Source organism: Thermodesulfovibrionia bacterium, assembly GCA_030646035.1.
Taxonomy (GTDB): Bacteria; Nitrospirota; Thermodesulfovibrionia; order UBA6902; family UBA6902; genus JACQZG01.
The window spans coordinates 1-57671 of the sequence record JAUSMY010000056.1 but is presented as its reverse complement, the minus strand read 5'-3'; the positions used below and the strand labels follow the sequence as shown (position 1 = coordinate 57671).

62 protein-coding genes and 1 tRNA gene (1 of these 63 running past the window's edge) are annotated in these 57671 nt (G+C 42.5%); 15 read left to right on the top strand and 48 right to left on the bottom strand.

Annotated elements, in window-relative coordinates; all coding sequences use genetic code 11:
* A protein-coding gene (locus Q7U10_08970; GenBank protein ID MDO8282731.1) for a Wzy polymerase domain-containing protein crosses the window boundary here: on the top strand, positions 1 to 1377 show its 3' portion. It extends 372 nt beyond the left edge of the window; only the last 1377 of its 1749 coding nucleotides appear in the window; the start codon falls outside the window, past its left edge; it ends in the stop codon at positions 1375 to 1377.
* 11 nt (positions 1378 to 1388) lie between these two features.
* The gene (locus Q7U10_08965; GenBank protein ID MDO8282730.1) at positions 1389 to 3248 is read left to right on the top strand and encodes a Wzy polymerase domain-containing protein; all 1860 of its coding nucleotides are present in this window, start codon (positions 1389 to 1391) and stop codon (positions 3246 to 3248) included.
* A gap of 16 nt (positions 3249 to 3264) precedes the next feature.
* Here Q7U10_08965 and Q7U10_08960 read toward each other — a convergent pair whose 3' ends face one another.
* From Q7U10_08960 to Q7U10_08950, 3 genes are all read right to left on the bottom strand, one after another.
* A complete protein-coding gene (locus Q7U10_08960) occupies positions 3265 to 4671 on the bottom strand; it encodes a sigma-54 dependent transcriptional regulator (GenBank protein ID MDO8282729.1) in 1407 nt (468 codons plus the stop codon).
* Positions 4672 to 4686: 15 nt separating this feature from the next.
* On the bottom strand, positions 4687 to 6132 hold the full coding sequence (locus Q7U10_08955; protein MDO8282728.1) for an ATP-binding protein: 1446 nt from the start codon (positions 6130 to 6132) through the stop codon (positions 4687 to 4689).
* A gap of 184 nt (positions 6133 to 6316) precedes the next feature.
* Positions 6317 to 6973: a tetratricopeptide repeat protein gene (locus Q7U10_08950; GenBank protein ID MDO8282727.1), complete on the bottom strand. Its 657-nt coding sequence runs from the start codon at positions 6971 to 6973 to the stop codon at positions 6317 to 6319.
* A 162-nt stretch (positions 6974 to 7135) separates the two neighbouring features.
* Between Q7U10_08950 and fabG the strand changes: the two genes are divergently transcribed.
* The 6 genes from fabG (at position 7136) to purN (ending at position 11881) form a co-directional block, all read left to right on the top strand.
* Positions 7136 to 7876, top strand: a complete 741-nt coding sequence (gene fabG / locus Q7U10_08945; protein MDO8282726.1) for a 3-oxoacyl-[acyl-carrier-protein] reductase — start codon at positions 7136 to 7138, stop codon at positions 7874 to 7876.
* A gap of 97 nt (positions 7877 to 7973) precedes the next feature.
* Entirely contained in the window at positions 7974 to 8207 is a 234-nt protein-coding gene (gene acpP / locus Q7U10_08940; GenBank protein ID MDO8282725.1) for an acyl carrier protein, read from the top strand.
* Between the two features lie 14 nt (positions 8208 to 8221).
* Positions 8222 to 9469, top strand: a complete 1248-nt coding sequence (fabF, locus tag Q7U10_08935) for a beta-ketoacyl-ACP synthase II (GenBank protein MDO8282724.1) — start codon at positions 8222 to 8224, stop codon at positions 9467 to 9469.
* Positions 9432 to 10139 (top strand): ribonuclease III, encoded by a 708-nt coding sequence (gene rnc, locus Q7U10_08930; protein MDO8282723.1) that lies wholly within the window; start codon positions 9432 to 9434, stop codon positions 10137 to 10139. The genes fabF and rnc overlap by 38 nt, the downstream gene beginning before the upstream one ends.
* Before the next feature lie 64 nt (positions 10140 to 10203).
* On the top strand, positions 10204 to 11238 hold the full coding sequence (gene purM / locus Q7U10_08925; GenBank protein MDO8282722.1) for a phosphoribosylformylglycinamidine cyclo-ligase: 1035 nt from the start codon (positions 10204 to 10206) through the stop codon (positions 11236 to 11238).
* Between the two features lies 1 nt (position 11239).
* Positions 11240 to 11881, top strand: coding sequence for a phosphoribosylglycinamide formyltransferase (gene purN / locus Q7U10_08920; protein ID MDO8282721.1), 642 nt, complete (start codon positions 11240 to 11242; stop codon positions 11879 to 11881).
* A gap of 15 nt (positions 11882 to 11896) precedes the next feature.
* On the opposite strand, the gene Q7U10_08915 is transcribed toward purN, so the two are convergent.
* Complete coding sequence (locus tag Q7U10_08915; protein MDO8282720.1) at positions 11897 to 12832, bottom strand: SDR family oxidoreductase; 936 nt, start codon at positions 12830 to 12832, stop codon at positions 11897 to 11899.
* 83 nt (positions 12833 to 12915) lie between these two features.
* Between Q7U10_08915 and Q7U10_08910 the strand changes: the two genes are divergently transcribed.
* Positions 12916 to 12989, top strand: a tRNA-Gln gene (locus Q7U10_08910).
* 133 nt (positions 12990 to 13122) lie between these two features.
* Here the strand turns inward: Q7U10_08910 and Q7U10_08905 are convergent.
* From Q7U10_08905 to Q7U10_08880, 6 genes are all read right to left on the bottom strand, one after another.
* Positions 13123 to 14274: a site-specific integrase gene (locus tag Q7U10_08905; GenBank protein ID MDO8282719.1), complete on the bottom strand. Its 1152-nt coding sequence runs from the start codon at positions 14272 to 14274 to the stop codon at positions 13123 to 13125.
* Positions 14271 to 14642: a hypothetical protein gene (locus Q7U10_08900; protein MDO8282718.1), complete on the bottom strand. Its 372-nt coding sequence runs from the start codon at positions 14640 to 14642 to the stop codon at positions 14271 to 14273. The genes Q7U10_08905 and Q7U10_08900 overlap by 4 nt, the downstream gene beginning before the upstream one ends.
* A gap of 133 nt (positions 14643 to 14775) precedes the next feature.
* Positions 14776 to 15318, bottom strand: a complete 543-nt coding sequence (locus Q7U10_08895; protein ID MDO8282717.1) for a hypothetical protein — start codon at positions 15316 to 15318, stop codon at positions 14776 to 14778.
* Positions 15319 to 15663 (bottom strand): hypothetical protein, encoded by a 345-nt coding sequence (locus Q7U10_08890; GenBank protein MDO8282716.1) that lies wholly within the window; start codon positions 15661 to 15663, stop codon positions 15319 to 15321.
* Positions 15660 to 16283: a hypothetical protein gene (locus Q7U10_08885; GenBank protein ID MDO8282715.1), complete on the bottom strand. Its 624-nt coding sequence runs from the start codon at positions 16281 to 16283 to the stop codon at positions 15660 to 15662. The genes Q7U10_08890 and Q7U10_08885 overlap by 4 nt, the downstream gene beginning before the upstream one ends.
* Positions 16273 to 16509, bottom strand: coding sequence for a hypothetical protein (locus Q7U10_08880; GenBank protein MDO8282714.1), 237 nt, complete (start codon positions 16507 to 16509; stop codon positions 16273 to 16275). The genes Q7U10_08885 and Q7U10_08880 overlap by 11 nt, the downstream gene beginning before the upstream one ends.
* Positions 16510 to 16831: 322 nt before the next feature.
* Between Q7U10_08880 and Q7U10_08875 the strand changes: the two genes are divergently transcribed.
* The 5 genes from Q7U10_08875 to Q7U10_08855 all read left to right on the top strand — a co-directional run bounded on the left by Q7U10_08875 (position 16832) and on the right by Q7U10_08855 (position 19086).
* A complete protein-coding gene (locus Q7U10_08875) occupies positions 16832 to 17221 on the top strand; it encodes a helix-turn-helix transcriptional regulator (GenBank protein MDO8282713.1) in 390 nt (129 codons plus the stop codon).
* Positions 17222 to 17388: 167 nt separating this feature from the next.
* A complete protein-coding gene (locus tag Q7U10_08870) occupies positions 17389 to 17595 on the top strand; it encodes a hypothetical protein (GenBank protein ID MDO8282712.1) in 207 nt (68 codons plus the stop codon).
* 110 nt (positions 17596 to 17705) lie between these two features.
* Positions 17706 to 18137, top strand: a complete 432-nt coding sequence (locus Q7U10_08865; GenBank protein ID MDO8282711.1) for a DUF4065 domain-containing protein — start codon at positions 17706 to 17708, stop codon at positions 18135 to 18137.
* The gene (locus tag Q7U10_08860) at positions 18134 to 18625 is read left to right on the top strand and encodes a hypothetical protein (GenBank protein ID MDO8282710.1); all 492 of its coding nucleotides are present in this window, start codon (positions 18134 to 18136) and stop codon (positions 18623 to 18625) included. Before Q7U10_08865 ends, Q7U10_08860 begins: the two co-directional genes overlap by 4 nt.
* 131 nt (positions 18626 to 18756) lie before the next feature.
* On the top strand, positions 18757 to 19086 hold the full coding sequence (locus Q7U10_08855; GenBank protein MDO8282709.1) for a helix-turn-helix transcriptional regulator: 330 nt from the start codon (positions 18757 to 18759) through the stop codon (positions 19084 to 19086).
* Between the two features lie 46 nt (positions 19087 to 19132).
* On the opposite strand, the gene Q7U10_08850 is transcribed toward Q7U10_08855, so the two are convergent.
* The 26 genes from Q7U10_08850 to Q7U10_08725 form a co-directional block, all read right to left on the bottom strand.
* Entirely contained in the window at positions 19133 to 19372 is a 240-nt protein-coding gene (locus Q7U10_08850; protein ID MDO8282708.1) for a hypothetical protein, read from the bottom strand.
* 42 nt (positions 19373 to 19414) lie between these two features.
* Positions 19415 to 20692 (bottom strand): HD domain-containing protein, encoded by a 1278-nt coding sequence (locus Q7U10_08845; protein ID MDO8282707.1) that lies wholly within the window; start codon positions 20690 to 20692, stop codon positions 19415 to 19417.
* Positions 20693 to 20698: 6 nt separating this feature from the next.
* Positions 20699 to 21028 carry a PilZ domain-containing protein gene (locus Q7U10_08840; protein ID MDO8282706.1) on the bottom strand — a complete coding sequence of 110 codons (330 nt, stop codon included), beginning with the start codon at positions 21026 to 21028 and terminating at the stop codon, positions 20699 to 20701.
* Positions 21029 to 21154: 126 nt separating this feature from the next.
* The gene (locus tag Q7U10_08835) at positions 21155 to 21487 is read right to left on the bottom strand and encodes a PilZ domain-containing protein (GenBank protein MDO8282705.1); all 333 of its coding nucleotides are present in this window, start codon (positions 21485 to 21487) and stop codon (positions 21155 to 21157) included.
* 113 nt (positions 21488 to 21600) lie between these two features.
* Positions 21601 to 23931, bottom strand: a complete 2331-nt coding sequence (locus Q7U10_08830; protein ID MDO8282704.1) for a hypothetical protein — start codon at positions 23929 to 23931, stop codon at positions 21601 to 21603.
* Positions 23931 to 24671 (bottom strand): hypothetical protein, encoded by a 741-nt coding sequence (locus tag Q7U10_08825; GenBank protein ID MDO8282703.1) that lies wholly within the window; start codon positions 24669 to 24671, stop codon positions 23931 to 23933. Before Q7U10_08825 ends, Q7U10_08830 begins: the two co-directional genes overlap by 1 nt.
* On the bottom strand, positions 24671 to 27043 hold the full coding sequence (locus Q7U10_08820) for a hypothetical protein (GenBank protein ID MDO8282702.1): 2373 nt from the start codon (positions 27041 to 27043) through the stop codon (positions 24671 to 24673). The genes Q7U10_08825 and Q7U10_08820 overlap by 1 nt, the downstream gene beginning before the upstream one ends.
* 1 nt (position 27044) lies before the next feature.
* Positions 27045 to 27347 carry a hypothetical protein gene (locus tag Q7U10_08815; protein ID MDO8282701.1) on the bottom strand — a complete coding sequence of 101 codons (303 nt, stop codon included), beginning with the start codon at positions 27345 to 27347 and terminating at the stop codon, positions 27045 to 27047.
* A 35-nt stretch (positions 27348 to 27382) separates the two neighbouring features.
* A complete protein-coding gene (locus Q7U10_08810; GenBank protein MDO8282700.1) occupies positions 27383 to 27763 on the bottom strand; it encodes a hypothetical protein in 381 nt (126 codons plus the stop codon).
* A gap of 23 nt (positions 27764 to 27786) precedes the next feature.
* The gene (locus Q7U10_08805) at positions 27787 to 28821 is read right to left on the bottom strand and encodes a phage tail tube protein (protein ID MDO8282699.1); all 1035 of its coding nucleotides are present in this window, start codon (positions 28819 to 28821) and stop codon (positions 27787 to 27789) included.
* A 3-nt stretch (positions 28822 to 28824) separates the two neighbouring features.
* The gene (locus Q7U10_08800; protein ID MDO8282698.1) at positions 28825 to 29004 is read right to left on the bottom strand and encodes a hypothetical protein; all 180 of its coding nucleotides are present in this window, start codon (positions 29002 to 29004) and stop codon (positions 28825 to 28827) included.
* Between the two features lie 11 nt (positions 29005 to 29015).
* Positions 29016 to 32663 carry a hypothetical protein gene (locus Q7U10_08795; GenBank protein MDO8282697.1) on the bottom strand — a complete coding sequence of 1216 codons (3648 nt, stop codon included), beginning with the start codon at positions 32661 to 32663 and terminating at the stop codon, positions 29016 to 29018.
* Positions 32663 to 32965 carry a hypothetical protein gene (locus Q7U10_08790; protein ID MDO8282696.1) on the bottom strand — a complete coding sequence of 101 codons (303 nt, stop codon included), beginning with the start codon at positions 32963 to 32965 and terminating at the stop codon, positions 32663 to 32665. The genes Q7U10_08795 and Q7U10_08790 overlap by 1 nt, the downstream gene beginning before the upstream one ends.
* Before the next feature lie 39 nt (positions 32966 to 33004).
* Positions 33005 to 33442 (bottom strand): DUF1834 family protein, encoded by a 438-nt coding sequence (locus tag Q7U10_08785; protein MDO8282695.1) that lies wholly within the window; start codon positions 33440 to 33442, stop codon positions 33005 to 33007.
* Entirely contained in the window at positions 33442 to 33951 is a 510-nt protein-coding gene (locus tag Q7U10_08780) for a hypothetical protein (GenBank protein ID MDO8282694.1), read from the bottom strand. The genes Q7U10_08785 and Q7U10_08780 overlap by 1 nt, the downstream gene beginning before the upstream one ends.
* Complete coding sequence (locus Q7U10_08775) at positions 33945 to 34358, bottom strand: DUF1320 domain-containing protein (protein MDO8282693.1); 414 nt, start codon at positions 34356 to 34358, stop codon at positions 33945 to 33947. The genes Q7U10_08780 and Q7U10_08775 overlap by 7 nt, the downstream gene beginning before the upstream one ends.
* Positions 34359 to 34425: 67 nt before the next feature.
* On the bottom strand, positions 34426 to 35439 hold the full coding sequence (locus tag Q7U10_08770; GenBank protein ID MDO8282692.1) for a major capsid protein: 1014 nt from the start codon (positions 35437 to 35439) through the stop codon (positions 34426 to 34428).
* Between the two features lie 3 nt (positions 35440 to 35442).
* Positions 35443 to 36240 (bottom strand): head decoration protein, encoded by a 798-nt coding sequence (locus Q7U10_08765; protein MDO8282691.1) that lies wholly within the window; start codon positions 36238 to 36240, stop codon positions 35443 to 35445.
* Between the two features lie 18 nt (positions 36241 to 36258).
* Positions 36259 to 37392 (bottom strand): hypothetical protein, encoded by a 1134-nt coding sequence (locus Q7U10_08760; GenBank protein MDO8282690.1) that lies wholly within the window; start codon positions 37390 to 37392, stop codon positions 36259 to 36261.
* Between the two features lie 174 nt (positions 37393 to 37566).
* Complete coding sequence (locus tag Q7U10_08755) at positions 37567 to 37725, bottom strand: Com family DNA-binding transcriptional regulator (protein ID MDO8282689.1); 159 nt, start codon at positions 37723 to 37725, stop codon at positions 37567 to 37569.
* Between the two features lie 79 nt (positions 37726 to 37804).
* The gene (locus Q7U10_08750) at positions 37805 to 38281 is read right to left on the bottom strand and encodes a lysozyme (GenBank protein MDO8282688.1); all 477 of its coding nucleotides are present in this window, start codon (positions 38279 to 38281) and stop codon (positions 37805 to 37807) included.
* Positions 38265 to 38720: a hypothetical protein gene (locus Q7U10_08745; GenBank protein MDO8282687.1), complete on the bottom strand. Its 456-nt coding sequence runs from the start codon at positions 38718 to 38720 to the stop codon at positions 38265 to 38267. Before Q7U10_08745 ends, Q7U10_08750 begins: the two co-directional genes overlap by 17 nt.
* A gap of 172 nt (positions 38721 to 38892) precedes the next feature.
* On the bottom strand, positions 38893 to 39162 hold the full coding sequence (locus Q7U10_08740) for a hypothetical protein (GenBank protein ID MDO8282686.1): 270 nt from the start codon (positions 39160 to 39162) through the stop codon (positions 38893 to 38895).
* A gap of 66 nt (positions 39163 to 39228) precedes the next feature.
* Positions 39229 to 41421: a hypothetical protein gene (locus Q7U10_08735; GenBank protein MDO8282685.1), complete on the bottom strand. Its 2193-nt coding sequence runs from the start codon at positions 41419 to 41421 to the stop codon at positions 39229 to 39231.
* Positions 41418 to 43277, bottom strand: a complete 1860-nt coding sequence (locus tag Q7U10_08730) for a hypothetical protein (GenBank protein ID MDO8282684.1) — start codon at positions 43275 to 43277, stop codon at positions 41418 to 41420. Before Q7U10_08730 ends, Q7U10_08735 begins: the two co-directional genes overlap by 4 nt.
* Entirely contained in the window at positions 43274 to 44164 is an 891-nt protein-coding gene (locus tag Q7U10_08725) for a hypothetical protein (GenBank protein ID MDO8282683.1), read from the bottom strand. Before Q7U10_08725 ends, Q7U10_08730 begins: the two co-directional genes overlap by 4 nt.
* A 762-nt stretch (positions 44165 to 44926) precedes the next feature.
* Between Q7U10_08725 and Q7U10_08720 the strand changes: the two genes are divergently transcribed.
* On the top strand, positions 44927 to 46111 hold the full coding sequence (locus Q7U10_08720) for an MBOAT family O-acyltransferase (GenBank protein MDO8282682.1): 1185 nt from the start codon (positions 44927 to 44929) through the stop codon (positions 46109 to 46111).
* Between the two features lie 28 nt (positions 46112 to 46139).
* Here the strand turns inward: Q7U10_08720 and Q7U10_08715 are convergent, their stop codons facing one another.
* The 12 genes from Q7U10_08715 to Q7U10_08660 all read right to left on the bottom strand — a co-directional run bounded on the left by Q7U10_08715 (position 46140) and on the right by Q7U10_08660 (position 57568).
* Complete coding sequence (locus tag Q7U10_08715; protein MDO8282681.1) at positions 46140 to 46523, bottom strand: hypothetical protein; 384 nt, start codon at positions 46521 to 46523, stop codon at positions 46140 to 46142.
* 234 nt (positions 46524 to 46757) lie between these two features.
* The gene (locus Q7U10_08710; protein MDO8282680.1) at positions 46758 to 48506 is read right to left on the bottom strand and encodes a hypothetical protein; all 1749 of its coding nucleotides are present in this window, start codon (positions 48504 to 48506) and stop codon (positions 46758 to 46760) included.
* 284 nt (positions 48507 to 48790) lie between these two features.
* Entirely contained in the window at positions 48791 to 50053 is a 1263-nt protein-coding gene (locus tag Q7U10_08705; GenBank protein ID MDO8282679.1) for a DNA/RNA non-specific endonuclease, read from the bottom strand.
* A 21-nt stretch (positions 50054 to 50074) separates the two neighbouring features.
* Positions 50075 to 50764 (bottom strand): peptidoglycan-binding protein, encoded by a 690-nt coding sequence (locus Q7U10_08700; GenBank protein MDO8282678.1) that lies wholly within the window; start codon positions 50762 to 50764, stop codon positions 50075 to 50077.
* Between the two features lie 31 nt (positions 50765 to 50795).
* Positions 50796 to 51908 (bottom strand): His-Xaa-Ser system radical SAM maturase HxsC, encoded by a 1113-nt coding sequence (gene hxsC / locus Q7U10_08695; protein ID MDO8282677.1) that lies wholly within the window; start codon positions 51906 to 51908, stop codon positions 50796 to 50798.
* A gap of 4 nt (positions 51909 to 51912) precedes the next feature.
* Positions 51913 to 53382: a His-Xaa-Ser system radical SAM maturase HxsB gene (hxsB, locus tag Q7U10_08690; protein ID MDO8282676.1), complete on the bottom strand. Its 1470-nt coding sequence runs from the start codon at positions 53380 to 53382 to the stop codon at positions 51913 to 51915.
* The gene (locus tag Q7U10_08685; protein ID MDO8282675.1) at positions 53366 to 53722 is read right to left on the bottom strand and encodes a hypothetical protein; all 357 of its coding nucleotides are present in this window, start codon (positions 53720 to 53722) and stop codon (positions 53366 to 53368) included. Before Q7U10_08685 ends, hxsB begins: the two co-directional genes overlap by 17 nt.
* Before the next feature lie 153 nt (positions 53723 to 53875).
* Positions 53876 to 54745 (bottom strand): ParB/RepB/Spo0J family partition protein, encoded by an 870-nt coding sequence (locus Q7U10_08680; GenBank protein ID MDO8282674.1) that lies wholly within the window; start codon positions 54743 to 54745, stop codon positions 53876 to 53878.
* On the bottom strand, positions 54732 to 55184 hold the full coding sequence (locus Q7U10_08675; protein ID MDO8282673.1) for a DUF488 family protein: 453 nt from the start codon (positions 55182 to 55184) through the stop codon (positions 54732 to 54734). The genes Q7U10_08680 and Q7U10_08675 overlap by 14 nt, the downstream gene beginning before the upstream one ends.
* Before the next feature lie 23 nt (positions 55185 to 55207).
* The gene (locus Q7U10_08670; GenBank protein ID MDO8282672.1) at positions 55208 to 56632 is read right to left on the bottom strand and encodes a DNA polymerase III subunit beta; all 1425 of its coding nucleotides are present in this window, start codon (positions 56630 to 56632) and stop codon (positions 55208 to 55210) included.
* A 112-nt stretch (positions 56633 to 56744) separates the two neighbouring features.
* Positions 56745 to 57158 (bottom strand): hypothetical protein, encoded by a 414-nt coding sequence (locus Q7U10_08665; GenBank protein MDO8282671.1) that lies wholly within the window; start codon positions 57156 to 57158, stop codon positions 56745 to 56747.
* Positions 57155 to 57568, bottom strand: coding sequence for a JAB domain-containing protein (locus Q7U10_08660; protein MDO8282670.1), 414 nt, complete (start codon positions 57566 to 57568; stop codon positions 57155 to 57157). The genes Q7U10_08665 and Q7U10_08660 overlap by 4 nt, the downstream gene beginning before the upstream one ends.
* Between the last annotated feature and the right edge of the window lie 103 nt (positions 57569 to 57671).

The following is a 57671-nucleotide window of genomic DNA, read 5'->3' as shown; positions in this document are numbered from 1 at the left end:
ATCTCCGGCATGATAGAGTCGCTGATAAGTTTGTTTCAGTACTTCAACCCTGAAATAAGCATCTTTCTTATAGCAGCGCCTGCCCCGATCAAGGTATTTGGCAATTTCCAGCACCAAAATATCCTTGCCTCATATCTTGCGACATCTATTGTGATATCGCTTTATCTTTTAACAGGGCAGATATTCAGGGGATTCAGCAGTTGGCTTAAAACTCTCTTTTATCTTATTGTGCTGCTCATGTGCTTTATTATTTTTCTCACAGGCTCAAGGGCAGGAGTGATAGAGGCAGGAGCCGGAGCGCTTATACTCCTGGCAGCGAGGTACGTGCATTACAGAGAGAAGGCGCTCTACCCTTTCATATGGCTGATGATGATATGCTTGGGAATAACCGGCAGTGTGGCTGCTGAGAAGTATTACTACAAAAGGGACTCTGCGCTCAGCTCTGTAGGTCAGAAGATAGAGATGACGATGGAGAGCATGTCCGGGGATGAGGTAAAGGACATGAGGGTGCCGATGTACCTTACGGCAGTCAACATGATAAAAGACAGGCCGCTGATCGGCCACGGGCCCGGCAGCTTCGGCAGCAAGTTCATGCATTACAGGAGCAGGCTTGCCAAAGAACATCCTGAATATCCATATGAAGTTGCCTTTACGTTACATCCGCATAACGAGTTTTTATACAGGACTGCGGAGTCAGGCTTACTTGGCGGGACGGGGCTGCTGTTGGTCGGGGTTGGCTTTATGGTATGCCTTATCAAACTCGGCAGAGAGCGTGGCGGAACTTATGCGGCCTTTTTATTTCCGATAGCATTTGATACTCAGGTAAGTTATCCGCTTTACCAGTCCATGCCCCATTGGGCGCTCTTTCTTTTCTTACTATATCTGCCGTCGTCGTATTTCATAAAAGAGATCAGGATAAAACCTGTCAGACTGCTAAAGACAGGCGCGCTTGCTACTGCTGCCATGCTCTTTATGGTCATAACTTACCTCTCAATAACAACCCTCAATCTTCAGAGAGCTATGAAAAAATATCAGGACTTGCTTATTATAGGACTTGTCAGGCCTGAACTTATTGAACCTGCTGTCGACAATGTGTATCTTGAACAACTTGGCAAGAGGTTTTATTTTGATGCCAATTTCAGGATCGGACTTCTGAATGGTGACAAGAAATCAATAGAAGACTTTGCTGACTTTTGTATTAAGGAAAAAGAGGTCTTCCCTCATCCGGATGTATACCAAAGAGGGTCGTTCTCTCTATATGTCGTCGGGAGAAAAGATGAGGCATACAAGCTCCTTGAGGAAGGACTGGGTCTTTACCCCGGCTGGAACAGTATGGTCAAATTAAAACAGGATTTTGAATCTTCTGATGCGAAATAAAGGAGCATGAATTGACACAGCTACTAAAGATATTCGAAAGATTGCCGATTGTTGTAATATCAATTATTCTGCTATGCATTATGCATATCTCCATCCCAAACATGGGAGGGACGGTCGCGCATCCGCGTGAATATTTCATCTGGATCGGATTATTTACCCTCGTTCTGCTTTCTGTCATACACGCTGTTATCAATAAGTCTTTTATCCTGCCTTCATATTTAAAATATTTCATCGCATATGTGATCCTTATTTTATCAACCAGCATATTTAATCCGATAATAAATATTGACATCTTCACAATAAACGCCCTGCGCCTTATCGGTGCTTTAATAATATGGCTCGGCATCCATCAGTTTGATTTTAATAAGAAGGCAAAAGAGAATATTCTTCTAATAGTAATGGCCTCTTGTGTCATTGAATCCATAATGATAATGCTGAAGTTTTTCGTCAATTCATATTATATCCATTCATTCGGGATAGGCTTCGCCATGAAAATAATAACCCTTACAAAATACATACCGGATGTCGGAGGTGCGTTCCAGCAGAAGAACCTCTTTGCTTCATGGACAGCAACAGGGATCGCAATATGCCTGTATTTCATAACAACTGAAAGGTTCAATGGATATAAGAATATAAAGAAAGTGTTTTTTTATTTTTACCTTTTTATATTATCTGCAGGCCTTATGGTTGCAAGCTCAAGGGCAGGCCTTGTAGGCGCAGCGCTCGCTATGATGATACTGCTACCTACAAATTGGCGGGCATACTCAGGCATAAGAAAACATCTTGCAATATGGACTCTGGTGCTTGCAGTCGGGATCAGCGCGGGGTTCTATCTTATAAGCACAAAAAGCAGCGGGGCCGGATCGATCGAGAGTACTGAAACAGCGGCAAAAGAGAGGGTGAACTGGCTGTCAGACACCAGCCAGCGGTCATTCTCTGAACGGCTTATAATGTATGACACGTCATATGAGATGTTTAAGAATAAACCTTTTTTCGGCCAGGGCTTCTCTAACTTCGGCAGCACCTTCATGTTTTATAAGGCAGACGTCTCAAAAGACAACCCGCGTTATAAGGGTATGGTCTATAACGAATTCATAAGCCATCCCCACAATGAACTTCTCTATATTCTTTCTGAATGCGGTATCGCCGGCATTCTGGCTGTCATGATCGCACTTTTCGGCATATGGAAAATACTCAGGGAGACAGGCATAAGGCAGGCCGGAATATCCATTGCGCTTTTTATGCCTCTCCTTCTGCATATGATGGTCGAGTATCCGCTGAAGCTGTCTTCTGCGCATACATTCCTTTTTATTATACTTCTATATTTATTAACCTCTCAAAATGAAAAAAAAGCAGGACTTGAAAAACTGAGCAGGCCGTTATTACTTGCTGTTGTTTTATTTGCCGTGCTGCTGTATGCGGGCATCGCCGGATACGCGCTTAAAACATTTTACGACTACAGCAGGTACAACCATTTCAAGCAACTTTATATGAATACAAATATCATCTCAGAGGAAGACATTCTGCCCGCAGTCAGTAATATATATCTGAGAAACTGGGCTGAACCGGATTACATGTACAGAAAAGCTCTTGAAGCCGCCTATGCTCCGAACATGAACATGGAGGTTATAAATAAGTTCCTTTCATGGAATGAGCTGGAAAAGAAGAGAAGGCCCGGACTGCCGTCATTTCATCTTGAGGGATTGATCTATTTCAAAATGGGCCGGCTTGATCCCGGGAACTCCCTTACATATTTTAAGAAAGCGAGAATAACTACAGAGGAAGGATTGAATCTATATCCTAATGACGCAAACCTCACATCACTAAGGCAGGAGATAATCTCAACTGCAATAGGAGGTTTTAGAAGATAAGATCTTTATTAAGAACTTATTCGATCAGTTTAAACTTCTGCATCCTGTACCTAAGAGCATCCCTGGAAAGGCCAAGGAGTTTAGCAGCCTTGGTCTGGTTGTCCCTCGTAACCTGAAGCGCCTGAATAATAAATTCCTTCTCAATATTTTCTATTGATATCCCGTCACCAGGCAGGTTAAAGCTGAATTCACCTGATTGTGCTCTATTTTCAGAATCTTCATTTTTATGAACGGGGCCGCTTCCATAATTCAATATCTCAAGCGGAAGGTGGCTTGGAAGCATCGGGCCGTCAGTTCCAAGTATAAAAACCCTCTCAACAACATTCTTAAGTTCTCTGATGTTTCCGGGCCAGTTATAGTTCAATAAAAGCTCCTGGGCCTCTTTTGATATCCCTGTGATATTCCTCCTGCACTCTCTTCTCATGGTATTAATAAAATGCATCGCCGTAGGTATAATATCCTCTTTTCTCTGCCTTAAAGCCGGAAACTCCAAAGGTATCACATTAAGCCTGTAATAAAGGTCTTCTCTGAAATTGCCTCTCTTGACCTCTTCTTTCAGGTTCCTGTTTGTAGTAGCTATGATCCTGACATCAACGGCAGTCTCTTTGAGCCCGCCTATCCTCATGAAGGTTTTTTCCTCTATCACCTTGAGGAACTTTGCCTGTGTCGATGGCTTCATATCCCCAACTTCATCAAGGTATACTGTGCCGCCGTCAGCCATTTCAAATAGGCCTTTCTTTGACGCCTTGGCATCGGTGAATGAGCCCTTTTCATATCCAAACAGCTCGCTCTCAACAAGCGTCTCGGGCAGCGCCGTACAGGTTACCTCGACAAAAGGCTTTGAGGCCCTTGGGCTATGATAATGAATTACTCTGGAAATAAGGGTTTTACCTGTGCCGCTTTCACCCTGGATCAATACGGTATTTGCATCACTTTCAGAAATTCTCTTTGCAAGGGCAACCATGTTTGACATTATCTCGGATTCGCAGATAATGCTGTCAAAATTGTATTTTTGATGCTGCTCGCTCCTGAGAAAATTGACCTCTCTCTTCAGGTCAACATTCTCCAATGCCTTTTTAATAATTATTGATACCCTGTTCAATTCAAAAGGCTTTTCCACGAAATCATATGCGCCGAGCTTTATTGCAGTGACAGCCGTTTCTATAGCACCATGAGCAGTTATGATGACAACAACGGTATCCTTGTTGAATTTTTTTATCGCCTCAAGGGTCTCCATTCCGCTGATGCCGGGCATATGAAGATCAAGCAGAACTATATCCGGAAGCTGGACCTTCAGTGTCTTCAGACCCTCATCTCCGCTTTCTGCTGTCAGCACCTCATAGCCCTCTTTATCAAGGTGCTTTTTAATCGAAGACCTTATCAGTTCCTCATCATCAACGACAAGAATTTTCACATTATGCAAATTACCAATACCCTCCTATTGCTTCGTTATCGGCAAGTATATCGTAAAGAGAGAACCCTTGCCAAGTTCACTCTCACAATTGAGCACCCCGCCGTGCTCACGAATGATCTTTCGGGTAATGGACAGGCCAAGGCCGGAACCCTTTGTTTTTCTGGTGAAGAACGGCTCAAAAATATATTCCATATCTTCAGAGGATATGCCTTTCCCTGTATCCTCAAAGCTGAGGATCAGTTTTTCGCCCCTGCTTAACTCCTTCTTTAAAGAATCGTCAAGCTCTTTATAATTCGTTTTATATGCCTTTATCGTGAGTTCCCCGCCTTCAGGCATTGCCTGGAGTGAATTGATCATCAGGTTCAGCGCAACCTGCTGCATCTGGTCAGGGTCCATTACAATATCAGGCAATTCTTCTTCTATCTGAGTATTGATCTTCACATTAAGGCTTTTAGCTTCAGGATAAATAAGAAAGACCGCCCTGTCAATAACTTCATTAATATTAAACGGCAGAAAGTGGGCGGCCTTAGGCTTTGCATAGCTCAGCAGGTCCTTTACTGTCCTGTCAAGCCTCTTGACCTGATTTAATATTTTGTCTGTTATGACCTTCTGGCTGCTGTCCTCACTCAGGTCAGCCTGCAGAAGCTGCACCGCACAGCTGATGCCTGTTAAGGGATTCTTTATCTCATGAGCGATTCCTGCAACTACCTCCCCGATAGTTGCAAGTTTGGCAGCCCTCTCCATCTGCTGCTCATGCGTCAGTTCAAGCTCATTTTTTGCAGATTCAAGCGCCTCTACCATATTATCAAAACTCTTTGCCAGAAGCCCGATCTCATCTTTGCTCTTTATATCCATTCTGGCGGAAAGGTCGCCCTTCTCTATCTTCTTTATAGTACGCACCATACGATTAAAAGGCCTGTCTATCAGGATGGCTATTACAAATAAAAAGGTTCCCATTATGAGTGAAAAGCCAATAAAGGCATCTAAATAATGTTCCTTTTCAAAATCTTGAAGATCTGAATGAACCTTTGCGAGGGATAACTCAACATCCATGACACCGAGCACATCTTTTTCAGCCCCATGACATTTGTGGCACGCGGAACTATTTTTTATCATTGTCAGCTTGGATGCATAGATCATATCATTCTTCTTGATCATGAAGGGCTCGAAATGATTTCCCTCACGGTACTTTGCCAGGTCTTCATCATATATCTTTTTCCCAATGTCAGCGGGATCTGATGAGACAACTATGGTGCCGTCATCAGGAAGAAATATCCGGATCTCTTTCAGTTCTTCACTGTCCTTGACAAGGCTTTCCATCATTGTCTGGAGATCTTTCCACCTGCTCTTCAACATAAGAACCATTATGCCGTGGGCTATCCTGTCAGAAAGCAGGACAGTCTTCTCCTTCTGTGCCCTAAGAAGCTTCTCTTCGGTCAGATTAATATCCCTCCGGGTAGTTACAATCATAATAATGGAAATCAGGAGGAAGGTGATGATGGCAATCTTAAATTTAAGGCTGTTAAGGTTAAACATTGATAATTATAATACTATATATCTTTTTTTTAAAACTCTTAATAATGGATTTTTACGGGCTTATACAAACAAGGGGAAATTATTCAAATGAAAGAAAAGACGCAGCAAGAGCGGCAGATTACTCTTTGGCCTTATTGATCAGTTCGTCCAAATCCTTCGCAAGTTTTTTATCAAGGTTCAGCAATGCCTTATATTGCTCAATTGCAGGATTTAAGGAATCTTGTTTAAGCTCAAGATAAGCCACTCCAAGATTATAACGGGCAGATGCAAAATCCGGGTTGATCCTGACCGCCTCCTTATAAGCCTCAACAGCCTTTGATGTTTCATCAATATCCATGTATATATTGCCGAGATTATAGTATGCGGCTGAACTCTGTGAGTTAACCTTTACCGCCTTCTTAAGCGCATCTATAGCCTGGTCATATTTACGCAGCATTGATGAGACGACTCCGAGAGAAATATACGCCTCTTCATAATTCGGTGATATCTTAACCGCCATTTTATATGCGTCCATTGCATCGGTATATCTATGTATCTTGTAATAGGCATTGCCCATATGAAAATATGCTTCAGCATATTCAGGCTTAAGTTTAGCAGCTTGCTGGAAATTATCGATTGCCTCAGAGTATTGCATCTTTTCAGCCAGATTCAGCCCAAGCTTAAAAAAGGTCCCGGCATCAGGCTTATCTGAATATTCCGCGATTACAAATGCCGGGAAGAGCATAACAGCAATGAGAGTTAACAGAAATATTTTGATTGGGCCTCTTATATTCATAATATGAATTATACAAGAATATATAATAATTACAACTAAATAAACGGTTGCATCTTAATTCCATACTGCATAGAAAAACTTAACCCATTTCATATGCCGGTTGCCTAATTAAAAACGAATTTATATAATACTTGAACTTTATTTATGGAATACGGAGGGACAATGAGACTCAAAGGTAAAAACGCGCTTATTACAGGCTCTGCCCAGGGCATCGGGATGGCTATTGCGCTTGCGATGGCAAAAGAAGGAGCTAATATATGCATAGCTGACATTAAAGTAGATAACACAGGGGATCTTATTGCGGAGATAAACAAGTCGGGTGTCAGGTGCATTAGCACAAAACTTGATGTCTCCAGCCAGGAAAGCGTAACAAACGCCTTTGAGACATTTATCAATGAGTTCGGCAGCATTGATATCCTTGTAAATAATGCCGGCATCACAAGGGATTCACTGGCTTTGAGAATGAAGGAAGACGATTGGGACGCGGTGATAAATATCAACCTGAAAGGAACCTTTCTCTGCTCTAAAGAGGCGATAAAGATAATGTCAAAACAGCGGTCAGGAAAGATAATCAACATCTCATCCGTCGTTGCATTTATAGGGAATCCCGGACAGATTAACTACAGCGCGTCAAAGGCCGGCGTTATAGGGATTACAAAGACGATCGCAAAAGAGTATGCTGGCCGCGGAATAAGGGTAAACGCCATAGCCCCGGGCTTCATTAAAACTGCCATGACCGAAGCCCTGCCTGAAAAAGTAAAGGAAGATATGAAGAACGCGATCCCGCTCAGAGAGTTCGGCACTCCTGAAGATGTTGCAAATGCATCCATATTCCTCGCCTCAAATGAGTCTGATTATCTTACAGGACAGGTGATCCATGTAAATGGCGGAATGTATATGTAGTAAAGAATTACATGAAAAAATCATTCTAAAGATGTATAATTATTTCTCAAAAAAAACCGCTTATTATTCTGAATAAAATTAAAACGGAGGGTTAGACATGTCAGTTGAAGAAAAAGTCAAAGAGATAATCTCAAAACAGCTTGGTGTAGACGCAGAGAAGGTAACGCCTGAATCATCTTTTGTCGATGATCTGGGGGCTGATTCGCTCGATACGGTTGAACTCGTAATGGCACTTGAAGAAGCTTTCAATATAGAGATCCCGGACGAAGATGCAGAGAAGATAATAAAGGTTCAGGACGCCATAAAATACATTAACGAGAAGTCAGAATAACCCCACTCCCTCTTATGACGCATAGAAGGGTAGTTATAACAGGGGTTGGCATGGTCTCCCCCTTGGGAACAGGCACAGAAAAGTCATGGAACGGGCTGATACAAGGCCGTTCGGGAGTCGCCAGGATAACTCACTTCGATCCTGACGGTTACCCGTGCCAGATAGCGGCTGAAGTAAAAGACTTTGTTATAGACGACTATATCGATGTCAAAGAGCAGAAGAAGATGGATCGGTTCATCCACTTCGCTCTGGCTGCTTCAAGCATGGCTATGGAGGATTCCGGACTTATTATCACTGATGATATGGCTGAAAGAGTCGGTGTCATAGTCGGTGCGGGTATGGGCGGCTTGCCTGCGATTGAGCGGTACGCCAAGATACTCAATGAAAAAGGCCCGAAGAGGATCACTCCTTTTTTTATCCCCATGACGATCATAAACCTTGCCGCGGGACAGATATCCATCAGATTCGGGGCCAAGGGTCCTAATTCCGCAGTTGTCACTGCCTGCGCAAGCGGCACTCATTCAATAGGTGACTCGTTCAAATTGATCCAGAACAATATTGCTGATGTTATGATCGCAGGAGGCACCGAAGCCACTATAAGCCCGCTGGCGATAGCAGGCTTTTCCGCAATGAAAGCGCTTTCAACGAGAAATGAAGAACCAGAGAAGGCGAGCCGGCCTTTTGATAAGGACAGGGACGGTTTTGTCATGGGCGAAGGGTCAGGAATCATGATACTTGAGGAGCTTGAACACGCATTGAAGAGAGGCGCAAAGATATACGCTGAGATAACAGGATACGGCATGACCTCTGACGCTTACCACTTATCAAGCCCCGCGCCTGAGGGTGAAGGGGCCGCAAGATGCATGAAGGCCGCTATTAATGATGCAGGTATAAAACCCGAAGATGTTGACTATATAAACGCCCATGGAACCTCAACAAGATACGGTGACGAGCTTGAGACCACAGCTATAAAAAATGTCTTCGGGGAACACGCCTATAAGTTATGCGTAAGTTCAACAAAGTCTATGACCGGACATCTTCTTGGGGCCGCAGGCGGCGTTGAAGCTGTTGTATGCGCGCTCAGCATATTTAACAAAATAGTGCCTCCAACTATGAACCTTGATAACCCTGATCCGGAATGTGATCTCGACTATGTGCCTAACAAGTCGAGGAAGCTCGATATAAGATCAGCGATCTCCAACTCTTTTGGATTCGGCGGGACAAATGCCAGCATCGTCATTAAAAGATATAGCCAGTTTTGAACTCTCAATAAATTACACCTTCAAGAAGAAATCTCTGGCAAGGGAAGCTCTTACTCACAAGTCTTATTCTCATGAGAATCAGGAAAAGCACCACCCTTTTAATGAGCGCTTTGAGTTTCTGGGAGATTCCGTGCTTGGATTGGTTATCAGCGAGCATCTCTTCAATCATTTCAGGGATTATTCCGAGGCAAAGCTTTCCAAACTAAGATCCTATTTAGTGCAGGAGGCAACTCTTGCAGAGGCTGCTGAGAGACTTGATATCGGCAGACATCTATTGATCGGCAAGGGGGAGGAGATGTCAGGCGGAAGAAACAAACCTTCCCTTCTTGCCAATGCCTTTGAAGCTGTTATCGCAGCGATTTTTCTTGACAGCGGAATGAAGAAGGCAAGAGAGTTTATCCTATCGTCTCTTGAGCCGAAAATACTGGAACTTGTTGACAACAGCCTTGTGATGGATTTCAAAACAAGCCTTCAGGAATTAACACAGTCGAGATTCGGCGTTCTGCCGGAATATCAGGTAAAAAGCGAGCAAGGCCCGGAACATGACAAGCTGTTTGAGGTCTCTGTTCAGATAAATAATGAGAACTATGGCACAGGCCACGGCAGGACAAAGAAGGCGGCAGAGCAGATGGCTGCGAAAGAAAGCCTCAAGAAGATAGAAAAGGCGTAGCGGCAAATGTTATTTAATCTTGTATAATGAGTATCCATAATTTAAAAAAACAGAAAGGACATCAATGGCTCTTACATATAAAAAATCCGGAGTAGACATAGACAAAGGCAGCAGCCTGGTAGAGATAATAAAGCCGCTTGCCCGCGCAACCTTTAACGCAGGCGTCATGGGCAGTATCGGTTCGTTCGGCGCTCTTTACAGCATGAAAAGTACAAAGGTCAAAGATCCTGTGCTCGTCAGCAGCACTGACGGAGTCGGGACAAAACTCAAGATCGCATTTGACCTTAACAAGCACGATACAGTAGGGATAGACCTTGTCGCAATGTGCGTCAACGATATCCTCACAAACGGCGCACGCCCCCTATTCTTTCTCGATTACTTCGCAACTGGGAAGCTTTCTACAGAGAAGGCCGCTGATGTGATCAAAGGCATTGCCGCAGGATGCAGAATGGCGGACTGCGCCCTTGTCGGCGGGGAGACCGCTGAGATGCCCGGGTTTTATAGTCCCGGTGAATACGACCTCGCCGGCTTCTCGGTGGGAGTGGTTGACAGAAAGAAGATCATTAACGGTTCAAAGATCAAAGACGGCGACATTATTATAGGGCTCTCATCAAGCGGGCTTCACAGCAACGGCTATTCGCTGGCGAGAAAGCTATTTTTTGGTATCAAAAAATACAGCCCGAAAAAAAAGATTAAGGAACTCAGCCGTCCTGTTGGCGAAGAACTGCTTACACCTACAAAGATATATGTTAAGAGCATCCTGAAAATCATCAATACTTTTGATGTGAAAGGAATGGCTCATATCACAGGCGGCGGCATTACCGAGAACCTGCCGAGGATATTCCCGCCTAAAAAGGTGCTGAAAGCGGTCATAAAAAAAGGAAGCTGGCCTGTGCACGCGATCTATGATCTAATTCAAAGAGAAGGCAAGGTCACTGAAGATGAGATGTACAAGACATTCAATATGGGAATCGGCTTCATGCTTGTCATAGATAAAAGTGATTCCTGCAAGGTTATGAGGAGACTGAAATCGCTTGGCGAAGAGGCTTATATCATAGGTGAAATAGCAAAAGGAAGAGGCGGAGTGAAATACATTTAATATGCTAACAATCGGAGTTCTTGCTTCAGGCAGAGGTTCCAACTTTCAGTCTATTATAGACAATATAGAGTCCGGCTTTATCAATGCAAAGATAGCTGTGCTGATAACCGACCAGCCTAAAGCCTATGCTATCGAGAGGGCAAAGAAGCATGACATCGAATCAATCGTTATCCTTCCGAAGAAATATTCAGACAAAGATGCTTTTTATACTCACGTCGCTGACGAACTCAAAAAAAGAGGCGTGGGGCTTGTAATACTTGCAGGTTTCATGCGAGTTGTCGGTAAACCGTTAATCGACAGGTACAAAAATAAGATAATCAACATCCACCCTGCCCTGCTCCCTTCATTTCCCGGCCTTCACAGCCAGAAACAGGCGGTTGATTACGGCGTAAAACTATCAGGCTGCACTGTCCATTTTGTTGATGAGGGAGTTGACACCGGGCCTATAGTCATTCAGGCTGCTGTACCTGCATATGAAGATGATACCGAAGATTCACTATCTGAAAGGATTCTGAAACAGGAGCACATAATATTTCCGCTTGCAATCAAGCTCTATGCAGACGGCAAGGTCAAAGTAGAAGGCCGAAAGGTCTCGATAAAGACCGATAGAAAAGAGAGCGTCCTTATTAACCCTTCACATTAGATGCTGAGACAGGTATCAGGGAACAAACTGTTTAAAGTACTTGATAGTCTTGATCAATCCTTTTTCCAGCTTTACCTTCGGCTTCCATTGAAGTTCTTTCATTGCCAGAGATATATCAGGCTGTCTCTGTGTCGGGTCGTCTTGCGGCAGAGGCTTGAATACTATCTTTGACTTTGAGCCGGTAAGTTTTATTACAATGCGGGCGAGTTCTATTATGCTGAACTCATCAGGGTTGCCGAGATTCACAGGGCCGGTCAGCTTATCAGGCGAATCCATTAATCTGACAAAACCTTCCACGAGGTCATCAACATAACAGAAGCTCCTTGTCTGCTGCCCTTTTCCATAGACAGTAATATCTTCATCCCTTAATGCCTGCATGATGAAGTTGCTGACAACCCTGCCGTCCTGAGGATGCATATTAGGGCCGTATGTATTAAATATCCTTGCAACTTTTATCTTAAGCCCATGCTGCCTGTGGTAGTCAAAAAAGAGGGTCTCTGCACAGCGCTTGCCCTCATCATAACAGGAACGTATGCCTATAGGATTTACATTCCCCCAATAGGCTTCTGTTTGCGGATGTTCGGTTGGATCGCCGTATACCTCAGAGGTTGATGCCTGAAAGGTCTTTGCCTTGACCCTCTTTGCAAGGCCGAGAATATTTATCGCACCGTGAACAGATGTCTTTGTAGTCTGCACAGGGTCAAACTGGTAATGTATAGGAGAAGCAGGGCATGCAAGGTTGTAGATCTCATCGACCTCAACATACAGAGGAAAACAGATATCATGCCTCATGATCTCAAAATATGGATTAGGCACTAGATGAGCTATATTGGATCTGCGGCCGGTGTAGAAGTTATCAACGCACAGAACCTCATGGCCGTCATTCAGCAGTCTTTCGCAGAGATGCGAGCCGATGAAACCAGCCCCGCCTGTAATAAGAATTCTTTTCATATAATCAAGACCTCCCTTATATTTTATTAGTATACCTAAAAACTTGTATTAACTGATATTCATAATATAAAATATCTTGGCTTTGGGGAGTAGTGTAATGGCAGCACCGCAGATTCTGGATCTGCTTGTAGGGGTTCAAGTCCTCTCTCCCCAGCCAAAATATCAAGTTAATAGTTAAGTTTTTATGGTCCCATCGTCTAGTGGCCTAGGACGCTGGCCTCTCACGGGAAGGACTCGACTAATAAAATCAAGCGGTTAGAACTCGTTGTATACAGCTTGTATTCATTCTCCTAAAAATCCAGCTTATTAACAGTCTTCAACAATGCCGCGGAGTCGAGTTTTGCGTAGATCTCCGTGGTCCTCAGGTTCCGGTGTCCGAGCAGGTCTTTTATACTCTTAATACCCTCCCCTTTCATGACCAGATAACTTGCGAATGTGTGTCTAAGACTGTGAAGTGTGGCTTTAACGCCCGCCTGCAATGCGATGTTTCTAAAAAGCCTTGAGAGTGTATTCGGTGAGCTCCAGTTCGGGAAGAGCGGGCCTATGCCAGGGTGAATGCGCTCAAGGTAAGGCCTCACCTTGTCGCATATGGGAATAGCTCTATCTCTGTTTCCTTTTGTCTGCCTGACATAAATAAGACCGTGCACAAGGTCTACATCCTGCCGGTTGAGCTTGATCAGCTCAGAGCGCCTCATACCTGTATACAGATAAATATAGACGGCTGCTACCAGATCCTTACGGCGTCTTTTGTCCTCTGCAAGTGTTGCCTCAGCCTTCTGCAGGTCTCTTGTAAGCAGAGGCTTTTGCTTAAGGCCGGTCTTAATATGCCAGAATCCGTCTTTGTCGCTGAAGAGCACTATTTCCTTATCAAGCGCTTCAAAGAGCCTGTCCAACTCCGCAGGTTGCAGGTAACGTGGAATCTCTTCATCCATCTTAAAAAGGACCTTGTCATTTCTGTCTCTCTTTGAAAATGGGTTTACTGAGATATAAGGCTTCTCCAATGTGAGCGCATGCGTGAATGCAGCGCTCAGGCTGCGGAGCATGATATTAATATAGGTCTTTGAATAATTTATCCTTAATGAAATGAGTTTGAAGCGATCGACCTGTTCTCTCTTAATCGCCCTGAGCGTCATATCACCGATAGTTTCTTTGAACTTCTTAAGGGCGTTAGCGTCAATACTGATCGTCGACTGAGATATCCCCTGAAGTTCACGAGAGGCGAGATACTCAGGAATGTATTCCGTGAGTTTGATCTGATTGACCTTCTCTATGCTTTTGACCTGCCTGTCTCTCCTCTGGTCCTGCAGCTGCTGGAACTTCGCCCTGGCTAATGATTCATCCTCTGTCTTCAAAGATATCGCCTGGGGAAGCCCGAGCAGCCTTCGCTCTACTCTGGAATTGCGGATATACCATACACCGTTTTCCCTCTTAAAAAGATTCATCCTGTCCTCCTTTGGTCGGTGCCATGGTGGAGATAGATCAGCTTTTGGGCATTCCGGTCGGCATTACGGGTATTATAAAACCTGTCAATACTCTCACGGTCAACAATCCAGTCGCCACCCTCCACCTGATCACCGTATATAAGATTTTTCATTATATACTTTAGGAGGGTGTTTTTGGACTTGCGGCTGTATATGATCGCCTCTTTCATCGTAAGCCATTTCATAGAGGCAAGGACGCGAGGATCAGTGACGGTCTTGGTAAGCTTCTCAACCTGACGGTCTGCTGCGTTCTGAGGGTCTTCCACCTCATGAAGCTCTTGAAGTAACCCTTCAAACCGGTTGATTATCTGTGATATGTTATTGCTCATAATGAAACAGTTAAACTGGTATCGTCCATGACATACATTCTGTATAAATTAAAATATTATCCTTCAGCCGCTTTCATTCATGGTTTTTCTGAATCATCTTTCAAGATAGCTTTTTCAAGAAACATTAAATTTTTCATTGTGCCCTCCTTAACTCTCTTTTATGTGTGCTTACCCACTGCCGGAAGTCCACAACCTTCCCTGAGTTTTTATTTGGCAGGTTATTGAGATAACATGCCGTCTCAATCAAATCCGCCCGCACGAGTCCATCAAGAATAAGCTTAAGCGGGAATAATGTTTCCGATGATTTACGTGGAATATTCTGGCGGATATTCACTATCTCTGCATGGTCAAGCTTCCAGAAGATATCTCTAATACATTTACTGAGCCTCTTTGCTGCAGGTACTGCCTTTCTTCTCTTCTTAGTCATACGCCTCCTCAAAGTTTCTATATTTCCGGGCAATAAAAAATCCCAGAGTGTTATAGCGGCCTTTGAGAACCGTCCACGCCTCGCGGTTAGTGGAACACTCCGGGAAAACTTACCCGTAAAAACTAAAAACCTCCTTTCCGTGCTTGCGCTACGGAGGCCGGAGAAGGCCCTCAAAGACTCTATGCTAAAATTATAAACACATAACATTAATGATGTCAAGAATAAAGTTATATTTTTAAATTTCTTCATCTACGCCTCCATCAGAGCCAGTTCGCCCTGTGGATATTTTTTAAGTTCTTCCTGCTCTTTCAAGTGTGAGATGTATTGAGTGATCAGCCAGGCGCAGGTGTCGACGTATTGCTTGACGAGCTGCTTAAACTGTTCCTGTGACGCAGGATCGTTTTTATCCCATAAGCTGTGCATCTCCTGACATGCCAAGAGATACTCTCTGTACTTCTCCGGGTGCGCTATTTCGAACCAATCAAAGGCGCCGACAAGGTTCATGTCATCCTTCAGGTGCTTCAGTTCATACCTGCCAATGAACTTCAAGGCTTTCAAAAATATCTCTCTATTCCATGAGTATGATCTCTTCAAAATACCTCCACCTCCTCAAGTATTTTTATCTCTTTCGCATATGCCCTAAAAATGCCTGAGCTTGCGCCGAAATAATCCTCTTCTCCCTGCTCAGCCATCATCCCTTTGATCTGGACGGTCTGCCCGGCTTCTAATCCTTTAAGTTCTTTCTGGTCGTCCGTATAGAGCAAAAACTCCTCAGGCTGATTCCCCTGTCTATCCAGGCTGAGCCTGATACTGCCCTCTTCCAAGTCTCTTAAGATGATCTCGATCACTCCGGTCAGGATAAAGACCGCCCGATATTCCGTGCCGTCATATGGAGCGATCTGAAAGAATGTGAAGTTACTGAGGCGGGTGATCTCGTCTTCAACTTTTTTGTCATATTGATTAAAGAAGCCTTCCAGTCTCAGTCCCATGCCCTTTTTAAGCTGCTTGTCCTCGTCCATCAGGAGCTTCTCTGCCTCAGCGATGCGATCCGCGCCCCAAATACGGCCGTAAACCTTTACATTGCCGTGCAGGGCGTTGTGACAGTGCAGATATATCTTGAGATAAGGCTTCTTGTCTACGCTGTCAGAAGTCGTGCGTCTGAGGCCTTCGAGCTTGCCCCATGCGATGCCTTTATTGAAGTGTTTATTTGCCATTCTCTGCCATCCTCAGTGTATCTTGTAGAGTTATACCGTTTTTATAGTTCTCCATGACGAATTGCTCATACTCGGTAGGGTTATCAGCGCGTTCCTTGATCTTCATACAGGCAAAGACCGTGACCAGGACACAGACCGCAATAAAGCCCAAGAGTACCCAGTCAATACGGCGCTTTGCCTGGTACTTATTTATCTGCAATAGAGTAAGGTCCAAAGTCTCTCTCATTCTGCATCCTCGCTTCGTGTGATGATGACGGCATTGAAAGTACTCTCCTTTTTATGGTTGCCCTGCCGGGACTTCTGATACCTGGTAGTAAGAGGAGTTGCCCGGCAGGACAGATCTCAGTCCGATGAATTCAGTCTTCGGATGAGAGAGATCGGTTAATAGAAAAACGACAAACCTTTCTACTTGTCCGTGTGCATGGGATAATTTAAAATGATTTTTACCAGGTATCATTGTGTAATTTTATACCACACATTTTGTGCGGTGTCAAGCGGTTTATTTGTTGCGTATTGATTTTTGCGGTGTTTAGAGAGAAGATATACCTATGTCATTTCCTGCCAGATTAAAGAATCTCATTAAAAATAAAGGAATATCTCAATATAAATTAGCAAAAGATTTGGGGAAGCCTGAATCAACAATTAGAAGCTGGGTAAATGGCCGTACTCAACCACGGGATGAGAATGCAGCAAAACTGGCTGAGTATTTTGATGTACACCCTGCCTGGTTAAGATACGGCGCCAAAGAATATGATACAAACGTAAAAGATAGTGTCTGGAAGATTGCCGCAAAGATAGAGAAGCACCTTCAAAAGCATCCTGAGGATGCTGATAAGATCGAGAAATTTGTTGAAATCATAACCGACGAAGGAGGCGGCAAAAGTAAAAGTACTCCCCTTCCTCAAAAAAAGAAGGAAAGAAGATCCAAATCAGCTTAGGCTTCAATACGATCATTTTAAAAAGGGTTGTTATAATTGCAAATACCGCCTACTCTCAACCGAATTATCACGAATGATTAAGAAATTAACTATATTGGCAAGTATATTGGAAGAGTGAATAAGATGTGCTTTGATATGTCAATCCTTTAAATATGGAGGGAAAAGCAATGAGCAAATCAACCCGTAATAATGGCAAGGCATGGACAGAAACAGACGTTAAACAACTGAAACAACTAGCCAAAGAAAACACCCCTACAAGAGTCATTGGTCTTAAGATAGGCCGCACACCCGGTGCCGTGCAGACAAAAGCCAGTGAAGAGAAAATCTCCTTAAAACCTACAAATCAATCACCTTATGGAACAAAGAAGAAATAAACAGTAAGGGCCTGATGATTGGTTATAAAATATTACAATATGCCTATTAATCTTGATAATTTATTAACAAAAACTGCTATAATTGAATCATAAGAAAAAAGGAGAAGGCGATGTCTGTTTCGGTTTATGATATAGCAGCATACATATTAAACAAACATGGGGTAATGACTACCATGAAGCTTCAAAAGCTTGTTTATTATTGCCAAGCGTGGTCACTCGTATGGGATGAAGCGCCTATTTTTAATGAAGAGATTGAAGCGTGGGCTAATGGTCCTGTAGTAAGAGAACTTTATGATAAACATAAAGGTTATTTTAATATATCTTCATTAAGAGTCGGGGATCCCTCTCGCCTTTCTAAAAAACAAAGAGCAACAATTAATGGTGTCTTAAACTATTATGGTGACAAAACCTCACAGTGGCTTTCAGAGCTCACACATAAAGAAGATCCTTGGAAAGATGCACGCACTGGCGTGGCTCCAAATATGCGCGGGAACAGAACTATTACTCATGCAAGCATGATGGAGTATTATAGCGGGCTTTGAGTAACAAGAGGCCCAAGTGGCAAATACAGCCATCAACAGCAAAAACCCCCAACAGAGTAGAAACTCCTTCCGGTAAAAAAACTCCAACTATTGATTACGCTCATTCACCAGAGTCAATAAACCAAAAAAGGCCTGTATGGCGAATGGGTATGATAGATTTTGAAGGGCAATGGGGCTGGGGAAATTTAAATAGTGCGGATGCTTTCAAAACAATACAAAATAGACTAAAAAGTTTTGAGACAATGACATGGGGAGAAATCGCAACTAAGCGAATCAGTAAAGGTTCTCCTCAAAACCATTTCATGCCAGTAAGTAAAATATGTAAAGATGCCAGGGATAGATTAAAAGAACTAAACTTAGATGATCTGGATGAATTATATTCTTTAAGATTTGCTGCAAGGGAACGCTTGTGGGGTATACGACAAGCTGAAATTCTTTATATACTTTGGTGGGATCATAATCATTCCGTATTCCCAATGCAATATTAACCTGGTCAGCCGACTCCTCAACCGGCGGTAAGGATTTCTATATAGTTAAAATAATATGCCTTCTAAAATGTCTTAAAATTAAGGCATGAGAAGAGCACGATGGAGAGGTTCATAAAAAAAAGTGAGAGAATTTGATCAATAACCCATTAGGACAGCGAATCAAAATCGCTCGTAAAAAGGCCGGACTTACTCAAGATAAGCTGGCAAAGGCGATAGGGGTTGCATATCCAACTTTAAATAAATATGAGCGCGGTCACAGGATCCCAAGCGCTGAGCTGCTATCGAAGATGTCTGAAACCCTGCAATGCGATCCCGGCTGGCTGCTTGTCGGTGATAATAGTGCCTCACAGAAAGATGATCCTGAGCTTGCATTGATATCACGAATATTAAAAAATGACCTTCCGGAAGCAAAACACACTATACTCAGGTTATTGAAAGACTGGAAAGCAAGTAAGGGATAACCTACGAAGAATAAAAACAAGAAACTTACTGATTACATTAATATCTTCAATCTTTTTTACGAAGTTCACATAAAACCAATTCAATTTGCTTCTCTGTCATCCAACCATTCTTTAACAGAATTTCTCCAATAAGTTTATGCTGCTTATTTATAACGTCATTAATTACTTGCTCATTTAACGCTTTTAGTAATTGGTCAATAGTAATATATCTTTTGGCAATTGCTATAGAGCCAAATCGAATACAAGACTCTTCAGACAACTTATTTTCTGCTTTTCCATTAATCATCTGCTCAAAATTATAACAAATATATAGAAGATACGTAATAACTTAAAATCCGTCTGAGTTTTGATCGATAAAGGCAAATTGCTGTTCATAGAAATCCTTGGCAACAGCCTGCTTATCAATAACATAGGAAGAAATTTCATCGAAATTATCAAAAAGAAGATTACAGATCTTCTTATCCAGAAGTTGCTGGTCTGAAGATTGCTTAATTATCTCTACAATCTCTTTTGGGGACATTCTTTTTCTATAAGGCCGATCCTCAGCTAACGCCGTGAATATGTCTGCTACTGATAGAATCCTCGCTCCGGTACTTAGGTCATCTGATTTACAATGAAATGGATAACCTGAACCATCGAGTCTTTCATGATGATAAGCTGCCCATTCAGCCATCTGCTGAAGGCCTCCGATAGTGTTAATCACGGAATAAGTATAGTATGGATGTGATTTCACAATAGACATTTCTTCTTTTGTAAGCTTCCCGGGCTTTTCCAGGATACTACTGGGTATGGCTAATTTCCCCAGATCATGCAAGTTGCCGGCAACCTCCATGAGGTTAATTTCCGTTTCAGTGAGGCCAAATATCCTGGATATTATTGAAGCTGCTGCTGCAACTCCGGAAGAATGGGTTGCGGTAAAATGAGACCGAAAATCAATAATATTCCGAAATAACTCGGATATAACAACTATTTTGGAAAGGCCTATTTCTATCTTTCTTAAAGGCCCTTCATTAAGTAAAAGAGAATATAATCTTGGGGAAACCAGATCCAGCCAGAATTCCTCTCGCTCGGATGCCGTGAGAAAATAATCTATGACTTGTGGGTGAAATGAGGAACCCGAAAGAGATCTAATATTTGAAATAATATTCTCATGCTGATGCAAAATATATTTATTGCGATCGATCAAGTGCTCAAGGTAATCAGCCACAGACAACATCTGTGCCTCTAAAGCAAAAGCGGGATCAATAGTTACGTCCCAATTTTTCCATGGCTTGTGGTGAAATCGAATTATTTTTGATGCCTTATTTAGTAAAGGTGATTGAGCGAGTAAAAATTCTCCTCGGATGCAATGCAACTCAAGATTTTCGACTTTAGAGGTATGTATGGATATTCTTTCTTCTAATGTCAATGCACCGACATCATGAAGAAGTGCCGCAATAAAATTATTTTCCAATGTTTCATCTGAGAAATTTGCAACTTTCCCCAGTTCCCATACAACGAAGGCTGTTCTTTGTTGATGTTGAACAAATGAAGGGCTTGCCAAATCCATGGCATCAGAAAGAGAGAGGGCCAAATTCCCTAGATTAACTGTAGTTCTTCGTTGCATTGCAATTTATAAAGTTCTTATGAGTTCTTTGTACTCAGCAGGCGGGTCTATAATTTCAGCTCCTATAATGTATATAACGCCAACATGTATCTCTGAAGATATATTTATCCATTTGATCTCACACTGCAGGGTTATTTCTTCTCTTTTGGCTTGAAATGACAGCTCAAGTTTTGTCCCTTTAACAAAACCGCTTACATCTTCTTCAGGGGCTGTTACTATGGTTGCACCTAATCCTTCCGGAGAAATATTATCTATGAATCCGGCATAACTTTTACCGGATAAGCTGATCTTAACATCGATCTTAACATCTTTTCTTTCTGAACACCTTCTTTCCACTATACAAATATACTATAAGTTGCTACTCTATTCAATAGGTTACAATAATGCGTTACAAAATTAATCATGAGATAATACTAGACACTCATTTAAGAAAACCGTGGTAATAGGGGAGTTGTCAAGCTTTTAAGTTAATTCCATTTCTTTTACGAAATCAAAAAAAGCAGAAGGTGACTCAATAAGTTCCACTCCGATATTCAGTTGTTTATCATGAATGAGAATCCACTTTATCTGACATTTAAGCATTATGTTATCTCCTGAAGGGAGCACACATGTTACTTGAATATTATCATTTGAAGAAAGACCTGCCGGGTATCCGATGAGATCAGGGGTTGATTCAATATATAACCCTCCCATGGACACATTATGAATAAGACTGTCATAGATTTTATCCTTAAAGATAATTTCACATCTGATGTCGACATTTATTCTTGGATGTAACCTCTTTTCAATATCCACTTATTAACTCTATTATTTTATTAAGGACTTGTCAATCATTATTTAAAAGGATGTGATAACGCAAACATTGAAAGAAATTAGCTGAGTCTGCGTTCTTAATCACATGTCCACAATCATCCTACCCACTCCTTCCCCTTGATTTCCACAAAGCCCTTCCGGGACCTTCCGACCCATTCAAGAAAGAAGTTCATGCCGTTGTTAAGGGTGTTCTCAATCGCTATTGTATCGCCTCTTTCGAGGTCGTAATGCTGCCAGAAGAGTGTCGCATCTATTAACCAGAGAGGATTCTTCTTTTGCAAGAGTTTAAATGCCAGGACATGATCTGCCATGGCCTGCGACCGGATAGCGTTGAAGATATAGTTTGTGGGCTTTATTCCGTACTTACCCTGTGAGGTAGAGTCTGAGGCAGTTGCTGTGCCTTGCCATTCTGACTCATCATAGCTCAGCTTCCCGTAGTTCTCCCCAAATTTGGCCGTGAGGTCGTTCTCAATATCCACTCGCGCTGTTTTATGGAAAAGGAACTTTGCGTATTCACCGACAAGCTCAGATGCCTTAATAGTTTTGTCCTCTGTTGGTGCAGTATCAGGGATATAATCCAGGTACCACTTGCCACCTTCCTCGACTAATGTGCTACGGCACTGAGATGCCAGGTTCTCAAGGATTTCCTGCTTTGCCGAGCGGATCTCTTTATTAATACAAAAGGCGAACTTATATCCGCCGGATATGGCTGAGGCATATAATGCCCCTGCTGCCGCAAAGCTTGCCGTATCGATATCAGTCAGCGCATAGCCAAAATAGACGTCGAGGAAGTGCTTAAAGACGTGGTCAGGCCGCTCAATCAGGGCGTTTGCCGTGCCGGTGTATGTCCCGAAGGCGTCGTCTTTCCAGCAGTCAACGTCGGCATTAACACTCGTGCCGATGACAGTGTCGGCGGATGAATTACCGGTAAGACTTGCAGATGTATTTTGTGCTGTTGAAGATGAAGCATCATTAAAGATAGCAACACGACTGGCTGAATTGATTTGGCATTTTATCCCACTCTGTGTGTGTGGGTTAGGGTTATACCCAGAACTCTCGTTGATGTACACAGGAATCAAATCCTTTGACCCTCCACTATACGCCATTTCCAAGCTTACGCTTGTGCCAAGATTAATTGTAGTAGACCCATTCACCCTTTTAAAAACCGTGATACCGCCAATCTTTACCTCACAATAATCGGGGATTCCACAGTTGTTATAAGACACGGTAAATCCAACAGTGGCGCTGTTCCCTTGATATGCAGTAGCAAGGCTGACAAAGGTTATGTTTTGGGTCAATGAACCGCCAAGATCGGAACATCCATACGCGGGAGAAACCAACGTACTGGCATTTTGATTTTGTGAGGCTCCATTAAATTGATGACCGTGAGTAGGATTCGTGACATCTACTCCCAAATTCACCTGCTTTTGCACAACCGGCTTGACTGTGAATTTAATAACCGCCTTTCCTTCATAACCGCTAAGCTCATCCCCACTCTGCCCGGTGTAAGCTGTGTAACCGGTCAACTGCCTGATTTTATCAACATAGACATTGCCTATAGCCTTTACAGGATGATTTTTTATTAGATAGATATACTCCGTCTTAACCTCAAAAACAGCCATTCCTTTATCATGTGCCGCCGCTGTGGTGCTGTTGTATCCCCTGGCGCCTGATGAGGCAAGAGTCAGGGTGTTGCCGCTTCTGGAAGCAATACGTATCTGCTCGCTCTCTGTCTGGATAGTGAAGGCACCGCTGGCAGGGTATTTAGAGGCATCTGACAGAACAAGTGTCCCGATATTGCCGGGGCTGGATGCTGTTATATTGGCGGTCAGATTATCCACTGCCCCTGCGGCAACAGCATGACATTTCACCTGCTGGAGTGAGCCGTATCCAATATTTGCAGGTTTATTAATATCATCAGGATCTGCTCCGGGGTAAACCGCAGCCGTGATCAAAGCTTGTTTGAACTGCTCATCCTTCAACTTCCAGAGCGATGACGCTTGGTAAGTGAAGCTCAGTGTGTCGACATCCTGCGCCTCATCAAGGACGCCCATATGGATCGTTATCGGCTCTCCCGGGACATTGAGATCATTAATAAGAATTTCTTTTATGGTGATAAGCGCACCCTCGAACGGATATGTGCTGCCTATCTGAATAAAGAAGTTGTAAGTGAGGTACGGTTTATTCTTGAATACGAGCGTGATGTCCGCGTTCCTGCCTTCAGAATTGGCACGGTCTATCTCTTCTCCCAGCCCGGAGAGGTCCTTAAGATAATTCTGATAAGTTACACCTGAGACGGTAATGGTTCTGTCTGATATGTGGAGAGTCGGCGCACCTGTGCCCTGCAGGGTGATGTCCAGTAGATAGGCAGAATAGAGCTTGCCATTTGCGATCGCCTGTTTTTGCGCATCAGTAAGTGCCTTCATTATGCCGGTATTTCTTGAAATTCAAGAGTGCATGAATCTTTGTCTGAGCTTTCTTCAGCCAGTCCTATCGGGGATAGTAATTCGCCAAACAACCAGACGCCATTGTGATCACAGAGAAAGAAGGGCTTGCAGCCGTCCCATGCGTCATTGAGCACCTGTATGTTGGTTGATTGTGCTGCGGTCATGCGCGGTAAGGCATAGAGGCGATATGCCCTCGGCTCGCCGTGTTTAATATATCGCGGCTGTCCGCCTGCCTCCTGAAGCCTTTCGACGTTAAACCGCTTGTCCTTATCGCATGGCCGGGAAGGATTGCGCTCGAACTCATAAGTTGAGGTCAAGAACAGTTCAGGTATCTGCGGAATGGCTGACGGGGATGCGACAGTAAGCTTCCAATACTTATGAGTCATCGAGCTATCAAGTGGAATATCAATCAGGGCATTGCCGCTCTGAGTCCATTGCTCCACCTGACTATAATCATCCGCATCATAGTCTGAATATGAGAATGTCAGCGTCAAACCTGAAAGGTTATGCCCTGCAGGGATTAAGAGCCTGTCGATCGCCTTAATAGCCCCCTGATTGACCTTAATTTGAAACGTGGCAGCGGCGGTGATCTTAAATAGGTCAGAACACTCCCTGTCATAGAGACGGTATAGAGGAAACGCGACATCTTCAGTCCCTAATGTGAGGGTGACAGTGCTGGTCTCAAGGATATTTATGTAACACGCCTTGACCTTTGCCATTATTTAAGCGCCTTCGCCAGCCGTGATCTCTCGTTTTTAACCATATCCGCCATCTCTTCATCAATCTCCCGCGCGAGCTGCTTGCCGTCTTTGTTGGCTCCGTTTATATTGATATTCATGCCTGAGAAGTTGATAGTCGTTTTTCTTGAGTTATTATTATTCATACTGGCAGGAGTCACCGCCTCGCCAACATGGAGATAAAACAGACCTTCTTTTTTAACATACGGAGTTCCTGTGGCTAAAGGCTGCGGGTGAAACCCGGACATTGAGCTATCGCTTTGGAAACCGTCGCCGGAAGAGGCTCCTCCGGCAGTTGTGATAATTATTTGTTTATATGTGATATCAGGTATCGAAGCAATCGCGCCCTTGAGGCTATTGACCTGCATTACTGCCCCGGCAGTGTCCACCGTCAGCGTCTTATTCATCTGTAAGCCGTCTATGATCGTGCCCAAGTCAGTGATCTGAGTTGTATACAACTCCATCATCTCAGTAGCCTTTGCCATTGCCGTCTCAAGCGATGTCTTCCACACGCCAATCTGGTCTATCTCTGCCTGTTTCGCCAGCTTAAGAGCATCCTGTGCCATTAAAATCTCTGCCTGAGCCGTTGCATTTTTCTCCAGCGCAGTTGCCACTGCTTCCTCAAGAGATATTCTCTCCTGTCCATCCTGCGTTACAGCGTTGGCTGTCGCCGCCATCGCTGTCTGATACTTTGTCAGCGCGTCTATTTTTGCCTGCCCTGTAAGAGTCAGAGCTGACTTATACTTCAGCTCAAGATCCTCCTGTGTGGAGTAGTATTTCTGCGTCTCGGTCATCAACTTCTGGTTTAATGAAAGCGTCAGATCTGCATATCCCTGTCGCTGATCCTTAATGCGGGTTTCAAGATCAAGAAGTTCTTTAGTCTTCGTCTTCTGCGCCTCGATTGCGGCGTTATGCAGCCCCTTTAATGTTTCATAATACTGACTCCAAGCTCCAAGCCGTGCCTCTGCCTGAGCCTTTTGCACCGCTGTGCCTTGTAACTCCACATCAGTTTCCTGACCAAGGACAAAGAGCATCTGCAGCCGCTTGTTATAGACGGCATCTGTCACATTCAGATATCCTTGCAGCGCCTGAGCCATTCCGCCTGTGGATTTCTCCTGATCCTTGAGGTTCTTCTTGAAGTCATCTCCTGCGAATTTAAGAAGGTCGGCGTTGACATCTTTAACCACATCGGCGTATTTTTCAGCTGCGTCTTTTACGGCTTTGATAGCATCTTTGTTTTCACTAAACCCAGCTGAAACCTTCTTTTGCCGCTTTGCCAGTTCCTCTTGTGCCCAGGCAAGCCCTTCGGTCGCATCCGTAAGCTCTTGAGTCGGCCTGTTCATACCGGAGAGGTCTATGCCGAGGCGTTTATATAGATCTGCATCTAACCATTTACCCACTTCATAGCCAACTCCAGCAGCAATCCCTGCGCCGATACCCCGCGCTGCCAGGGATGCGCTTAATGCTCCAATTTCTACCGCCTTCAATGCTGTTACTATCTTACCTAACATCGGAACTGCGGCAACTATTGCACCTACGGTCAAGGCGGCGGTAAGAGAGTCGGTGTGCTCAATAGCTTTTCCGAGCGCTTCTATCAGCTCCGTTCCAATAGTCTCTTTTAGCTCGTGTATTTTCGCTTCTGCTATCTGTATCTGCTCGGAAGCATTTATTGTCATATCGCCCATATTCTTTGCTTGCCGCCCGCCTTCTGCGATTGCCGCGTTTGCAAGTGCCTGAGATTGTTCTTGTTCTGTAAGCGCATCTTTTGATTTATGCAATACAACGGCATAATCTTCAAATGCCTTGTTTTGATCGACCATAATGCCATACAGCTTCAATCCTCTCATGGTCTGGTTGGCAACCGCATTTGTAATTCCATCAAACGCAGATGCAATATCTGTCCCAGCCACCCTGGCTGCGGAACGGGAGACTTCAAGCAGCTTAACTATCTGGTCGCTTGACAACCCCTGCTGCATACCTTTTACAACACGTTGCATAAGATCGCTGCTATCTATTGCTCCTATAGAAACTTCTTCCATCTTGGCAAGTAACGCATCAGCGTCCTCGCCATAAGCCTTGGTGACATTTTTGAATGATTCTTCAGACTGCATGGCTCCGGCTCCGAGTTTTATGAGTTCAATTGCTTTTGATACAGTTTCCCATGCGGCGTAAATACCTGCCGTAACCTCAAGCCAATGCGACTTTAAACTATCAAATGCTGAACTCATTTTACCGGTAGAGGTAACAGCGGAGTTTTCGACGCTATCAAATGCAGTCTTTGCGCCTTCTCTGACTGCGCTAAAGACTTGCTTTGTGCCGTCTTCCGCGGTTATAGATATTTTTACTTCAGCCATCTTAGCCCTCTTTTGGTTTAGGTGCTTCGTCCTGCATCTGCCTCAGTTCATCTTCCAGATACGCCAACAGCTCTATATCCTCTAAATCAGCCTCATACAACCTTAGTATCGTTCCCGAGTCTACAAGTTCTTTAAGTGCTGTAATCTTTTGCCTGATCACAAGTATCCTTTTACTCTTTTCGTCAAGCTCCGGTATCCAGCAGGCGTTGACACCGGGAACTATTTCACCTTCTTCTACCTCACAAAAGCACGGCGGTTCGACTTCATCTATCTGTAATATCCCTTTACAAATCTCACAGCTCACGCCCGGAAAGTCCGCTTTCGCCCGGATGTAAGCTATTAGTCGTTTTTTGGGTTTATCGGCTCCTCGATAAACTCATCTTCACTAACACACATCTCATTAACAAACTTAGAAAACTTAAAACTCTTTGTCATCAACAGATCAATGTTTATAGGTGTGAACGACAGAGGCTCACCATTTAAAATAAATCCCGGATGATTATGATCTGCCATCTTGCGCCAGCCAATCACTGCCTCTCTGCCAAGCTTTTTATCTGCTATTTCATCCTGATCCGCACTTGTAAGACCAGAATTCTTCTTGGCCTGCTTATTTATAGCCCTCAATTCTGCCTTTGACATCAACCTTAAACACACCTCAGTGTCAATGTCATACTGAAACCATTTGTTTTTATCACCGTCTGTTAAATTGATTTTTGCCATTATCTATTGCCTCCTGTTTTTTTTTACGCTAACGGACTCGTTGTCCTCTTGTTGATCAGATTCACCTGGAACGGTTTTAGTATCCCGGCCATGCCTGTAGGCGCAGCAGTTGTTGCCAGGCAGTCAAACTCAACGACGTTATCAAGCTTGGCTTCTTTTGTAGGCGCATCAGCATCAGAATATGCAAGGTTCGGGAACTGGAGCTTGAACTGCCTGCTATAAGCACCTTCGATCACAGCGCCAGTGAAGGTGATATCCATCTTTTTCTTCACATCCGCAAAGAGATCTGCGATATAGGTTGTGGCTGTGTATCTCGCGAAGGTAAGCTTCAGCTTGATCTCCGGGACTCCCTCATTTGTCGGCTCATCTATCTTATTCGCAGAGCCTGCCACATACTCGCCTTTCAGGTTACGTTTGAATGTAAACTCAAACGCAGACGGAGTTACTATATCTCCATCTGCAAGCGCTCCGCCGGCCTGAGCATTGATCCTGAAGACGCCCTGGCCAAAGAGTACCCGGTTTGTCTTCTCCAGATATGTAACATTGGCAAAGGATGTTAAGTTGTTTACGATTGATGCCACAACCTTATCATTACAGATTTTAATGTACTCGATCATCACCACCTGCCCGGAAACGCCCTTAATAGTGAAGCCCACTATTTTGTCAGAGGGAAATTCATCAACATTGATGATCTTGTTAATTGCCAGCGACGCAAAGAGGCCGTCAATGTTGTCAGCCAGTAGAATACTGTTTACGTATGCTGCCGTGGCGCCCTGCTGTGTCGGGGCCTGAGTGCTCCCCATTGCAAGGGCTATGGGCCTGTCGTGCGAGTCATACCGCAAGTATGCGGGCAATCCGCCCTCAACAACGATATTCCCCTGATCACGATCCTCTGCAAAGGCTAACCCCAGAGAGTTGTCGACTTCGCTATTGATTTTCTTCTTCATGCTGTCCGCCAGGCACAGTATCCCGTCCCCGGCGCCACAGGCTACTGCAGTACCCCATACCGCAGCTTTTTTTAAAGCTACCCTAACTTCTCTTCCGCTTACACTTGGCATGACCTACTCCTCCTTCCCTTTCAAGTTATCAGTTTTGAGTTTCTCGTTGACGACTGTCTTCTTTTTGAATATCTCCTCTCCAAAGTCAGCTTCATCAATCTCGATCTCTGAGCCTTTTTTAAGCAGGCCATACTTCGAGTGTATCGTCCCATCCGCTGCGTCTGTGACTGTTACGTTGATCATAATCTCCTCCCTTATCCTTTTCTGACGTCATTTCTTATTATGAGCGGGAACTCTTTCGCGGTCTGAGGTGATGATCCGTCCGTATTCCGCACCTCAGCCTCGGCATAATATTTCCCTTTTATCGCAGTCTGTGCCGGAGTAAGCGTGTAGGTGCAAGGAATCAGCCCGCCGGACGCAGCTCCGACAGTACAAACCACATTAAATATGGCGGTAGAATCAGCAGCATCTTTGTCAGCCTTCGCCATGAAGTGCACCTTTTTCCCTGTCAAATTCCACGATGTACTAAGATAAATAGTAAACAGGACTTCATCGCCCCGTGTAATCTCCTGTGGTTTACTATCCACTACTGTCCTGGAATTGTTTGCCACACCGCTGACAAGGGTAACAACTTTCCCGTCGAGGGTAGATATAGCTGATGCGATTGCATCAATTTTCGTCTCGTTGGCATTGACGTTCGTATCACTTGCAGGATCAGCGGGCAGATTATCAGTCTTGGCTTTTATGGCATCAACAAGCGCATCTATCGTTTCAACCTTACTGTCCATTGTGCCAACCTTGTCATCAAGAGTCGCTATATCAGTCTTCACTCCAGCGATCTTATCAGTCTCGGTCTTAATAGCTGCTATCTTATTTGTCTCGGTAACAATCTCATCCACGATGCCGTCAACAACGACTACCTTGTCGTCGAGGGTTGCTATGTTTGTAATGGCCGTATCGATCTTGACCTCATTGGCATTAACATTCGTATCGCTTGCGGGATCAACTGGCAGGTTATCGGTCTTTGCCTTTATGGCATCAACAAGCGCATCTATCGTTCCCACCTTGCTGTCCACTGTGACAACCTTGTCATCGAGAGTCGCTATATCAGTCTTCACTCCAGCGATCTTATCAGTCTCAGTCTTAATTGCATCAACGATGCCGTCAACTATAACTACCTTGCCGTCGAGCGTTGCTAAATTTGTAATGGCCGTATCGATCTTGGCCTCATTGGCATTAACGTTCGTATCACTTGCAGGGTCAGTCGGCAGGTTATCGGTCTTAGCCTTTATGGCATCAACAAGTGCATCTATCGTTCCCACTTCGCCGTCCACGGTGACAACCTTATCATCGAGTGTCGCTATATCAGCCTGCACCCCAGCGATCTTGTCAGTCTCAGTCTTAATAGCTGCTATCTTATTTGTCTCGGTAACAATCGTATCCACGATCCCGTCAACTACAACTACCTTGCCGTCGAGGATTGCTATATTTGTAATGGCCGTATCGATCTTGGCCTCATTGGCATTAACATTCGTATCGCTTGCGGGATCATCAGGCAGATTATCGGTCTTGGCTTTAATGGCATCAACTATGCCGTCAATTGTTACAACTGCATTACCTACCGCAACAACAGTTTCACCTACTGCAGAAACATTCCCCTCTGTTGCTGGTGATACTGGGATATTATCTGTCTTTGCTTTGACTCCGGCGATCTTATCAGTCTCGGTCTTTACAGAATCGACAATATTATCAATAAGATCAACCTTGTCTTCTACATTCAATACCTGTCCAGATACTGCGGCGATATCAGCAACTACATCACTTAATCCCTTTGCTTTTATTTGAACGGTGGGGCCGTAAGTATAAGCTGTATTGGCAGACTTATATCGGGTATCAATTGTATCAAGGTCATTGCCATTTACTTCTGCTTGAGTATATTCGACATAATAACTTCCACTTGCTGCATCAACAAGAACTAATGTTCCAGCCGTATTTGTCCATACTCCTTTATTAATACTCTTCTGTGCTTGACCTCCAGCCTCGCCTGGTTCTGGAGTTGCAAAGTCAGCGGCATCAACACAGACTATAGGAACTCTTCTTTTGGTTGCGTCAGCCTCGTTCTTTTTTATATCCATGATATTCCCACCTATCCTGTTTTGATTTGACTGTGTATAGAAATTTATATTTGGATAAACAGAAAGTGATATCTCTAAATCCTGTCCTGTTAAATCATTCTCGGCAAAAGTGATTACATCTTGATAAGTCGAATATCCCTGTTTGCTGATTATTATTGTGTGGTCTTTATAAGTGGTAGCAAGTCCTGCACCTTCTATTCCACCTTGCTGCTGTAAATATCTCTTCAATGGAATGATTTGTTGAGGGACAAATCCACTGGCATTTGAAAGTGCTGAACCGGCTTTATAAATAATTCTTGAATAATGATACACAGCTGGATATTTTGGATAGTATCCTCTTGTTACAGTTGCAGTTTTATTGCCTGTGCCGCCAATAGCTGTGATAAGCATAAATTCTGCATCTTGAACAATGACATCTCCGACTGCAAAGCCAAAAGTCAGCCAGCTCGTAGAAGCGACTATGTCTATAGCAGATGATAGAACTGTTATCGCATTTGTAGATATACTCAGATTGTAGGATACGATATTCCCATCCATATCCTTGATGAGACAAGCTGCTCCACTAATGGGATTGCCCAAAATATCATTAATTAAAATATCTACATAGGTTGTCCTGTAAATATTACTTGGCCCATTAGCCTTTATCTTGTTGTCTCCATGAACACAATCATTAAGCCGGGCGGTGGTTGGAGATTGGCCTGCATAAGCCAATAGATATTCCGTACTATGTGTACCATCTAAAACTACTCCCGTAACAAAATCAGACAATCCTTGTCCTGCCATAGAATATCCAGAAAGGCTGTTATGAACTCTGGCATTGGATATAACTGAACCATTGCCTCCGCCTATTCCACCAGATGAGCTTCTATATATACAGATATCATCGATGGTGTATGCACCTGATTGAACTACACAACCATTAGCATGTATTCCCTTTAGGATAACTGTGCCACCATAATTTCCTACATAACATCCGCCATAGGCTAATGACCTGTTTAAGTGTTTTATTGCAGTGTCATAAATAGTAATATTCCCAGTTATACCAGAGTCATTACCTACGCCTATAGCATTTGAATTTTGTCCATTTGAGTCATGAACAATGACGGATCCTTCAGATGGAAGCCCATTAGACAGAGAACCTATGACAAAACTACCTGCTGGATTTGAGCCAATAGCGAACCCATGATTCCCGGGGAAAAAGAAAAGTTCATTAGTAGAAGCAAAGTTCCCAGGCGTTGAAGAATAATCACCAATCTGTATTCCGCCTTCGCACATCCAGTATTTTGTATTGACACAATAAGGATATGTTTGCTGGATTTTACTAACCACTCCCCAACGGTCTTGTTTAATAGTTATGGTATCGCCATTACTTAATCCTGTGAAAACTATTCCATTAGTATCAAGAGTGAAATATTTTTTAATAGTGATTGCAGAACCGCTTGAAATATCAATTCCTGTTTCCGTAACTGTCTCTCCAGATCTATTCTTTCCAGTCAATGCAAGTGTAGCTCCTGCCCTTGCTGTGCATGTTATCTTTAATTGGACTCCATGACTATCAGCTACCCACGGTTGAGTTGTAACCAAGCCAAAAGTCTGTGTTCCGAGAGAAATAGAGAATGGACTTCCAGAAGCCGCGCCAGTATATAACTGCCTGCCATTTACGGCTGCGATGTCAGCATTGTAAATATCAGCCATCGTACATGGAGTGACTGCTGAGTAACCAGTAATTAAAATATTTCTCTGTGTTGATGGAAATGTGATTGCCATTAACCCTCTATTACTTCTCTGATTGCGAAAAGTGCAGGCAATGATAAAACCCTTTCCTGATTATTCCTGATGACTATGTTTTCTGATTCTATAATTTTGATTGCTACATCAGAGGTATCTTCAGGGATAGAAAGTTCCTCTATGTTAAGTGATTGCAATTCTTCAATCATCGCATTCAATTTATCAAGATGTATTTCGTCTTCAACTGTTGCCTGGCGAACAAATATATTAGGGTCATCAGTTGTGAAATACTCTAAAACTCCTGTCTTCCTTTTACTTGTTGATATATGAGGTAATGGCATATCGCTCCTCCGTTAATATGTGAATATCTCTTCTATGATTTATTCATAGACAATATCGAAATTGGTCTGAAATTTTATGTTATAAGCTGTCGCCAGGTGTGTGCTTAATAAAAGTGTCACATCAACCGGCTTCAGCTTCTCGATATCCATCCCGAAGTCCTGATTGGTCAAATATTTCAGGACGTCTTTGATCATGTCGTAACAGCCGTTAGTATCCTTCCGCCGGGCCTCACCGCCCTTGAAGTTTTTGGAAACGACGATAATATCGAAGTCAGGAAGATCGTTATAAACAGTCCCGTCAACCCATTCGAGTTTTGACCCGCCGTAAGCCACATAAACAGCTGGGAAGTTCCCCACAAGTTTATCTATCTCAGATGCGAGCTGGCCGGCATATGACTCGACATTTTTAAGGTATTTCATATTTGCCTTAAGCTCAGCGATTACCTTGTCTTCAACCTGAACAAAATCTATCGACATTAGTCAGTTACCTTGTCAATCTCAGATTCGATGAAGCTTCCGAGGTTTAAATTCGCGGCCTGCGTTATAAACGGCCGCTTACCAAACTTTCTTGACGATCCTCTTCCCTCATGTATGACATCTGCGTACTCTGCCGCGTTATAAACAACCCCTTCAAAGTGCCCGGCTGTAACTGTCAGGCCTCCATTGCCAGAAGTCTCTCCAGGTAGAAGAAAATAAAGCATCTGTCTTAGCCATCCTGTTCTGACCGGCACAGGCCATCCACCGCCCGGGATTGATTGCGGAATGTTCTTGCGCCCTTTTATCTTCCATTTGCCATTTTCCTTGACAGCCTTCCCTGTGATCCTTGACTTTGCTCCTGCGCCTGATAGATTTTTATGCGCTTCTCTATGAATTTTCTTAGTGGCTTTCTCAATGCCTGACTGAATAGCCGCAGGAATACCCATCTTCATCCTGTCCAGCTTATGGTTAAGATTTTTGTCATCTATGACAAATTTTAAAATCAGCATAATTTACCAAAGTGGGTTGATTTAACGACCCCTGATGTAAAGTCCGGATCAGGCACATCATCTTCTTCGACAATATCAAGCACTACTCTTCCGGCTGCAATGGACTGTAATGTATTAATAGCGTCCTTATACATCGTCCTCCGGGTGTCAGGTATCTCCTCGACCTTGCGAGCATAAAGATAGTAGATAGCGATATCAACTGACAGCTTTCTTATAAGGTCCGGTATCGACAAGAGCGGGAGTGTGTATCTGGACCTCAGATAACCATTGATTTCTCCTTCAGCCGACGCTATGGCATCTAAGACCTTTACTGGATCAATTTCATCGGCGGAGTTGTCATCAGTAAGCTCAATAATTACCTGTTCGGGAATACGTTTCTTTATGTCATCTTCATTGCAATATGCCATTTAATCCTCAATAAAAAAGGGCAGGCGGTAAACCGCCCGCCCCTTTCAGCGATCTTTTCTGAGTTTATTAATTGCTTGACTTGACCTTCACAAGGACTCCCGGCCTTGCACAGAGCGGCAGCGGGTTGCTCTGTGTATGGAGATCATAGCCTCTCCCATGCTTACGCTCTGAGATCTTGGCGTAGATCGGCTGGCCAATGGTATTGACGGTCTCATTAAAGTCAGCAGGAGCACAGAAGGTCTTGAATGTGTCATTCGTCCCTGTCGGGAACGCATGCCCTTCTTCAGCCGTGATGAACTTCCTTACGTTACCGGCCTTGTCGGTCGCTTCACCGATATACTCCTCAAACATGATCGGGCCGAACCTGAAACCCTTTCTCATGTCAGACCGGAGCGCCTCGCCGTTCTGCCATCTGGCATATGCTTCTTTGACTGTCGCATGATTCGTCAGCTTGTCAAAGAACTCAGGAGACACGAAGGCATGTATTCCGTTCATGACCTCACCCTTAAGATTCTTTTCAAGATGTCTCGCAAGCTCATTGCACTTGTTGATGACCTTTGTGGTTGCAGTGCCGAGAACAAAATCTATCTCCTTGGCCTCTATCTCAAACTCGGTATAGAGGTTGTAGAGGGTTGAACCGTCGGCATCAAGGATTATCCCCTTGAGAGCACCCATGCGCAGATGCTCAAGCGTTATGGAATGCTTATTCTTCATGCTCTGAAGTTTCTCATTGACTGCATCTGCTATGGTCTTGAGCACATCCTGTTCAGCGCCGAATGCCCTGACGCCTTCAACTTCTTCAGGAAGCACAACATCGTCATGCGGGATATGAGGTATTACAAATGACCTCACTTTACGCTTGCCGCTTATTCCGGCATCTCCCGGCGCCCCGATCGGCTGTGTCTGCAATAAGTTGAGAACGCCATTCTGTTCTTCAACATATATAACTCTCGTCCTCACTCCCTTGAACGGGAAGAGGTTCATCTCTCTCACTTTGCCGTAGTTATTCGGCAGGATGTTTATCGCCTGTGAAAGTGAGGCGACATTAAATGCAGGATCTTTCGCTAAGTTGACAAACATGGTTTATACCCCCTCCCTTGTGGTAACAAGTTTTGCTTCAAGCTCTGCCAATGCAGCAGCCTTTTGTGGTTCCGTTATGCCCGCCGGCCATACGATACCCAAACTCTTTAGCACGGCATCTCTGACGATAGCTACTCCTTCCACATCTGCGGAACTTGCATCAATCGCAGATGTCAGCATGCCGTAAGCATTCTGTGAGCCGTTAATCGCGGCAGGAGCAAGCTGTGTGACCTTCCCGCTGCCGGCACCAACAACGATAGTGAACTTATCACCAACGATAAAGTCCGTGGCTCCGTCATTGACTGTAAAATTAATCTGATCGTTCACATAAGCAACTGCAACAGTTGCATCCGGCAAGGCATTGCCGAGTGGGTTTATAACCTTGAATTTCCCGCCATTTTCAACAGCAGTAATGCATTCAATCGTATAAGTGCCGAGCAATGCGTCAGCCCCCATCGTAACGCCTGTACATGTTCCATTACCGGTGTTGTCTGCATCAGCTGTGATCGCCCCAAGCGCTTTTGTGATCTTCCCGACTATTGCGCCGATTAAAAGATTCTGTCCTGATATGACCGTCACTTTCTCCCGGGAGACCCTATCATCAGCCTCCTTCAGTAAAACATCGCTCAGATAATTGCCCTCTGCATAGGCAATCCCAAGTGCGATACCTATAAGCGGCAAAACGGCAAGCGCTTTAGGCGCAACCACTCCGACAATCCCGATCCCCATAACCATGATGAGGGTAATCACGATCAACCCCATAAGTGAAAACTTCCTCTTCTCTCTTTTTGTCAGCTTCATTGCAATGGCCTCCTTACTTTATTTGTCAGTTATTCCTGCTCTTTCTTTTGCGTTCTTTATTAGAGGGCTCTCCCCTCCGCTGCTGCCGGCAGGGGATTTGGTTTTATCCCTGTCTTCATTGTCCTTTGACTGAAATGCCGGGTCTGTTGGAAACTTCTCTTTTGCCCTAAACAAAAGGCTGTCATGCGTCTTTTGAAGGCGGTCAAAGGAACAACCTTTGAGGTAATCTGTCTCTTTCTTCTTGGCATCGTCCGTGTTATCAATCTCGCCTAAAAGCGTAGAGGAATGAACTGCGTCTTCAACAAGCTTGTCCTTCACCTTCTGCCCGATCTCAGCCATCGGCCCAAGCTCCTTGATCTTCTTTTCATGATCAGATATCGTTGTCTCTTTTGCAGTTATCTCGTCCTTCAACCCTTTGACGAAATCAACGATCTCCTGAATATATCCGTCTTCTGAAAGGGTCTTCTGGAAAATCTCCTTAAACTTCTTGATAAGGTCCTTCATCTTTTCAATTCCTCCTTGTTTCTCATGCTTGAATTTATCGTCATCAGCTGTCTTTGAAGCTGCGCCATATTGTGCCCCGAGATAAACATAAGAGCCCTCATTTGTCTTTCCCGCACCCTTGTATTCCCAGTAAAGGATATTCTCCTCATCATCCCTGACCGGAGCCAGCTTGTCGGCGCTGAATCCTATTGAAGCAAAGTCATAGATACCGGCCTCGATCTTAATGAGGTCCTGATCGCTAATGCCTTTCTTCGGAATGTATATCCATGGAGAGAAAAAGATAACTTCCTTCATGCCTGCTGGAAGTTCGATGTTCTCGTCGATCTTCTTCGCATCCTCTATGGTCATACTCTCTTTCTCAACTGCGAAGATCTTGCCTATCGCTGACCTGACCTTCTTATCATGATCAAGCAGCCAGGTCTTCTTTACTGCGGAATCGATAAACCCCTGTAGTGTCTCATCACTGAAACGCTCCCCGTCACGGTCAATGGCATTATTAGCAAGACGTATCTGGGACACATAAAGCTCATCAGCCGTAAATACCCTCTTTGTAAATCCGTTTATGATCGCAAGCTGAGTATCGTCAGGAGTGGTTATAACCGCTTTGGCGCCGAATGATTTAAGGATCTTATTTTTTGTGATCTTCATCTGCTCTTTGTTCCTTCAATCCCGGATCTTTTAAAATCCTTCAGAGCATCATCTGAAGTCTTCTGCGTTATCTTGTCTGTCTTCCCTTTTTTGTCTGCCATAATAAAAAATGCCCGGCTTCCCCACTGTTAAGCAGAGAACCGGGCATCATGTGCCTCTTTAGGTTATGGTGTATTAGCTTGCTTTCTTAAGTGCTTGAGCACCCCTGAAGGTCTGTAAGAAATTGCAGCGGGGGCATTTGACCTCTATCTCTGTAAACTCTCCTTTGAATAATAGCTTCCCGCATTTTTTGCACCGTACATTAGGTAATTCAGCGGGCTTCTTTTCTTTCATTGCTTAATTTATAACAGCTTTAAAAGAAAAGTTCACGCCACAGCGTGTCACTTTTTTAATTACTTTGAAACATCTCCATTTATGCCGCCTGTTTTAATCCCATATTTGCCGACATGCAATACATATCGGCCTCAGCCCGGCGCCTGCGAATAAGACCATTTAATTTCCGCCCTCCGGCATAAACCCATCGCATAAACTGCACCGCCACTTCCGCAGAATATTCGCCGCGATTGATCTTCATTCTTAACGTGCTGCTCTGTAAAGCGCCGGAGCCAAGGTTAAAAACAAATGATACAAGAGCATCAAACTGTGAGTCTGATAATGGCACGCTTATTAATCTCAGGACAGCCCTCTCTGCTGTATATAAATCCTTTTCCAGTATCGCCTCTCCCTCTTCTTCTGTTACAGATGTGAAAACTTCACCTTTTCTTATTAAATGCCCGAATGCTATTGTCCAATAACCAGCCGGGCAGATATAAGGCGTTGTTGAAAACTGCTCAAAATCCTTAATCAACTTTCGCCCCGCTGGCGTTGTCTTTCTATGACTTCTTGCCAAAATAGTACCTCATGCTCCGTGACCCGAACCAGAAACTGATAATCGTGCAAAAGATCGCCATGTCTTCTGCTGTCCAGACCTTTGAAATATCATTTGCAACTGCATACTGTTCCGCCTTCACCCATGTGTAAACTCCAAAGAATGAATATGTAATAATCGGGCGTACGCTGGAATTAAGAAAGGTAAGTGTCGCATCAACCCAGCTGACACCGGATAATGTAACCTGAGCAGATTGATAGAGCGCCTTGCTCTCTGCGATGTCAGCCTCGGCATTAATCTCCTCAAGCCTTTCCATGTGTCCCTGAGCCTGAGCCTGCATCTGCAGCTCCATCACTTTCAGCTCATGGTCTTTATCCCGCTTATCCTGCCAGAACTTCAGCAGATTAGGTGCGAATGAAGTCAAAAACCCGAACACTGTCCCGAATACACTCAATACCATATCAGCATCCTCCTTTATTCATCAGTCCCCTTTTTATTACAGATGATCATAAATAATATCTTCACTATCGGTAATTCCTTCATCGCTTCAAGATCGGGGCAGGTACTTACCTCACGGCATCTGCAACAGATGTCATTGAGCCCAACTTCTTTTATTCCATTACCGATCTTCATTACTTGAGAATTACAGCTATAAGCGTTGTGATCACTAAAAGAATCACCGCCCAGAATTTTCTATCAATACTCTTGACGTTATCCTTCAAACCTTCCACCTCCGTCTGATCTGCTTTTTTATCAAGATCGCTCTTCTCCGCTTTATCGCGAAGTTTATCGAATAAGCATTCAACATCTTTTCCAAGAGGGCTGTGTTTTGTATCACAAAGTTTTTCTACTGCTAATTTATAATCCTTAAACCGTTCCTCTGTTACATAGGTATCAGACACATTATCCTCCAGTGGTTATGTATAGTTCCCCGTCTTCAAGGTTGATCTCATAGCTCCACTTATCCTTTATCTCGTTTCGCTCTCCGCAGGCCTTGTGCTGCACCGGCATCTTGGATGTGTATCTTTGACCGGTATCGGACAGTCCGCTATCGGATAATCACCGGCAAGCGCCCTGCATATCGGGCAGGCATCAGGTGCAGGAGCGAACTCCACCTCTTTAATCTCCCACTCACCCCATTCGTCGAGCTTCGCCCTTTCTGCCGCCATGGAGAGTTCACTCCGTGCAAGGCGCTCCCAGTCTGAATTGGCATCGCTGAATTTACCCTTAAGTATTGATGCCACTTCCTTTGGATTTTTACCCGCTGCTACCGCGCTCTCTATCTCTGTAATGATCTCATCCTTGATCCGGCTGGTGGCTTTGTCCTTTACAAGATCAAAACCGGAATTGACAATATCTTCAAATATCTCTCTATTCTTTATGATGTCCAGAATCGGGACTGCCGCAATTGATGACTGCGGAGGAATAGAATCTATATCTTTCAGGTCAAACCCTTCATCCTCTTTCTGAACCACATAAGCAGCTGCTATCAAGCCGAGTGAATAAGCCTGCCCATAATAATAAGGAAGGTCATCAAGCTTTAAACCTTTTAAGTATTTATCGAGCGCCTTCTCAAGATCCTTCTTTTGTATCTCAGTAAAAATAAATTTGTCGGGAGATTTTATGACCTCTTCCATGTCGATACTTAATATCCTGTATGACCTGTTCTCAAAATCACGCCACTTATCTTTTAGTTTTGTCTCATATTTTGTTTCAAGATCATCAAGGTCAGGCCAAAACAAGGGACGTTTAAATTCCTTGCCGGCATAGCTTTTACATCCACATGTTTTACCCTTTATTATCGGATACTTATTGCCGCCTATTTCAACGCTTGCTTGACTGTTGATTTCTATCATGCCGGCATTATTCTGCATCATATCTGCCTGTGCATTTAGGAATCTTGCCTGTGCTGTTGTGACGAGGTCGCGGATGTTTGGAGTTTCAAAGACCACACCCCAGTCCCCGGGTTTATCCTCTGAAGTAGTAATGCTCTTCCATGTATAGCCTCTTAATTGAAGGAAGGTGGAAAAAAGCTTTATGTATCCGGGGAGCATCTCTGCCCCTCTGACCTTTGCATCGGCAAGCATCATCTCTGCCTCAATGTTTGCTTTACCTCCGGCTCCGCCCCAATAAAGCCCGACGCTCCACGCGGCAAGGCCTGTCTTTGCAAGTATCTGCTCGCTTGCATGACGGATCGGTATCATAAAATTAAATAGCTGTCCGTCATGTCCTATCACAGATACACTGACGTCTGAATCTGCGCTTCCGGCTGTAACAAGATCAGCGCTCTGCCCCGCTCTCTTTGTCTCTATGACCGTTGTAAAATCTGCTTCAAGCTTCTTTCTTCTGCTCTCCACCTCCGTCTGGTTGCCGGCCTTCGCGCCTTTCAAATGAATATGGTAAGAAGGATCTCCAAAGCGGTCGCCTGAGTTCTTCATCGCATTCTCAAGAGTCACAAGGATATTCGCGCAAAACTCCATTGAGCGCATCAGAGATACCCCGTGCGGGTCTGTATTCTCATTGTTCATGGAGAAATATATCTTATTGGCAGGATTCAGCTTCACCTCATTTACACCGTTAATATTAACGGCCTGCCCGTATGAGGCGGTAAGTATCTCCTGAATAATATTAAGAGGCGTTGAATAATATTGCGGCCTCCGCGCAGGGGAGTCTCCGGGATAACGGTACCAGGGTTCAGATCTGCCGTCTTTGTTTCTCCTGAAGATAATATACTTGCTGTCAGGCACCCTGAGTTCCTGAACATCTTTAAGGTCTTTTGTCGCTACGATCTCAGGAAGAGCAAAGCCCTGTTCAAACTTCTCATTAGACATATTTCTGTGGAATGCATTTATGCCGGTCTGCATATCACCAACAGGAATGTTCCGATGAAAATCCTCAAGCTCTCTGACAAGCTGCGCATTATCCCCGATTATCTTGATCGTCCCCTCAAGAGATATGAGCCGCGAAATGGCGGCATCAATTATTGGGATACCTTCCCTGAGCACCTCATAAAACTCGCCTGCTATCTTTCTGAAGACATAATTATTAAACCAGTCGGTCATGGGACCCTGAGGGCTGCTATGACGTAACTGTGAGATAGCGATTATTCCATCAGGCGCGGCTTTACTCTCATAGATCGTGCCGTCTGCTTTTAATATCATCGGACATTACTCCCGGATGAAAAATAGTCTTCCACCATTGCCGAAAAGAGCTTTGCCAATATCTGCACCCTGTCAGCGTCAATAATATGATCATCTTCTTTTTTGTATATGCGGTGCTTTCCTCCCTGTCTGACCGTATGGTTTGGGTAAAACAAAACCATATCAGGGTCAGGAGGATATTCAAGCTCCTGCCTTTGCATCTTTTGGACCAGGATATCTGTTGCCAGTTCCTTGAGCGTTATCGTTGCCGGCTTCTGTGTCTTTGTCTCGATTATCGGCTCGCCGGCCTCATTGATATTGTCAGCCGTTGATTCAAACATAAAACCTTTCAACCTGTGACTGTAATTCTTATGCCTGTATCTGGGCTCACCCTGAAGTATATGAGTAACAGCTGAACCGGCATTGCCAAAGTCAGTTCCCCACATTATCGATTCGATGGGGCCGTAAACATCATCCATGGCATCAATCGCCTGGCATTGCTGGTCATATGTAACATGCTTCAGCTGAAGACGTGCGACTGTCCGTTCCTTTTTCCCGATGATGCTCTTTATTAATAACTCAGTAGGATCACCGCTGAAACCAAAGTCACCGCCGCCGCGCTTAAGGCCGGGGATCGAGATAAAAAAGCTCTTGATCAGCTTTCTGAACTCCGATTCGTTATCATCATTAAAATCAAAGAAGGTCGATGCCTTGTATGTTTCATCAATAAGAGATATCACCCTCGGCACCGGACCGTCATCACCTGGGACATACTCGCACTTATAGCCGTTAACAATGACCTCATTGTTGCCTGAATCAACAAGAACCTTAAGACATCGATAATCCGGGACATCCTTGATCGTGAGGCCGAACTGTGTCCATGGGAAGACAGAGTTCTCAGGATCGCCGTCCTGCGCCATGACATTGTGTTTGTAACCGGCAGAGTCCTCTCCGCCGTACTGCTCAACATAGAACTGTTTCCTCTCAGGGGTCCAGTACGGTACCGGCATTAATGTCTTTGGCCATACAAAGAGCTTGAATTTGATATTCTTCACATGCCCCTGTGCGCCTTTTAAGGAATCGATCTTCATCTCCTCTTCCTTCTTCGTGCTCTTTGCTCTCTCTTTGAGCTTATAGAAATCACAGGAGCGGTCACCATCCAGCACGGAATAAAGCCTGACGATACAGTTTGGCTTTACCGCCCTCCAGAACTCAGACCACTGCGCAGGGTTTTTGTCCTTCACTCCTTCATCCTTAAATGCAAAGGTCCTTGCATGCACTCCCCTGTATGCCATTCCTTTGTCGCCTGAAGGCTTGAAATCGATCTTGAAACCATTTGTAAAGTAAAAAGCATGATGCGGGTGTTTCTTCCAGCCGTCCTTATGGCGTCTGTGCCACCTACAGGCTCCAAGATCAGGGTTCCAGGTAAACTGGTCATCCATCGCCTCGATGATCTCGTCAAGGTGAGACTGCATCGGAGCTCCGATCAGACCGGAGCCGTTTTGCGTGGTAAACCCTTTCTGAAGACCAAGGGCAACGATCTCTCTTGTTTTACCAACCTCGGCAGCATCAGCATGAATAGCATGCCCGGGATATCTCAGTGACTCTATCTGATAATCAAAAAGGTTGTAAGGTTCCTTGTGGTCAGGATCCTCAGGCTCTCTCAGAAATGCCTGCACCCATAAGACAGGATCTGCACATATACAGGCTAATTGGAATTGATCAAGGCTTTCAAACGGCATAGGGAATTCGTTCCTTGCGAGCTGATGCCATGTCCAGTCGTGAGCTTGCAGCCACTTCTCAAAATCAACTTCAGGAACACGTATCCCTTTTTTAAGATCAGCAAGCTCAATAGGCTCCATTACCTGAGGATTCATTCTTTATCCTCTTTCCTTGGAACTCCGCTCATCATCTCAGCAAGGGTCTTATGGAACTTATCGCCCTGTTTCTCCTTTGCCAGCTCTCTTGGAGTAATATTCAGATCCTTCGGAGTAAAGCCGAGCGCCTCTGTAAGCTTTGCAAGATATGGGATTGCCGGATGGACCTTGAGCTCACGCCCGATAACAGTGCCATCTTTATCAAACTTGTCGCCCATGACCACAACTCCGTCCTCTATTAATGCTTCCTGCATCTTTCTGAGTATCTGAATATTTGCAGATGTAGTCAGTGCAGCCATACTGTTGAAGTCGTCATAATTGTTATTCTTGACGGCATCGAGAATAGCCATAAATGCCTCGTACAGATACTCTGCATCCATGCAGGGTTGTCCAGGGGCGGTATTGCCGCCTTCGATCAGGACACATGGATAATCAGGGCATGTCTTTTTACAGGGGCGTGTCAGGCGACTGAAAAGGCTGTCGGCATATGAGCCATGCTTCCATGCGTTATGACGGCTTGCTTTTTTGCCGGCATCAGTCTTGGGCCCTGTGGAGGCGCCTTGCTTCTGCATCGCCTCAGTTGCTTTTTTCTGGGCCTTGCGCCTCTGCTCAACAGCAGCCTTAGACAATGTATAAGAACGTCTCTTCACCTTGAAACGCTCAGGGATCCCGAATTCTTCCGTCTCTGGTGCATCTCCGCCTGAGGCCTTTTTTAACGTCTCTTCAAGGTCACGGATCTGTTTGATGTCATTGGTGAGGCCTGTCTCGCCGGCAGCCAGCTTCTTGGCAACATTAGACTTCAGCTTAAGAAGAAGCATTTCAGGGGAAAGCTCTCTCAGCTTCTGCTCTTTCTCTTTGTCTGTTGATGCGTTATCTTTTTCAGCCATAACAAAAAATGCCCGGCTGCCCCGCTATTAAGCGGAGAACCGGGCATCATGTGCCTCCAAAAGTGTATATAACTTGATTATCTAAATAAAATCATAGAGATATAACAGGGATTTTTCAAGATATGGTTTAAAAATAATGACACGCTGTGGCGTGGGGGGGGAGTGATAGGTTACAATTTCTCAAAAACATCAAATAACAATAAAAACGACCAAGTTATGGATATTCAATATTTATGTTATACGATAAGCCCAGCTCATATCAAAATAATATGCAAACAGCGCAACACAATAAATTTCATAATCGTCAGAATATAATTAACAGATTTCAGCTATTAAAGTTATGATTTATATAATTTTAATAAAAGCTAAATCCGTTAATAAATTCTTACTAATTATTCGTATATAATTATTACTGGGGATAAATGAGGTTGCGAAGTTGGCTGAGACAGTCCCCCCAAAATATTCATGCCATTTAACTCTACAGAATATTTAATCTTTCTTTCAATAGTATTAGCATGTTATTTTCTCGTTAATTCTAAATGTCGTTGGATTATTCTTCTGGTAGCAAGCTATTTCTTTTATGTTTATTCGGAACCAATATACATAATTTTAATTCTATTTTCTACGGTTACAACCTATTTAGGTAGTCAAAAAATTATTTCGTCTGAAGGCCTCAAAAAGAAGTTTTGGCTATTTTTTGTTTTATTCTCAAATATAGGGTTGCTCTTTATTTTTAAGTACTTAGATTTATTCTTGAGATTTGTGAAAATTATAATTCCCTCTTTTGGTATCCCATCTTTTTACAACATTCATAATATCACTTTACCCATTGGTATCTCATTCTATACTTTTCAAGCTATTTCATACTGCCTTGATATATATAATAAGAAGTATATTCCTGAAAAGCAGTTCAGTAAATTCGCCTTATATATTTCCTTTTTCCCAAAACTTCTTGCTGGGCCAATAGAACGAGCAGACAATTTGCTTCCTCAATTTAATAACTTGCCGACAATAAATTTAAATGCAGTTCTAAATGGTGTTAAACGGATTCTTTGGGGTCTTTTTAAAAAAATTGTTATAGCTGACAAATTAGCTTTAATAGTTGATTTGGTTTATGGCAATCCATATGGGAATAACGGATTTACTTTCCTGCTTACAACATATATATTTGCCTTCCAAATATATTGTGATTTTTCAGGATACTGTGACATTGCTATTGGCACAGCACAACTATTTGGATACAGGCTATCAGAAAATTTCCAAAAACCCTACCTTGCAACATCAATTGCAGATTTTTGGAAAAGATGGCACATAACGCTAATGTCTTGGTTTAAGGATTATATATATATTCCTCTAGGTGGCAATACTGTATCTACTTATAGATGGTATAGAAATATAATGATTGTTTTTTTAGTTAGTGGATTATGGCATGGTGCAAGTTTAAACTTTGTTATATGGGGAGCAATACATGGTCTATTTTATGTGTCTGGCGTCATGACTGCCAATGTTAGAGAATATATTGCTGAGAAAATTGGTTTAAATAAATATGATAAATTACATAAGTTAATTAAAACAATTGTAACCTTTAATTTGGTTTCTTTGGGCTGGATTTTCTTCCGAGCAAATAATCTTACAAGTGCAACCTATATAATCAAAACTATCATGTCTGATATGTTCTCACTTGCTGATCTTATTCCTAATGATACATATAACTTATGGTCAATATTTAAAATACAGGGTATTTCTCAACTTGAATTAATTACATATTTATTATTACTTATATTTTTCTTTTTAAATGAAACGTTCGACTGGATTGAAAGGTATTATTATAAGGCGGACATTAACCATGTAACAATAAAGGAATTATGTTTACTAAATATCATAATATGCTCGTTGCTATTTCTGGGTGATATCGGAGGAAAATCTTTTATTTATTTTATTTTTTAAAAGAGATTAAAACGAATTCGTAGATAAATTATCTTCTTATGTCAGGCATTTCAATAATGCGATACCATACTCCGTCTACCATCTTCCATTTTGTGCGTTGCGAAATCACCTGTCTTTGTCCTGACGAGTCTTCATAAACCATACTATATCGGACCATTCCTTTAATTCCATCTGTTTCAACTAACACCTCATCTACAGAGCCCGCTATCACTTTATACGACGTATCCTTCGTCCATTCAATGTAGTATTCCTTTGCTCTTTCACCACGAACTGACGATGGTTCAATGAATTCCTCTATTGCCTTGACATCATGCTGTTCATCCCCTGTGAGGGAATGGAGTGTATTGATCCAAATGGTTGCCTTCTCTTGCAATTCCTCAACAGGGCTTTTCTCGCAACTGACTATAGACAAGGCGAGAATCACAACAAAGAAATTTACCTGCAATAATCTCATGTAAGTTTTCCTTTTAAGCATAGCGTTTAGCTGCCTGGCACTTGCCGCCCGCCTTTACGTCGACTTGATTACTAAAATTCGTGCAGTACATGGCTTCTCCTTTTTAGTATAACAATTAACATAAGACATGTCCTTTTTTTCTGGCCTTCAAATTAGTGTAGATAATAAAATACAACTACAAAATACAGTGTATTAATGCTCATTAAGAGAATATTCATATATTCCGCCCAAAAAACCAAAATCACCAGCAAAAACAACATTACTGCCGTCTGGCGAATAGCTTGGATCCCATTCATCTCCAACGGTAAAGGTTAACTGTCTAATATTTTCTCCCTTTATACTCATTTCAAATAAATCCCAATTCCCATATTTATGAGCAGCAAAAACAATTTTATTTCCATCAAATGAAATGCTCGGGTCCCATTCATCATATGGAGTATTTGTAAGATTCATTTCTATATGAGATATAAGATCATATCTATAAATATCAAAATTCTCATTACGTCTTGATATATAAAATATTGACTGTGAGTCTTTTGAAAAAACTGGTCTCCAGCTTTCAAAATCATTATTTGTAATAACCGTCTCATGATCCCCGTTTAATTCGGAGTAAACTATTTGTGGCAGTGAATAATATGTTAGTCGAGGATCATAATGCCATTGGGCATATGTGATTAATTTACCATTACTTGAGAACATTGGAATAGCTCCAAATTGGTTTTCCTTATTTGTAATTAATGTCTTGTGTGAATTAGTTACATCGAGAATTGCAATCTTACTTCTGAGTGATGATGGATCTCCTTCTGTATATGCTATCAACTCATTATTTGGCGAAAATGTTGGGTGAAGCTTGTCAGCACCGCCATAGGTTACTCTTTGTTCTGTACCATAAATGATATCATCTTCCATTATTTCAAATTTTCCTTCACGTAATGCTTGATAGATTAATTTTGTTCCATTTTTCGTATACGATGGATACCGTTCGGTCATTGAATGCGATCCTAATATTTTAACGTTCATAGCTTCTTCGGTTTTCATTTTATTTGCAATGATATCAGCGGTCACTGAATGCCCATATGCATTTAAATGTTCATCTTTTACTAAGAAAACTTCATTAGGAAGTTTTTTATACTCTTTGGTTAAATCTATAACTCTAACTCCCAATGAGTTAGCCAAGTCAGTTAATATTTTATTAGGCTTATTCATGTCTAAATATTCAATATTAATCTTAAAAGTTTTAATGACTTCATCAAAATATCTTGGATAGACCTGCTCCTTTGATGGAAGAATAATTAAAATCAACTCCGCTCCTGCTTTTTCTACTTCTTGATTTAAAAGAACAAAATACTTTTTTAGTGCCTCAATATCTGCTTCTTTCTGCGGAGATGACTTATTATAAAATATATTAAAGTCAATATTGTCGTTCTCAGATATATGAAACGGCTCTGTCCACCTTCCTAATGGCAAGTCATCAGAACGTTGATACTTTAATCCATACAGTAAATATCTAAACAGATCAGAATATTGCATTATATAATCTGATATGCTTCGCGATTTAATTTCAACGTTCACAAAATCATTAAAACTACCTAATTGCAAAAAAACCTTTTTAGGTTTTATTTCCGCGGTTAAATCTTTGAGCAAATAATATTCCTCTGCGATTCCAAAGCCACTAACGCCAGCGTTAAGTATTATTTTATTGGGGAAATACCTATATAACATCGAAGTGTATAGTTGTTCAAATTCAACTTGTGCTCCTTGCGTAAAAGAATCACCTAAGAATATCCAGTCACATGCTTTCAACTCCTTATCCATGGGAGTTGATATACCGATACGATAACCTTGATTATTAGTGCGGTATAGTGATTTATATTCACTATCTATTAGAGGTTCATTTAAATTGGGTTTGTTGAAATAATACTTCGATTTCGCTATATACAAATCTTTGATTATATATTCCTGAAATGCATACCTAAATACAACTTCAAAGTATAAGAAAATTGATAGAATGACTATGAAGTTCAATAAATATATAAAGAACCATTTTGCATCGCTATAGAAATAATGTGTTGTATATATCATGATAAAAACGATTGCAAAAACGATCATGGAAATAGATACTTGTTTAAAGAGGAGATAGATTACAAATGGATTGGCAATAAAAAGAGAAAGGACCATACTAAGGGCAAGGCTGGTACAACATTTATTCAAGGCCATAATTCATATTAATTTAAATAGATTGTTGAGGATTCTATGGAGTTTTCAAGCATGTCAGGTAGGTTATCAAAGAAATCTTCATTAGCTAATTTTTCAATATAGTCGATGCTAACCTGATAACTTTTTAAAGACCTATCATAGGAGTCTAAGTCATTATTTATTAAGAAACCATACATTTCATTATTATCAGAATCAAAAATAATTTTGTAAAATGAATCGGGCACCTCGACCTTACTAAGTCCCATAACATCGCTTTTAGTCTCACTATATATAACGCCAGTGATTATATAGAATGTATGCCTTGTTTTGGTAACTCTATCTCTAATTGTATTCTCCAAGAATACCCAAATACCTCTATTAAGGTTTGGACTTTGCGGAGAAATGTTCGTTAAAACGAAAGTTTCATTTTTCAGTAATTGATTCCAGTAAAAATCACCAGCCGGAACCATATGCCCACGATCGTACCCACTTTTCTTGTAATCATTGTTTGTTGCGGAACATGATTTTAAATGATGGTCGTCTATAAAAAAACTGCTTCTTCTTTTAGCTTTTTCGCCATGATCCGTAGATATTTGTTCTGCCGTAAGTCTATGTATGGTAAAATTTGGACCTTTTTTAAGACAATTAAAGTTCACAACAAAACCACGATAGATTACAAAACTGTCTTTTTCATCAGATTCATATTTTAGGTTCTGACTAATAGAAGTATTAATTTCATCTTTTGATAAAGGTGACGTTTCCTGGATGTTAGATAGCAGTCTTTCGTTTTCAGCCTGGCGGATATTTATATTCCACTCCCATGGTGGAATAGGATTTGTTTCAGACCAAATCCCAAGTTTATCAGAACGAGCTTGTGCTTCTTTATCTAATAACGCATTTTTAGTTGAAGTTGATGGTAATACCCAAGCTAAGCCTGCCTCTACTAAGTCCTCATTCAGATCATGTCTATCAGGAAGAATTATGTGAGCAACAATATGACTATTGCCATCAGTACCGACTGGCTTTACTGTAATTATTTTTCCAAGACTCAAATATGAAGTAAAGTTTTTTGCGATGCTTCCGAATGGCTGGTCAACTTTTGGACAGTCAACTTCAGCTAAAATAATAGTTTCTTCATGGTTCTCATGGAGCACTTTGATAATGTCTCCGTCAAGAACCTCTATTACTTTTCCTGACCATGAAGTAGGAGTTACTGCAAAAGACAGAAGCGTTCCATACAATAAAATAAAGAGTAATAAATTTACACTTATTATTTTATTAATATGCTTCATTGTTTTTGTAATTCTCCTGAACTAATTAGTGATTTCCAATGTGCTACTTTCTAATTTCATATAGAGACTCATAAGATGAGTATGTACCGCCTTTGCATCAGCATTGTCTGGGAAGTTCTCTTTAAGCTTACGAGCTAAAAACAAACATGTCTGACCGTCCATCTTACCAGATACGGTGAGATTCTCGCTGGTTTGAAATTTCTCAATAGCAGATTTAGTGCCACTACTCATTATCCCATCAACTTTATTAGCACTAAATCCAAGAAGGTTCAGTGAAAATTGAATCATCTTTATATCAGTAGAATTTAGTTCCTTTAATTTCTTTGATGTATTAGTGTTTTGATTTGTAGAGGGTGTATATATTGAATTTTCAGGAGATGTTGTAGTGTCTGGGTTTGTAGAGGGAGTATATATTGTTTTTTCAGTAGATTTAGTTGAGGTGTTAGTTGTTTTGTCAGGATTTGAATAAGATGAATAATGACTTTGATGGCTACGGTGACTTCTGTGCCCTGCAAATAGCATAGAATCAGAGTAAGTTTCTTTTGCATGTTTGAGAAAGATATCTGGTTTGCTTGATTCCATAATTATTTCAAATTTATCATTAGCCGGTTCTCTTTGGTATATTTGTAGATCTGCAACACTCTCAGTAGCTGATAATGACAATGAAGATAAAACACCTGCCCAAATCTTTAAGAACATTTTCTTTGACATAATATCACCTCTCCTTGAATTATAAAATTGTTTATATAAATGGGCTAATATTACGCCCTCTTATCTTCTCTGAAGATTTAAAAAAACCTCCGCACTCATTTTTCTTATTACAAGCTATACACTCAATTAAATAAATATTCTTCCATTCGGATATGCTTTTTTTTGAAAATCCCCAAAGTTTCTTTGGCAATGTGCATAGCTGATGATTATAAATCGACACGTTCATATTGCGTTGATATAACAATTTAGTTGCTTCTTCAAGCATCGGCATATATTCCAGTGGGTCAATCCAAACCTCGTCTATGTTTTTTAACGCCAAACCAGTTGGCTCTAAGCCCATTAAGGCGATATGACTTACAAATGGAAGGTTTCGATAAATAAATTCACTCCAATTAGTAAGACGAGAATAATTCAATTTTGAAATTACAGTACGTAACTCAATTTTAATATTAAGCCTTTCTAAGTTATAAATACCGTTAATTGTTTCCCAAAAAGCTCCTTTAACACTAACTATTTTATCATGAATTGAATAAACATCAGCATAAACTGGAATACAAACAATCAGGTTTTTGCCGCCAGCAATAGATAATTCTTGAGTCTTGCCGAAGTCTTTCAATACTCTGGCATTGGTCAAAAGTTGAATAGAGGTTTTGGGAAGTTTAGTTCGACATATTGTCAGAACTTCCATTAAGTCTTCCCATACCATTGTAGGCTCTCCGCCAGTTATGCCTATTACTTCTGTTTCAGAATCCAACAAAGAAAGGGTGTTGCGTGATAAATTAATATGATCAAAATTATCGATGCTTTTTGGAGGCTGTGGACACATTATACATCTACAGTTACATTTTTCAGTAAGGAAAATCGCATTAGAGAAAGACTTATTTTCGTATATAACAGTGCCATGTCCAGTTTCTTCAAAGCGCACTATATCTCCAACATCTAAGGCTTGATTATCATCATAAATTCTATATACAAAACCTGTATAGTTCTCTGGCGTGTACGCTCTTGCTTCAAGGATTATGCATGTGTTGCCATTTGACATAGACGCAAAGTATGAAATTGTCCCATTCGCATCAACGCACTTTGACGTTATTTTGCAAATACACATTTTATTATTATTTGTAATTGTTTTAAATGATCTCATGTTATCAAGAAGAAATAATATTATTGTTCATTTCAAATGTGTTTCGCCGAGTAACCCATGACCAAAATACATTTATAATGCTTGAATCATTTCTTTGAAGGTATTCAAATATAATATTGAAAATTGCTTTGTGCTTATGGCAAAAATCAGTTCTCGCACTGTTACCAATAAAATGACCATGCTGGGTATGGTTTCTTATAGGGTCATTTCCACAGTATGGTTGATAGACGCACCAAGCACAGCCTGGAATGGCTTCTATACACGAATTTGAAACAATACTTTTCAGTTTCGGACTACAAAATATTTTATGCCAGCTATCTGTATGCGCATTGCCTAAACAAAATGTTTTATCGCCAGTCATCTTTGCAAGCATTCTGGCTTCATCAGCCGCAAATACGTCACCATTTACCTCATATATAACACCGCCGATACCAACACCTGTTGGAGACTGGAGATCGACAAAACCTGTAGCAAATGGTGTCATGATTTTAGTAAGTAATAAAGTTGCAAATTCTTCAGGAAAATATTGGCCCGCTATGTTTAATTGAATAATATAGTCCAGAGCTTCTTTATAATATTTTACAAATTCATCATGGGTATACCCAATTGTATCCCAGTTTTTGATAGCAGAGCCATACGGATTAATCATTCTCAAGAAAATAGATATAAGTCCATGTCGAAGGTATTCATCAATAACATCATGGAGTTTGTTGATATTATAAGGTGTAACTGTTGTTAACGCTGTAACCTTATCTCGTCCAAGTATATTCATTGCCCAAGAAAGATTCTCAATTACCATGTAATGAGTATTCGTATCCCTTCTGGTTCTACGGCACTTATCATGGATTTCAGGCGGTCCATCTAAAGAGGTAGATATCAGTATATTATTCTTTTTGAGGTAATCCATTTGTGATGAAGTAATTGTGGTTAGGTTCGTGCAAATGACAAAATCCACATTTTTTTTGATAGTTTCATTTATTTCATTAGCGTATTCGACAATATTTTTTACTGCATCAAAAGCAAGAAGAGGTTCGCCACCCTGGAACTCTATTTTTATATTCGATGATGGACTTTGAAAGGCTAAATTGACACATTTCTTGGCAGTTTCAAGATTCATATCATATTCTTTAGACAAAGATTCGTCATCTGAAGAAGCATGGCAATATGAACACTTATTATTGCATCTGTGTGTAACAACAAACATATGAAGGGAAGTAAAGTCGTATAAAAACCTTTTTTTTGTCCGATATCTTGTTGCCAAAAGATCAATTGTCTCTGGAAGATATTCGTGGTAAGCCATAAATTTCGACTGGAGGTCGAAATAATCTTGACTGTTAATATCAATTTGTTTCTTGACAAACTGTTTAAAGGTTTTTTCTTTAAGAAAATAGTAATCACCAACATCATTGGCAAGTAAAACACTGTCATTGATACGTGTGAATCTAAATGGAAGAAATTTATATATTCCCTTCATGATCAAGTTTATCCACTATTTTCTCAATATTATCACAAGGGAAAAATGCTTGAGCTACAATTATGTTTCTTATATCTCTAAAATCTTCTTCAACCTCTATATTGATTTGATTATCGAAAACAAGACGTTCAAAATCTCTTTCAATGTCTGCAGGATTAAATGATTTGTTTTGAATGGGAAAGATAAGAACGCGAATTGTTCCTTGAGATATATTTTCAATAGTACTATTGGCTCTCTCGCTAAAATCAGAAATTGCTCGCTTGATAGCTTTTAGAGTATAAATAGCCTGATCAAATTCAATTGTTATTGAATTTTTTGTTGATTTATTGAATTCATCCATATTAAACATAACCATATTTTATACCAACGTTAACTTATGTTTAAAAGGGTTGTCAATAAAAATCTGGCGTTCTTAAAACGCTAACCTAACTAACATTCGACATGAAAAAAGGGGATTGGTATGGACCAACCCCCTTCTGGGCTATACGCCCCTTTACGCCGCTTCTTCCATTGCCTTCTTGAACCCCTCTCCTGCCAGTACAGACTTCCTGATCTTCATCAACGAACTGATAATGAGGTCGATCCTCTCTGCGCTGATATCGGAATGAAGGCTGAGCTTCTTTAAGTGCTTGACCTGTAGTGTGCCGATTGCCCTCTCAATGTTGCTGATAAGCCCTCTGAAGTCGTCTATGCTCTTTTTCTCCTCAGAGGATAGAGAGGTTAGCTCAAACATTTTGGCTTGATTGTCCATATCAATAAGCCCCTCTACGAAGGACCTGAGCCTGTTGTATGAATCAAGACCGCCGGCACGGATCTTCCTTAGGATAAGTTCCTGCTTCTCTGAAGAGACCCTGCTCATTTCAAAAGCCTGAGAAGGTGTTATCTCCCCTTTAATGACCATATCTTGATGCTCGCCTGTCAGCTTCAACAGGCTCAGTCTCTCGTCTACTCTCCATACCTGTTTGAACCCCATCTTTTTGGCAAGCTTCTCTTTGTTCCAGCCTTTACGTTTTAAGAGAGCCTCAAATGCCTTTGCCTCCTCGATGATATTAAGGTCCTGACGCTGTATGTTCTCAAGCAGCGCCAGCTCCTCAACAAGCGCATCATCCGCCTCAATGACCTTTGATGGGATAGTCTTAAGCCCTGCCAAGAGTGAAGCCCTGTAACGCCTCTCCCCTGCTATTATCATGAACCCCTCACCATGCAAGGGGTCAGTCCGTGGAGTCGTCACTATCGCCTGCAATACACCATACTCTTTGATATTCATTGCAAGCCCTTCCAGCTTTTCCTGATCAAACTCCTTCCTGGGCTGGTTCGGGTTAGGGAATACTTTGTTTATCGGAAGCTCTCTATCGTTTTTCACGTCTCTTATCCCCCCTCTCTTTACAGAATCTTTCTGACAGCACATGCATCTCTACCTCATTGCCATCAAACAGATGCACAGGAACTTCTCCTGCCTTCACAAGCCTTCTGGAAATATCATATAGCCTGTGACAGTCACACGGATGATTCTCCATGCACATAAGCAAAAGATTGAAGCCCCTGCCCTTATGCAGGCGGATAATCTCGTTGATACATTTCTGCGGTACCGGGTTCCCGGATTTCCCGCCGCAGATATCACCGACCCACAAATATCTTTCTTTAAGCTCTTCGATCAGCCTGTTCTTATTGAACTCATACTTCACAGGGACTCTGGAATAAGGGACGGAGCGGACATCGACCAAGAGGCCGATGTCCTTTGCATCCATAATGCTGATTATATGTTTAAGATTTGATTTCTGATACCCGATCGTATAAATCACTCTTGCCTCCTTTAAGGTCATTGTCAAACTCTCATCGGCATAATAACAGCTTTCTTGTTGATAAGGCAGGGAGAGAGTTCTTCGCTAAGCTCCATCGTGACTGTACCGCTCTCGCCGTATGCCCTGACAGCATCAATTATGTACTGAGCATTCATGCCGACTATCAGGGTTTTGTCTTTGCCTTTGCCGCTGCTCTTTGCATCAACGCTCCACTTGTAATCAGCGGTTCCAGGGTTCATACCCTGTATGTCGATCTTGCCGTTCACAGTCAGCTTCACACCTTTACTATCCCTGAGAACAGGCATGACACCTGCCATAACTTCAAGAAACTCTTTTGCATTAAAATCCACCTTGACCGGCTGAGATTTAGGTATGATCTTTTTGACATCAGGATATGTGCCGTCAATCAGCTTTGCAGTCATTGTCCCACCGGCCAGGGTGCAGGAAATATGCTTGGTGTCAGCGCTCAGTCTGACAGGCATCGGGTTATGATAGTCAAGATACATCTCTTCAGCCTGCTTCTGTAAATAATCCTGAATGGTCTCATGCTTTGAGTGAGTGAGCGAGTAATGGCCTACATACCCCTTATGTTCACCTGAGGCGTTAACAGGACCGGAATATGTAATATCTATATCCTCTGCTTTTTTGTCCGCCTTATACTCAACTTTGACCTCATTGCCGAAAACATTAAGTGTATATGTCTTTGTCTCCCACATCCCTTTAACTTCCCTTTCTTTGCTTCTCCAGTCGTCACGGTCATGTTCATATTTGTGAGGATATTTGATAATCGCCTTACAGGCTTTTTCAGGAATGATTATCTGGCTGTTAACATCACCCTTAAAGTTCAGGGTCTCAGTATGCAGACGGTGTCCGTCAGTGCCGACGATCATCTTGTCAGCAAAATTAAAACAGACGCCGTTAAGTGTATATCTCGTATCGCTACCGCCGATTGCTACAATGACTTTTTTGAGGCTTTCGGTGATATTGTCGATCTCAATATCCTTGCCCTTTATATCAGGCAGAACCGGAAAGTCATCCGCGCTCATCGTCCAGATCGTACATCTGTCATTAATCTTAACAGTATCAGGGCTGAAGGCTAACTCGACCTTGACAATATCCTGAGGCAGAGCCTGAATCTCTCTGATCAACAGATCAGCGGGTACACACCTTGCGACAACCGCACCTTTTAAAACTTTGACACGCTTTGTCCATGAGACCTCAAGGTCTGTTGCTGAAACCATGCACTCTTTGTTTGTGAACTCAAGCTTTACAGTTGATAGCACCGGCAGGGTTCCTTTCTTCATGATGAAATCATTCGCAGTCTTTAACGTCTTTGTCAGGGCATCTCGAGATATTTCAATGACCTGAATTTTCTCCTTCTTTGATTCCTTCACAGCCTTTGTCTTTGGTGCTTTTTTGACTTTCTTTTTGTCAGTTGATACACTCATTTCATAAACTCCTTTCTTCGCGGTTTGGGGTTTAGGGCTGTCTTATGACAGCCCTTTTTACTTTTACTGCCGGATCATTCAATAATTCATCACCTCCTTTTTTCATCACCGGTTAATCCTCTTCCGGTAACATTATCGTTATAACCGGCTCGCCATCGTCGCCGGGCCCGCAAACAGCTTTGAGCGTTACAAGCCTGCGCTGTTTTTCCTTCATGACAAAATACAGTTTGTAAAGTATCTCACTCTCTCCGCCTTGCCTGATTTCCCACATGAGCATCCAGAGCGTATCCCACAGTCTGCCGTCTTCTCCCTGTCCCCATGCTCTCGCTTTTTCATCAGGGACAATATAGGTATCCCATACAGCCCTTGTAACAGCTACCGGATACCTGAAGCCGGCTTCCTTTGCTGTCGTTGATACATCCACCAGAAAACCATCCTCAATTGCCTGTTCTCTCGTATAGACAGAGATAACTTTAAATCCGTCAAACGCTCCACCCTGAATTTTGTCTCCTTGCTTTAATCTCATATCAGTCCTCCTTCCATTAAACTTTTGTGTTCTGTCTCTGTGACGATTACATGGTCAATTAAGTTGATGCCGAGGATTTCCCCTGCTTCTTTAAGGCGCTTGGTTATTGTCAGATCATCTCTTGATGGTGTCGTGTCTCCAGACGGATGGTTATGGCCGACGATCAGACTTGCTATGCCTTTCAGTACCGCCATTCTGAAGGTCTCACGAGGATGAACAAGAGAAGCGGTCAATGTGCCGAGGCTTACAAGCTCAACATATTTGATTTGGTTTTTTATGTTGAGCCCGATAGCCCAAAAATGCTCTTTTTCTCTCTCGATCTCAGGCTCAGCTGATAGTATTGATTTCAATATCCTGGCTGCGTCATTTGAACTTTTGATAGACCCTTTTTCACTGACCTGAATCTCCATTAACTATCCCCCTTAATTATTGAGATAGAGCGAGGTAGTAACGGCATCGTGGGTGTCTGTGTTGCTCCCTTCTCGCCTTCTATTTTCCCTCGCTCTATCATCT

Coding starts and splice junctions, on each gene's coding strand:
- Q7U10_08705 (MDO8282679.1), bottom strand. CDS start 50,053: ATGAAGCATATTAATAAAATAATAAGTGTAAATTTATTACTCTTTATT.
- rnc (MDO8282723.1), top strand. CDS start 9,432: ATGCCAGCATCGTCATTAAAAGATATAGCCAGTTTTGAACTCTCAATA.
- Q7U10_08780 (MDO8282694.1), bottom strand. CDS start 33,951: ATGCTGATTTTAAAATTTGTCATAGATGACAAAAATCTTAACCATAAG.
- Q7U10_08905 (MDO8282719.1), bottom strand. CDS start 14,274: ATGAATCTTTTTAAGAGGGAAAACGGTGTATGGTATATCCGCAATTCC.
- Q7U10_08950 (MDO8282727.1), bottom strand. CDS start 6,973: ATGAATATAAGAGGCCCAATCAAAATATTTCTGTTAACTCTCATTGCT.
- Q7U10_08670 (MDO8282672.1), bottom strand. CDS start 56,632: ATGAGTGTATCAACTGACAAAAAGAAAGTCAAAAAAGCACCAAAGACA.
- Q7U10_08760 (MDO8282690.1), bottom strand. CDS start 37,392: ATGAAGATCACAAAAAATAAGATCCTTAAATCATTCGGCGCCAAAGCG.
- Q7U10_08880 (MDO8282714.1), bottom strand. CDS start 16,509: ATGAGAGAGACTTTGGACCTTACTCTATTGCAGATAAATAAGTACCAG.
- Q7U10_08685 (MDO8282675.1), bottom strand. CDS start 53,722: ATGGATGAATTCAATAAATCAACAAAAAATTCAATAACAATTGAATTT.
- Q7U10_08820 (MDO8282702.1), bottom strand. CDS start 27,043: ATGGCTGAAGTAAAAATATCTATAACCGCGGAAGACGGCACAAAGCAA.
- Q7U10_08775 (MDO8282693.1), bottom strand. CDS start 34,358: ATGGCATATTGCAATGAAGATGACATAAAGAAACGTATTCCCGAACAG.
- hxsC (MDO8282677.1), bottom strand. CDS start 51,908: ATGAGATCATTTAAAACAATTACAAATAATAATAAAATGTGTATTTGC.
- Q7U10_08755 (MDO8282689.1), bottom strand. CDS start 37,725: ATGAAAGAAAAGAAGCCCGCTGAATTACCTAATGTACGGTGCAAAAAA.
- Q7U10_08955 (MDO8282728.1), bottom strand. CDS start 6,132: ATGATTGTAACTACCCGGAGGGATATTAATCTGACCGAAGAGAAGCTT.
- Q7U10_08845 (MDO8282707.1), bottom strand. CDS start 20,692: ATGCAACGAAGAACTACAGTTAATCTAGGGAATTTGGCCCTCTCTCTT.
- acpP (MDO8282725.1), top strand. CDS start 7,974: ATGTCAGTTGAAGAAAAAGTCAAAGAGATAATCTCAAAACAGCTTGGT.
- Q7U10_08730 (MDO8282684.1), bottom strand. CDS start 43,277: ATGAATCCTCAGGTAATGGAGCCTATTGAGCTTGCTGATCTTAAAAAA.
- Q7U10_08745 (MDO8282687.1), bottom strand. CDS start 38,720: ATGGTATTGAGTGTATTCGGGACAGTGTTCGGGTTTTTGACTTCATTC.
- Q7U10_08900 (MDO8282718.1), bottom strand. CDS start 14,642: ATGAGCAATAACATATCACAGATAATCAACCGGTTTGAAGGGTTACTT.
- Q7U10_08725 (MDO8282683.1), bottom strand. CDS start 44,164: ATGGCTGAAAAAGATAACGCATCAACAGACAAAGAGAAAGAGCAGAAG.
- Q7U10_08895 (MDO8282717.1), bottom strand. CDS start 15,318: ATGAAGAAATTTAAAAATATAACTTTATTCTTGACATCATTAATGTTA.
- Q7U10_08770 (MDO8282692.1), bottom strand. CDS start 35,439: ATGTTTGTCAACTTAGCGAAAGATCCTGCATTTAATGTCGCCTCACTT.
- purM (MDO8282722.1), top strand. CDS start 10,204: ATGGCTCTTACATATAAAAAATCCGGAGTAGACATAGACAAAGGCAGC.
- Q7U10_08765 (MDO8282691.1), bottom strand. CDS start 36,240: ATGAAGCTGACAAAAAGAGAGAAGAGGAAGTTTTCACTTATGGGGTTG.
- Q7U10_08790 (MDO8282696.1), bottom strand. CDS start 32,965: ATGCCATTACCTCATATATCAACAAGTAAAAGGAAGACAGGAGTTTTA.
- Q7U10_08875 (MDO8282713.1), top strand. CDS start 16,832: ATGTCATTTCCTGCCAGATTAAAGAATCTCATTAAAAATAAAGGAATA.
- Q7U10_08870 (MDO8282712.1), top strand. CDS start 17,389: ATGAGCAAATCAACCCGTAATAATGGCAAGGCATGGACAGAAACAGAC.
- Q7U10_08660 (MDO8282670.1), bottom strand. CDS start 57,568: ATGGAGATTCAGGTCAGTGAAAAAGGGTCTATCAAAAGTTCAAATGAC.
- Q7U10_08785 (MDO8282695.1), bottom strand. CDS start 33,442: ATGTCGATAGATTTTGTTCAGGTTGAAGACAAGGTAATCGCTGAGCTT.
- fabF (MDO8282724.1), top strand. CDS start 8,222: ATGACGCATAGAAGGGTAGTTATAACAGGGGTTGGCATGGTCTCCCCC.
- Q7U10_08825 (MDO8282703.1), bottom strand. CDS start 24,671: ATGGCAAAGGTCAAGGCGTGTTACATAAATATCCTTGAGACCAGCACT.
- Q7U10_08810 (MDO8282700.1), bottom strand. CDS start 27,763: ATGGCAAAAATCAATTTAACAGACGGTGATAAAAACAAATGGTTTCAG.
- Q7U10_08665 (MDO8282671.1), bottom strand. CDS start 57,158: ATGAGATTAAAGCAAGGAGACAAAATTCAGGGTGGAGCGTTTGACGGA.
- Q7U10_08795 (MDO8282697.1), bottom strand. CDS start 32,663: ATGGCAATCACATTTCCATCAACACAGAGAAATATTTTAATTACTGGT.
- Q7U10_08865 (MDO8282711.1), top strand. CDS start 17,706: ATGTCTGTTTCGGTTTATGATATAGCAGCATACATATTAAACAAACAT.
- fabG (MDO8282726.1), top strand. CDS start 7,136: ATGAGACTCAAAGGTAAAAACGCGCTTATTACAGGCTCTGCCCAGGGC.
- Q7U10_08915 (MDO8282720.1), bottom strand. CDS start 12,832: ATGAAAAGAATTCTTATTACAGGCGGGGCTGGTTTCATCGGCTCGCAT.
- Q7U10_08700 (MDO8282678.1), bottom strand. CDS start 50,764: ATGTCAAAGAAAATGTTCTTAAAGATTTGGGCAGGTGTTTTATCTTCA.
- Q7U10_08850 (MDO8282708.1), bottom strand. CDS start 19,372: ATGATTAATGGAAAAGCAGAAAATAAGTTGTCTGAAGAGTCTTGTATT.
- Q7U10_08800 (MDO8282698.1), bottom strand. CDS start 29,004: ATGATCAACGTAACAGTCACAGACGCAGCGGATGGGACGATACACTCG.
- Q7U10_08885 (MDO8282715.1), bottom strand. CDS start 16,283: ATGGCAAATAAACACTTCAATAAAGGCATCGCATGGGGCAAGCTCGAA.
- purN (MDO8282721.1), top strand. CDS start 11,240: ATGCTAACAATCGGAGTTCTTGCTTCAGGCAGAGGTTCCAACTTTCAG.
- Q7U10_08805 (MDO8282699.1), bottom strand. CDS start 28,821: ATGCCAAGTGTAAGCGGAAGAGAAGTTAGGGTAGCTTTAAAAAAAGCT.
- hxsB (MDO8282676.1), bottom strand. CDS start 53,382: ATGAAGGGAATATATAAATTTCTTCCATTTAGATTCACACGTATCAAT.
- Q7U10_08735 (MDO8282685.1), bottom strand. CDS start 41,421: ATGATATTAAAAGCAGACGGCACGATCTATGAGAGTAAAGCCGCGCCT.
- Q7U10_08830 (MDO8282704.1), bottom strand. CDS start 23,931: ATGAAGGCACTTACTGATGCGCAAAAACAGGCGATCGCAAATGGCAAG.